Source organism: Streptomyces sp. NPDC047880 (assembly GCF_040706515.1).
Classification (GTDB): Bacteria; Actinomycetota; Actinomycetes; order Streptomycetales; family Streptomycetaceae; genus Streptomyces.
In genome coordinates, this window is sequence record NZ_JBEZOK010000024.1 from 55,121 (window position 1) to 112,791 (window position 57,671).

Here is a 57,671-nt window from a genome sequence, read left to right on the forward strand (position 1 = left end):
GGGCCCCGCTCGGGCGTCCGCGCGCAACATCCCGGGCCGCCTCGCGTTAGACAGCGCATGTTGCGTGCCACTTCCCGGGCCACGGCCCGCCCCGCCTTGCGGCGCCTTCTCGTCGGTGCCGCCGCCTCCGTCGCCGCCGCCGGGTCGCTGACCGCGGCACCCCCGGCCGCGTACGCCCAGGCCGACCCGCCCGGTCTGCCGTACCCGGCCGCCCGGCCCGGCGACGGCCCGGACCGGGATCACCTCACCGTCACCGTGCGGAACGCCGGCGGCGGGGCCGACGGAATGTTCGAGCTGTACTGCGACCCCGACGGCGGCAGCCACCCCGACCCGGACGGCGCCTGTGCCGCCCTGGAGCGGGACACGCGGTGGGGACAGGACCTCTTCGCGCCCGCGCCGGAAGGCGGCTTCTGCACCATGCAGTACGGCGGGCCCGCCACCGCTCACGTCACCGGCACCTGGGCCGGACGGCCCGTCGACGCCACGTACGACCGTCGCGACGGCTGCCAGATCTCCCGGTGGGACCGGCTCGTGCCGCTGCTGCCGGACATGAAGGCCACGGGGACGGGCTGACGCCGGCCGGGAGGGAGAGAGGGACGGCGGGCGGGAGAGACGGGAGCGGTCGGTCCGAGCCCTTTGCGCCACACTCCGCCCTCATTCCGCCAGCTGGGGGCGGCTCGGCCGAAAGGTACAGAAACGCCGCTCTCGTAAAGGTCCCGCGAAGGTCCCGCGACGTCGTCGCAGGAGGGCGGGCGTTTCACGGTTACTCGGTCGTCAGTTCGGGGTCACTTTCGCGGGCGACCTCCCTCTCATCCGGCGTCGCGAGCGCAACCGCAGCCCTTAGACTCCCTCGCGTGACACGCCGCGGGACGGTTGGCAAGATGGCCCGAGCGGTCGGCAAGGTGCGGTAACAGGGAGGAAGCGTCTCGTGAGCAGCAGGCCATCCCGAGGCGCTGCTCGCCTCGCAGCCATACTGGACGCCCTCCCGGACGCGTTGGTGCTGGTCAACGCCAACGGCACGGTCGTCAACGCCAACACCATCGCCCTGGAGGCCTTCGAGACCCCGGGCACCGCTCTGGTGGGGCGCGGGCTGCTCGATCTGCTGCCGCAGTTCGACTCCAAGCTCATCCCCGGCTCCATGCGCCGGCCGGAACACCTCGATCCGCACGCCCGGACCAAGCCGACCCGCATGATCGCGCGCAGGACCGACGGGACCGAGTTCCCCGTCGAGGTCACCAGTGCGAATCTCGAGAACGGGCAGCAGGCCTACGACGGTTACGGCTACACCGGCGACGAGCTGCTCATGCTCGTCGTGCGCGACCTGTCCGGGACCGTGGACACCGAGGCGGAGCTCGCCCGGTCCCAGCGGCAGACCGAGATGATCCTGCGGGCCGCGTCCGAGGGCGTCGTCGGGACGGACACCGACGGGCGGATCGTGCTCGTCAACCCGGCCGCCGCCCAGATACTGGGATTCCGGGCCAGCGATCTCGGCGGACGCGAACTGCACAACCTCGTCCTGCACTCGCGCGCCGACGGCTCGCCCTTCCCCTACGAGGACTCGCCGCTCGCGGACACCCTGCGCTCCGGGCGCAAGCACCGGGTGCGCGGGCAGGTGCTGTACGCCAAGGACGGCGGCAAGGTGCCGGTCGACCTGACGACCGCGCCCGTGCGCGACGGCGATCAGCTCGTCGGCGCCGTGATGACCTTCACCGACCGGCGGCCCTACGACGCCGTCGTCGAGGAGAAGGAGGCGGCGCAGAAACGGCACGAGGAAGAGCTGGAGCGGATCGCCGAGGAGAACGCCTCCGAGCTCACCGCGCTGCGCCAGCAGCACGTCACCGAGCTGGAGGAGCTGACCGAGCGGCACGCCGAGGAACTCGCCGCCAACGAGGAGCGGTACGCCGCGCTCGGGGAGCGGGAGAAGGACCGGTTCGAGGCGCTCGCCGCCCGGCACGAGCAGTTGCTGACCCTGCTCGGCCGGTCGCTGCGCGGCCCGCTGGAGGAGCTGCGCCGCGAGCTGGCCGCGCTCGCCTCGGACGACGCCGGGCAGCTGTGGCCCGAGGCCAACCAGGTGCTGCACCACCTGTCCGCCGGCTACTCGCGCATCACGACACTGATCGACAACGTCCTCGGGTACCAGCGGCTGGACGCGGGCGGCGAGGGCATCGCCCGTACGAAGGTGATGCTGGACGCCGTCGTCGCCGCCGGGGTCGACGGGGCCGTCGAGCTGATCGGGCCCGGGCGGGTGCAGTTCGCCGTGCACGCGCCGCCCATCGAGGCCGAGGTCGATCCGCGGCTGCTCGCCACCGCCCTGGCGCACCTCGTCGCCGACGTGGCGGGGGTCGACGCCACCGGCAACACGCCCGTGTCGGCGGGCGGTTACCTGGACAACACCGTCGTGGTGGCCGCGGCCCAGCGCGGCGAGGTCGTCCGCATCGAGGTGCGCGGGCCGTACGCCGGTGGCGACACCGTGCACGAGCCCATCGTCCGCGGGATCGTCCGGGCCCACGGCGGTGTGCTGCAGACGCACGACGTGCCGGGGATGAGCGGGAGCGCGTACGTCCTCGAGGTGCCGATCGGCGGTGGGGCCGGGGCCGTTGCCGCCCAGCAGGCGGACGAGTCCGCCGCGCTCGCCGTCGTCGACCCCGCGGATCCCGCCGCCGTCGGTCCCGCCGGGCAGGGCCCCGCTGGGGGGCGGCGCCGGGCGCGGCGGGGCACCACCGACGCTTTCCTGGACGGAGACGTCCCGGGTGGTGAGGGTGACGGGGCCGGTGGTCCCGGAGCCGACGGTGCCGCGCCCACCGGGCGGCGCAGGCGGCGGGCCGCCGGGGAGCCGGCCGCTCTTCCGGCCCTGGCGTCCGGTGAGGAGGCTGCGGCGAGTGCTGAGGCGGGCCCCGCGTCCGGTGGCACCGGGCGGCGGCGGCGCGCGGCCGAGGAAGCCGCTGCGGGTGCCGTCGGCAGTGCCGTCCAGGGTGTCGCCGAGGGCGCCGTGGTGACGGCCGCCGAGCACGCGGCGGGAACCGCCGCCTCGAACACGGGCCTCGGCGGAACCGTGCCGCCGCAGGGTGTGCCCGCGCCGTCCGGGCGGCGGGCCCGGCGTGAGCCGGGGGAGCAGGCGGCGCTGCCGCCCGCCCTGCCCGCGCCGTCGTCCGGTGATGAGTCCGCCGGTTCCGCCGATGCGGTTCAGGGGCAGGACGGGCAGCCGACCGGGCGCCGACGGCGCGCGCTGGCCGCCGCCAACGAGCGGGCGGCCGCAGCGCAGGAGGCTGCGGCCGGGCCGCGTCCGGTGTTCGCCCTGCCCCCGGCCGGGGCCGATCAGACTCCGCCCCCCGCCGCCCCCGCCCAACAGGAAGCTCCGGCCCAGGCCGACCAGGGGCAGGTGCCCGCTCAGGGGCAGGCGCCGGTTCAAGGACAGGCGCCCGCACACGGCCTGGCGCCCGCACAGGGACAGGTGCCCGCACAGGGACAGGTGCCCGCACAGGGGCAGGCGCCCGCACAGGGGCAGGCGCCGGTTCAAGGACAGGTGCCCGCACAGGGCCTGGCGCCCGCACAGGGACAGGTGCCGGTTCAAGGACAGGCGCCCGCACAGGGACAGGTGCCCGCGCAGGGACAGGTGCCGGCTCAAGGGCAGCCGCCGCAGGCCGTGGCGGCCCCCGGGTCGGCCGTCGCCGGTGGCGGGATGGCCGACGAGGGGCGGCACGACGCCGTTCCGCACGACCAGTCCGCCGACCACACCCCGCCGCAGCCGCATCCGACCAGTGCGCCGACCGGCCGCCGGCGACGGGCCGTCGCGGCGCCGCAGCCGGCCGAGGGAACCGCGGCGCCGGTGCCGGGAGGTGCCGACCAGGTGGGTCCGGTGCCTGCGGGCTCCGCGCCCGCGGGTCCGGGCGGGCCCGTACCGCCGGGTTCCATGCCTGCCGCTGCCGTGCCGGCGGCGTCCGTCCCCGCCGCAGCCGCCCAGGGTGTCCCCGCGCAGCAGGACGCCACCGGCCAGATCCCCCGGGGGCAGGCCGCGCCCGTGCAGCCCGGGGGCGCGCCCGGCACCGCCGTACCGCCGGGTGCCGCGCAGGGCGGTGCCGTACCGCCGCAGGGCGTCGTCCCCCAGGTGCACGTGCCGCAGGGCGTTTCCGTACCCGCTCAGGGCGGGCTCGGACAGAGTGTGCAGGCAGCCCTCCCGGGGCAGGTCCTGCCGCCCGCGGCCCCGGCCCAGCCCCTGCCGCAGCAGCCCGCCGCCGGCCGGCCGCTTCCCGCGGAGGCGGCTCCGGGGCAGGCCGTCCCGTCCCAGGGCACGAACGCCCGGGGAATCCCGGCGGCCCAGGGCACCAGCGCCCACGGCGCGCCCGCTCAGGGAGTTCCCGCCCACGCGACCCCGGCCCACGGAGCCCCCGCCCAGAACACGAACGCACAGAACACGAACGCCAACGGAACCCCGCCGCACGGCGGCACCCCCGCCGCCCAGCCCTGGCCCGCCGCCAACGACGCGACAGGGGCCGGGACCGCGCACCCGGCTCCCGCCAACGGCACGCCGCCCCAGGCACCGCAGCACACCCCCGCGCCGGGCACACCGCTGCCGCCGGGGGGTGCGCCGCGGGCGGCCCAGCCGTTGCCCGCGGAGGCCTCCGCACCCGTCGATCCGAACTCGACGCAGGGCCGCGCCATCAGCGTGCGGACGCTGGGCCAGGGTGTGCCGTTCACCCGGCAGGCGGCCCAGGTCCAGCAGCCGTCGGCCGTACCCGTCCCGCAGTCCGGCCCGCAGCAGTCGGCCACGCCTCCCCCGCACCAGCCGGGCGGCTCGGGTCGGCGCCGCAAGCTCGGCACGCCGCCCGACCCGGCGAAGCGCACGGACCAGACGGCCCGCCCGGAGCAGGGGCAGCCGCGCCCGGCGGAGCAGGCGACCCGTCCGGAGCAGGTCGCGCGGCCGCGTCCGGCGGGCGAGCACACGCCGCCGCCCGTCGCCGCGCAGGTACCGGCCCCGGCCACGGCACCCGTCCCGGCGCAGCCGTCCCTCGCCGGTCAGTCGCGCCTCGCGCAGATGACCGAGGGCAGCGGACGGTCGTACGCCATAGGCGCGCCGGACGAGAACGCCGCCGAGGGGCCCGAGCCGCTGGACGGGCCCGGCGGGGCCGTCGAGGTGGCCGATCCGCCGCGGCCGCAGCCGATGGACGACGAGTTGCCGCCCGAGCCGCTGGACAACCCGCGGCGGCTGCTGGTCTGGCCGGCGCCGGACGTCAGCACGCAGCAGGCGCTGAGCGACCGCGGCTACCGCCCGGTGATCGTGAACTCGCGCGAGGAGGTCGACGCTCAGATCGCGGCGTTCCCGGCCGCGCTGTTCGTCGACCCGCTGACCGGGCCGATCACGCGTACCGCGCTGCAGTCGCTGCGGCAGGCCGCCGTCGCCGCCGAGGTGCCCGTGCTGGTCACGGCCGGGCTCGGGCAGGCCTCGCGGGACGCGGCCTACGGTGCCGACCCCGCCGTCCTGCTGAAGGCGCTGGCGCCTCGCGACACCGAGCAGCACCCGCCGCGGGTCCTGCTGATCGAGGAGCACGCGGAGATCGCGCTGGCGCTGACGGCGACGCTGGAGCGGCGCGGGATGCAGGTCGCGCGCGCCGCGAGCGACGCGGACGCGGTGACGCTGGCGGGGCAGTTCCGGCCGAACCTGGTCGTGATGGACCTGCTGCAGGTGCAGCGGCGGCAGGAGGGCTACGCCGGGATCGTCGACTGGCTGCGGGCGAACGGGCAGCTCAACCGCACCCCGCTGGTCGTCTACACCGCCGCCGTCGACCAGGCCGACCTGCCGCGGCTGGCCTCCGGGGAGACGGTGCTGTTCCTCGCGGAGCGGTCCACCAGTCCCGAGGTGCAGACCCGGATCGTCGACCTGCTCAGCCGGATCGGCACCAACTGACAGGTCCTGCCGCCCCGGCAGGACCTGGAGCGCCGGCAGCCGGCGGGTGGCAAGCCCGCCCTCGCCCTGACCGCGACCTCCACCCCCGCCACGGCCAACACCGCCTACGTCGTCGCCGGTTTCGCGGGCGGCGCGGCCGCTTCGGCCCTCGCGGGGGCCGCGTTCAGCCACGTCGGCTGGGGCGGGGTGTGCGCGGTCGCGGGTGTGTGGCTGGTGCTGGGGTGGGGGCTGACCTCCGTACGCCGGTGAAGGCGAGACGGCCGGGTACGCCGGGCGGGCAGGCGTTCCGGGCGGGTCCGGACGGCCGGGTACGCCAGGCGGGCAGGCGTTCCAGGCGGGTCCGGACGGCCGGGTACGCCAGGCGGGCAGGCGTTCCAGGCGGGTCCGGACGGCCGGGTACGCCAGGCGGGCAGGCGTTCCGGGCGGGTCCGGACGGCCGGGTACGCCAGGCGGGCAGGCGTTCCAGGCGGGTCCGGACGGCCGGAACCGGCGTACCGGCCGGGCTCGGTGTACCGGGCGGGTCCGGATCAGGCGTCAGGACGGCTGGGGCGGCACGCGGCCCGGCCGTTCGGAGGTGGCCGAACTGCGGTCGCCGATCGCGAACGTGGACGAGTCGACCGTCCCGATGTGGATGCCGCCCTGGGGCGTCTCCGGCCTGGTCAGGAAGTCCCGCAGGGTCCGGCCCGTGGGGGCGATGTGGGGCGCGATGCTGACCAGGAGGGCGACGCCGAGCACCACGGCGGCCAGCTGCCCGACGTAGCCGAGCAGCGCGGCCAGGGGCGGGACGGTGAACGTCAGAAAGGCCAGCGCGAAGAAGGTGGGGACGTGCTCCCGGTCCTCCTTCCTGCGGGCGGCCGCGCGTTCGTGGAAGTCGACGTCACCCTCGTCGTTGTGGTCCACGACCTTCCACCCGGTGATGTCCCGGGCTGCGACGGAGAGCCGCAGCGTCACGGACCGGCCCCGCTCCAGGTGCCCGATGGTGAAGACGGCCTCGCTCACGGCCTGTTCGAGGTCCTGACGCCTGGTCACACCCATCTCGCGCTCGGGCTGCGACGTCGGCACCGCTTCGAGGATCCGGGCGTCCTGCGGAAAACTGAAGCGCAGTCGCTCGTTCTTGACGACCCGGTTGCCGCTGTTCTCGACCCGGAATTCGACCGAACTCAGGCCCTCGATGGGAAAGTCGTCGAAGCTGAGCCGGAGCCGGCGGCGCATGGTGTCGTCGGTGGACACCATGGTGTTGCTGACCTCGGCGTCCCAGGAGAGCCGCTTGGTCGGTTCACGGCGGAACTTCATGCGCTCGATGGCGACGGTCCCCAGGATGCCGAGGACCACGCCCACGACGGCCACGACGAGGTTCTGCTGGAACTCGGACAGCACACCCTCGGCTGCCGCCGTCACGGCAGGCGCCGCACCCCACTGCATGACAGTCCCCCGTCTGCCGGGCCCGGTGCCCGGCCCCTCGATCCAACCAGAAACGAGGTGCCGGGGCGGGTGAGTCGTCCGGCCTTGGGGCGGGGCCGGATCAGCCGAGGGACGTGACGTCCAGCTCCCCTTCCGCGTACTGCTTGCGCAGCACCTTCTTGTCGAACTTGCCCACGCTCGTCTTCGGGACCGCCTCGATGACCGTCCAGCGCTCCGGGAGCTGCCACTTGGCGATGTGGCCCTCGCCGGCGAGGAAGGCGCGCAGGGTCTCGAAGGTGGCGGTGGAGCCCTCCTTGAGGACGACCGTGGCGAGGGGACGCTCGCCCCACTTGTCGTCGGGAACGGCGACCACGGCCGCCTCGGTGACGTCCGGGTGGGACATCAGCGCATTCTCCAGTTCCACCGACGAGATCCACTCGCCGCCGGACTTGATGACGTCCTTGGCCCGGTCGGTGAGGGTGAGGAAGCCGTCGGCGGAGATGGTGCCGACGTCGCCCGTCTTGAGCCAGCCGTCCTCGCTGAACTTGTCGGCGGGGCGCAGCGGTTCGGCGTCGGGGCCGTTGTAGTAGGCACCGGCGATCCAGGGGCCGCGCACCTCCAGCTCGCCGGCGGACTCCCCGTCCCAGGGGAGGCGCTCGCCGCCGGGCCCGGACAGGCGGGCCTCGACACCGGCCGGGAAGCGGCCCTGGGTGAGGCGGTAGGCGAACTCCTCCTCCGTGCCGGCCACACCGGCCGGCGGACGGGCGATCGTGCCCAGCGGGGACGTCTCCGTCATGCCCCAGGCGTGGCAGACCCGCATGCCCAGCTTGTCGAAGGCCTCCATCAGCGACGGCGGACAGGCCGAGCCGCCGATGGTGACCTGGCCGAGGTAGGAGACGTCACGGGGATTCGCCGTCAGCTCGGCGAGCAGGCCCTGCCAGATGGTGGGGACGGCGGCCGCGTGCGTGGGCTTCTCGCTCTCGATCATCGCGGCGAGGGGGGCCGGCTGGAGGAAGCGGTCCGGCATCAGCATGTTCACGCCGGTCATGAACGTGGCGTGCGGCAGGCCCCAGGCGTTCACGTGGAACTGGGGGACCACGACCAGCGAGGTGTCCTGGTCGGTCAGGCCCATCGACTGGGCCATGTTGACCTGCATGGAGTGCAGGTAGATGGAGCGGTGGCTGTAGACCACGCCCTTGGGGTCGCCGGTGGTGCCGGAGGTGTAGCACATGGCGGCGGCCTGGCGTTCGTCCAGCTCGGGCCAGTCGTACGAGGTCGGCTTGCCGGCGATCAGGTCCTCGTACTCGTGGACCCGGACGGCCGCGCCGGCGAGGAGGGAGCGGTCCCCGGGGCCGGTGACGACCACGTGCTCGACCGGCTTCAGGTGCGGCAGCAGCGGGGCGAGCAGGGGGAGCAGGGAGCCGTTGGCGATGATCACGCGGTCGGCGGCGTGGTTGACGATCCAGGCCAGCTGCTCGGGCGGCAGACGGAGGTTCAGGGTGTGCAGGACCGCGCCCATGGACGGGATCGCGAAGTAGGCCTCGACATGCTCCGCGTTGTTCCAGGCCAGGGTCGCGACGCGCTCGTCGCCGGTGACGCCGAGGTCCTCCCGCAGCGCGTGGGCCAGCTGGGCCGCGCGGGCGCCGATCTCGGCGAAGGAGCGGCGGTGCGGCTCGTCCTCACCGGTCCAGGTGGTCACCTGTGATGTCCCGTGGATCGTCGACCCGTGGGTCAGGATCCTCGAGATCAGCAGCGGTACGTCCTGCATGGTGCTCAGCACGGCGTCCTCCCGGGGCGGCATTGCCAACGCGGTGGTAGGGGTTGCGCTGATTCTGCGCACATACCGCGCGGTATGTCACTAGGACCGGGTGATCGATCAGATCACGCCATGCCGGAGAGAGGGCTCACAAGCGGGTGGGACACCGCCTCACCGGCGGACAAGTCCCAGCTCAGCGTCCTCGCGGAGCTTGCCGATCGCCCGGGAGACGGCCGACTTCACCGTACCCACCGAAACGCCGAGCACCTCGGCCGTCTGCACCTCGCTGAGGTCCTCGTAGTACCTGAGGACCACCATCGCCCGCTGCCGGTCGGGCAGCCGCATGATCGCCCGCCACATCGCGTCGCGCAGCGCCTGCTGCTCGGCCGGGTCGTCACCGCCGGGCACCGGGTCCGGCTCGGGCAGCTCGTCGCAGGCGAACTCGTCCACCTTGCGCTTGCGCCACTGCGAGGTCCGGGTGTTCAGCAGCGCCCGGCGCACGTAGCCGTCGAGGGCCCGGTGGTCCTCGATGCGCTCCCAGGCGACGTACGTCTTGGTGAGGGCGGTCTGCAGCAGGTCCTCCGCGTCGCTCGGGTTGCCGGTGAGCGAGCGGGCGGTACGCAGCAGCACCGGCTGGCGGGCCCTGACGTACGACGAGAAGGACGGGTACGGAAGGGTCTGCGCCGCTGGTCCGGCCGCCTTCGAAGCGCTCGTGCAGACGAGTGTGGTCATGGCTCAACGCTATGAGCGGCGACCCCGCGGGCGGATCGGCCGCAGGTCCCGAAGCGGGGTCCCCCTCAGGTTGTACGGGCAGGGCTCGGTGCACCTCCTACAGGTGGAGCGAAGGGCCCGCGGTCCTGCGGGTTCACCCCTGGGGGTCGGTGGTCAGCACGAGTCCCGACGTCGGCACGCCCGTCCCCGCGGTCACCAGGATCCGCTCCGCTCCCGGTACCGGGTTCGCGGCCGTGCCCCTGATCTGCCGCACGGCCTCCGCGATGCCGTTCATGCCGTGCAGGTACGCCTCCCCCAGCTGTCCGCCGTGCGTGTTGAGGGGCAGGCGCTCCTCGGCCACGAAGTCCACCGCCTCGCCGCGGCCGCAGAAGCCGAACTCCTCCAGCTGCATCAGCACGAACGGCGTGAAGTGGTCGTAGAGGATGCCCACGTCGATGTCGGCCGGGGAGAGCCCGGTGGTGCGCCACAGCTGCCGGGCGACGACCGCCGCCTCGGGCAGGCCGGTGAGGTCGTCGCGGTAGAAGCTCGTCATCTGCTCCTGGGCGCGTCCGGCGCCCTGGGCGGCCGCGGCGATCACGGCGGGCGGGTGGGGCAGGTCGCGGGCGCGTTCGACGGAGGTGACGACGAGGGCCTGGCCGCCGTCGGTCTCCTGGCAGCAGTCCAGCAGCCGCAGCGGTTCGACGATCCAGCGCGAGGCGGCGTGGTCGGCCAGGGTGATGGGGCGGCCGTGGAAGTGGGCCGCCGGGTTGGTCGCCGCGTACTTCCGGCCGACGACGGCAACGTGCCCGAACGCCTCCGGGGTCAGCCCGTGGGTGTGCAGGTAGCGCTGGGCCGCCATCGCCACCCACGAGGCCGGGGTGAGCAGGCCGAACGGCAGCGACCAGCCGAGGGCCGCGCCCTCCGCCGAGGGCTCCCGGTGCCGCACCCCGGAGCCGAAGCGGCGGCCCGAACGCTCGTTGAACGCCCGGTAGCAGACCACCACGTCGGCCACGCCCGCGGCGATCGCCAGGGCGGCCTGCTGGACGGTGGCACAGGCCGCACCGCCGCCGTAGTGGATCCGGGAGAAGAAGGAGAGCTCCCCGATGCCGGCCGCCTGTGCGACGGTGATCTCGGGGCTGGTGTCCATGGTGAACGTGACCATCCCGTCGACGTCGGACGGGGTCAGCCCGGCGTCCGCGAGGGCCGCCCGCACCGCCTCGACGGCCAGCCGCAGTTCGCTGCGGCCGGAGTCCTTGGAGAACTCGGTGGCCCCGACACCGACGACGGCCGCGCGCCCGCCGAGACCGTCCCGCGCGCGCTGGCTCATCCCGCGACCCTCACCGTCACGGTGCCGGTGACGTGCGTGCCGAGGCCGTTCGCGCCGACGATCCGGACGGTCGCCGTGTCGCCGTCGGCCTCTTCGACCGTGCCGGTCAGCACCATCGTGTCGCCGGGGTGGTTGGGCGCGCCGAGCCGGATGGCGACCCGGCGCAGCCGCGCCCGCGGGCCGAAGTGGTCGGTGACGTACCGGCCGACCAGGCCGTTGGTCGTCAGGATGTTCATGAAGATGTCGGGGGAACCCTTCTGCCGGGCGAGCTCCGGGTCGTGGTGGACGTCCTGGTAGTCGCGGGAGGCGATCGCACCGGCGACGATCAGGGTGCGGGTGATCGGGATCTCCAGGGGCGGCAGCCGGTCGCCGGGCCTCACGGGGCCACCCCCAGGAAGACAGGGAGCACCAGCTCGTCGTCGTAGTGCCGGAACTCCAGCCGCACCGGCATGCCGATGCGCACCTCGTCGTGGGGCACCCCGACGACGTTGCTGACGATCCGCACGCCCTCGGCGAGCTCGATCAGGCCGACCGCGTAGGGCGGCTCGAAGGCCGGGAAGGGCGGGTGGTGCATGACGACGTACGAGTGGACCCTGCCCTCGCCGCTCGCCGCGACGGTGTCCCAGTCCGGGGAACCGCACGCGTTGCAGCCCGGCAGCCAGGGGAAGCGCAGGGCGGAACAGGCGGTGCAGCGCTGGATGAGCAGTTCACGGCGGGCCACGCCCTCCCAGAAGCCGGCGTTGTCCCGGTTGACGACGGGCCGGGGGCGGCGTTCGGCCGGTGCCGGGGGCCGGTGCGCGGGGGCGTACTTGAGGATGCGGAAGCGGTGGGTGCCGGCGAGTTCGCCGCCCGCGCGGACGTCCGTACGGGTCGTGACGAAGTACCCCGCCCCGAGCTTCGTGGTCTTGCGGCCGGACACCGATTCGATCACCGAGTCGAAGGTGATCTCGTCGCCCGGGCGCAGCGGGCGCAGGTACTCCTGTTCGCAGTCGGTGGCGACGACCGCGTGATGGCCCGACGCGTCCAGCAGGGTGAGGAGTTCGTCGTAGGCGGCCGTGCGTTCCGGGCGGTGGGTGAGGCCGGCCATGGTCCACGCCTGGAGCATGGTGGGCGGCGCGACGGCGTCCGGTCCCCTGTACGCGGGGCTGGTGTCGCCCATGGCCTCGCACCAGTGCCTGATCATCGGCTCGTTGACGGGGTCGCGGCCGACCCCGGTGGCGGCGGCCGGCCGGCCCTCGTAGGCCTTCAGGCGCGCCTCGAACTCCTCGTCGACCTCCGGCTCACCCTTCACGGTTTCTGACTGTCCGTCAGATTCATTGCTCCGTCAAGGCCCCGGCGACGCGAAAAACGCCTGCGCGACGGCGCCGGAGCACCGCCGCCCAGAGGCGTGTGCCCCCACGAAGCACATCCCCACGACACCCGGGCCGGCACTGTCGCACCGGCCCGCTCGGCACCTCTGTGCGTCACTTCGGTGCCGGACGGGAGCGGACAGAGGTGTTCGAACCCGGATGCCGCGAGAGGCGAAGCCTTCCAGCGCATTTCCCGGCCGGGACCCGCCCCCGGCGCGTCGCCCCCATTCCCCCTTTCCTTTTTCGAACGTACGTACGAAACTAGGAGCATGGCCACCACCGACCGGCAGGCCACGACGCTGGCCCTCGCACACGCCCTGTCAGCCGCCGAGCGCGGACTGGCCGTCATCCCCCTGTCCCGCTCCAAGCTCCCCGCGCTGCGCTCCCCACACCGCGACGACCCCACGCCCTCCCCCTGCCACGGGGCGTGCGGCCGCCTCGGGCACGGGGTCTACGACGCCTCCAGCGACCCGGACCGCATCCGCGAGCTGTTCGCCGCCGCGCCCCGGGCGACCGGCTACGGCATCGCCTGCGGGCTGCCCCCGCATCACCTGATCGGCCTCGACCTGGACGTGAAGACCGGCACGGACGCCTCGGCCGCCCTGCGCGAGCTGGCGCTGCGGCACCTGTTCACGATCCCGCCGACCGTGGTCGTCGTCACTCCGTCCGGCGGACGGCACCTGTGGCTGAGCGGCCCGCCCGAGGTGGTCGTCCCCAACTCGGCGGGCCGGCTCGCCCCCGGCATCGACATCCGCGGCGCGGGCGGCTACCTGGTCGGCCCCGGCTCACGCACGGACCGGGGCGGGTACGCCGCCGCCCCCGGCACCGCGCACCTGGCCCCCGCCCCCTGCCCGCGCTCCCTGTTGCGGCTGCTCATCCCACCGCCCCGCGCCCCGCACCCCCACCACCCCGTGCCACCGGCCGCCGGGGGCCACGGCCAGGGCCTGGTCCAGTTCGTCCTGGCCGCGCACGAGGGCCAGCGCAACACCCGCCTGTTCTGGGCCGCCTGCCGGGCCTACGAGGACGGCATCGGCCCGGCACTGCTCGATCCCCTGGTCGACGCGGCCCGGGGCACCGGCCTGTCCGAGCGGGAGGCCAGGGCGACGATCGCCTCGGCGGCACGGATGACGGGGCACCGGCCGTGAGCAAGGCCCCGCCCATGACCACCACCGAAAGACCTCGATGCAACGCCACGCAAAGGCGCCGGCCCTGGCGCTCGCCCGTCTCGTCCTGGCCTCCGGCCGCCGGGTGGACCTCGCCGACCTGCGGTTCTCCTCGACCTACGGCGACCTGCTGGACGGCTACCCCTGCAAGCCGCTGAACGACCTGCGGATCCGGGGCCTCCTGCACGCCGCCGAGCGGTCCCGCCCGGGCACGCCGGTGCACCTCGTCCCGCCGCGGCGCGAGTACCCCGACCAGTACGCGGGCGGCCTCGGGCCGGTCGAGGTGCTGCCCGCCGTGGCCTGCCTCGGCACGTTCCACTCCACTGCCCTGGACCCGGCCCACGACCCGGTCGCCTACCGCTCGCGGCTGACCGTCGTCTGGTTCCAGTCCACGCCCCGCCTCCCCTCGGACTGCGACGCCGAGCCCGCGCTGCGCAACCTCGACTGGTCGGTACTGGCCCGGGACGCGCCCGCTCCCCCGTAGGGTCGTCCGATGAGCGCTTCCCGGACAGAACTGCCGATTCGGCAGAGGGAGTTGACCTGGTCACTGTTCGAGTACCACCTGGAAGCGGCTGGAGCCGGAGGACTTCCTCCGGGAGCCCGCCGCCCACTGCAGGCCGATGCGCCGCGGCCCCGACGGCACCTGGGTCCCGGACTGGGCGGACACCGAACCCGGCCCGGTCCCCGTCCCCACCGTCGCCTGGGTGAGCCGGCACCTCGGCCGGTGGTGGAGCGTCGCCCTCGACCACACGCAGGGCCGCCCGCCCCCGTGACCGCGAGGACGTCGTCCGGCCCGGCCCGGGCGCCCCGACGGTCGAGTGGCTGCGGGACCTGCGCATCCAGTGGCTGAAGGTCCTGGACGGCCTCGCCGACCAGGACCCGGACGCCACCGCCCCCTTCCCCTGGCCGGACGGCCCCCGGCACACCGTCGCGCACAGGGTGGCCCGGGTGAACGCGGAGCTGATGAAGAACGCGACCGAGATCTGCCAACTGCGCCTGCTGCGGGCGGCTTCCGCACCGGACGCGGTGCGGTGAACGCGTGCAGCCCGGCCGCGTCCCGTTCCCCGGCGCGCGCCCGCCCCGCTCGTGACATCGTGGTGGCATGAGCATCGACGTACGCCCGGCCACGGAGTTCGAGGACGTCCGTGCCGTACTCGGGCCGAAGTCGCCCGCGGCGAACGTCTGCTGGTGCCTGAGCTACCGGATCCCCTCCGGCCTCAACAAGGAGCTGCGCGGCCCGGCCCGGGGCGAGTACGTCGCCGAGCTCTGCGGTGCCGAACCGCCCCCGGGTGTGCTGGCCTACGACGGTGACGAACCGGTCGGCTGGGCGGCCGTCGCCCCGCGCGCGGACACCGCCTTCGCCCGCAACCGCAAGATCCCGCACGTCGACGACCTGCCGGTGTGGTCACTCTGGTGCGTCCGGGTCCGCCCGGGGCATCGACGGCAGGGCATCTCGCACGCCCTCATCGCCGGCGCGGTCGCCTTCGCCCGGGACCGGGGCGCACCCGTGATCGAGGCCTACCCTCTGGACAACAGTGACGCCAAGGTCGACCTGACGATGGCGTACGCGGGTCTGCGGAAGAACTTCGAACGCGCCGGCTTCACCCACGCCGCTGACACGACCTCGGTCCTGGCCGGTCATCCCCGGATCCTGATGCGCCTCGACCTGCGCTGAGAAAAGGCCCGACCGCTGGCGACGGGGGATGCACCAGCGGTCGAGCCATGGCCAAGGGTAACAAGCGCTTGCCCACCGCGAGCCGACCGGCCTGCAGGAAGCGCCGGTTGTGACTCGTCTCACTCAGCCTCCCCGACGGCCGCTCCTGCCGGCCGGGCCGACCGCCTCAGTCGCCGCACGGCGGGTCGTAGGAGAGCCGGGGCAGGTACTCCCGCCAGGTGTCCCTCGTCAGCACGCCCCGCGTCATCGCGCAGATGCGGCGGACGGCCGTGTCGACGTCGAGGTCCCACAGCCGGATGGTGTCCGCCCCGCTCGACACCGCCAGCATGGGGCTGTCCGGGCTGAACGCCAGGAAGGTGCCCGTCTTGCTGTTGGGGCTCATCGACGGGCCGAAGGCGGTGGCGTGGGCGGGGTCGGAGACGTCCCACAGCCGGACGGTGCTGTCGTTGCCGCCGCTGGCCAGGGTGCGGCCGTCCGGGCTGAACGTCAGCGACACCACCGCCTCCGTGTGTCCCGTCAGCCGCGCCTGCTCGAAGGCCCCGGCGGGGTCCGCGACGTCCCAGAGGCGGACCGAGTTGTCGTCGCCGACGCTCGCCAGGGTGCGGCCGTCGCGGCTGTAGGCGAGCGCGTTGACCGCGCCGAGGTGGCCGCGCAGGGGCGCTCCGGCCAGGGCCGCCCGCCCGGGGCCGGTCACGTTCCACAGCCGGATCGTGCCGTCCGCACTGCCGCTGGCGAGTGTGCGGCCGTCCGGGCTGAACGCGAGGTGGTTGACGTACCCCTTGTGACCGGTGAGGGGGCTGCCGAGCGGGCGCGGACGAGCCGGGTCACCGATGTCCCACAGCCGCACGGTCCGGTCGTCGTAGGCGGTGGCCAGGACCTTGCCGTCCGGGCTGAACGCCAAGGGGTCGGCGTACCGCACGCGCAGGCGGGCGGGAGAGCCGTACCGGACGGGGTGTTCGGGGTCGCCGAGGTTCCACAGCTCCACCACCCGGTGGTCCGTCGCGATCGCGAGGGTGCGGCCGTCCGGCGAGAACTCCAGGGAGCGCACCTCGCCCCTGACCGGGCGAAACGGTTCACCCATCCGCACCGGCCTGCCCGGTGTCCGCACGTCCCACAGCCGGATCCGCCCGTCCTGCGCCGCCGTCACGAGCAGCCGCCCGTCCGGGCGGAACACCCCGGTCCGGCCGGCCATGTCCGACCTCGGCAGCGCCCACAGGCGGACCTTGTTGTCGCCCGCCCCGGTCGCGAGGGTGCGGCCGTCGGGGCTGAAGCCGAGCGCGTACATCTCGCCGTTGCTGCCCGCGAGGGGGCCGCCCACCTGCGACGGGTACCGCGGATCGCTGACCTTCCACAGACTCGCGGTGCTGTCCGCGCTGGCCGCGGCGAGCATGGTCCCGTCGGGGCTGAAGGCCACCGACCAGACCGGCCCGGTGTGGCCGGTGAGCGGCGTCCCGATCGGGTCCGGGCGGCCCGGACCGGCCATGTCCCACAGGCGTACGGTGCCGTCCGCGCTGCCGCCGGCGAGCGTGCGGCCGTCGGGGCTGAAGGCGACGGAGTGCACGGTGGTGGCGTGGGCGGCCAGCGGCGTCCCCAGGGGCTCCGGGTGCGCGGGGTCGGACGTGTCCCACAGCCGGATCGTCCCGTCGTCACCCCCCGCGGCCAGTGTCCGGCCGTCCGGGCCGAACGCCACCGAGCGCACGGCGGCCGTGTGCCCGGTCAGGGGCTCGCCCAGGGCCCGCGCACGGCGTGGAGCGGTCACGTTCCACAGCCGGACGGTGCGGTCGTCGCCGACGGAGGCCAGCGTGCGTCCGTCCGGGCTGAAGGCGACCAGGTAGATCGCGCCGTCATGGCCGGTCAGCGGCTTGCCGAGCGGCTTCGCATGCCCGGGATCGGACACGTCCCACAGCCGTACGGTGCCGTCGTCGGAGGCGCTCGCGAGCGTCCGGCCGTCCGGGCTGAACACCGCGCTGCTCACCCAGCTCGTATGACCGGTGAGGGGCTTGCCCAGGGGCTTGGGACGCATGGGGTCGGCGACGTCCCACAGCCGTACGGTCCGGTCGTAGCTGGCGGTGGCCAGGACCCGTCCGTCCGGGCTGAACGTCGTGAGGTAGACGGCGCCCGTGTGGCCGGTGAGCGGCGTGGAGAGCGGGGCGTTCACGATGGAGATCAGGCGACTGTTCGCGCCCACGTCGTCCGGCCGCAGCTCGTGGGCCACCAGGTCGAGCTGCGCCGACAGCGACGGATCGGTGTCCTGGACGCGGTCGGACTGGGCGAGCACCTGCTCGAAGACGGCCTCGTCGCGCTGCTTCCAGGCCACGACGGCCGACCCGGCGGCCAGCACCGCCAGCACGACCAGCGTCGCCACCGCGCCCCTGCTGATCCAGGTGATCCGTCTGCGCAGCCGCACCGACGCGGCCAGGAACTCCACCGCACTGCGCGTCAGGAACGTCTCCCCGGCCGACCGCGCCCAGCCGTGCGCCTGCTCCAGCCGCGAGCCCCGGTAGAGCAGTGAGGTGTCGCGGTTCGACTCCTCCCAGGCCCGGCCGTCCTCCTCCAGGCGCTGGCGCAGCAGATTGCCCTGCCGGTCCTCGTCGATCCAGTCGCGCAGCCGCGGCCAGGCGTGCAGCAGCGCCTCGTGGGTGATCTCCACGGTCTCCGCGTCGAGCGTCACCAGCCGGGCGCGGACCAGCGCTTCGAGGGACTCCTCGGTCTTGCAGGGGTCGGCCGACTCCTCCGTCAGCTGACGCCGGGTCCCGCGGCGGCGGGTGGCCCGGGTGTCCTCGCCCAGCCGCACCAGGCGGAGCAGGAGCAGCCGGGCCGCGGTGCGTGCGGCGGGGTCGAGAGCGGCCCAGGCCCGTTCGGCGGTCGCCGCGACCGCTCCCTGGATGCCGCCGGCCGCGCGGTAACCGGCCAGGGTGAGCCGGCCCGCCTTACGGCGCTGCCAGGTGGCGAACAGGGCGTGCGAGAGGAGCGGCAGCACACCGGCGCCGTGCGCCGAGCCCGGGCCGTCGGCGCCTACCTCCCGGACGATCAGCTCCGCCAGCCCCGGCTCCAGTTCCAGGCCGACGGCCTTGGCCGGCCCGTTCACCGCGTCGCGCAGCTCCGGGGTGGTCAGCGGCCCGAGCACCATGTGCCGGTGCTGGAGCGCGTCGGCCAGCTTGGGGTACCTCAGGCACCGGTCGTAGAAGTCGGCGCGGATGCCCAGCACCACGACGGCCGGGGCGGGTTCGCCCGGGCCGGCGGACGAGCAGGCGGCGTGCAGCACCTCGATGAAGGCGCGGCGGTCCGCCTCGTCGGGGCAGAGGGTGAACGTCTCCTCGAACTGGTCCACGATGACGACCGGCCGCGCCCCGGAGGGAGATGCGCGCCGCGCCCAGGCGGTGACGGCGGTGCGGACGGTGTCGGGGGAGAGGAGAGGGCGGGCTTCGGGGGTGGGCGCAGTGGGGGGTTGATCGGAGATGGGGGGCGGGCTGGGGTCCTCTGCGGCGGCCACGTCGCCCTCCGCTGTGGAGGCCACGTCGGACCCTGCTGCCGGGGTCGGGCCGGACCCTGTCGCCGAGGCCGGGACGACGGAGGCGAGCTCGGGGATGCACCGGACCAGCTCCGCCAAGGGATCGCTCCCCGGTACGAGTTGGACGACTTCTCGCGCCCGGCCGTTCCCGCCACCGCCGGTCGCGGCGGGGCCGTCACCGCCACTGCCGTCGTCACCGCCCAGCGCTCCGTCCCGAAGGGCGGGCACCAGACCGGCGTTCAGCAACGAGGACTTCCCCGCCCCCGACGCACCCACGAGCATGACGAGGCCGCCCGTGCCCGCGGCGGCCCCGAGCTGGGTGACGAGCGCGTCCGTGCTCCGCTCCCGGCCGAAGAACCACCGGGCGTCCTCCAGACGGTAGGAGGCCAGGCCCCGGTACGGGCACACCCCACCGGGGGTGGACGCGGACTCGTCCGGCTGCCGCTCCTCGTCCGCGGAACCCCCGGGACGCTCACCGACCGGGTCGGCCACCGCGCTCTCCCACAGCCGCTGCCACTGCCCGAGGTCGTACAGGCCGGGGGAGACCGGCGTGGGCCGCGAGCGCCGCGCGTCGGGGATCAGCACGTGCAACACCGCCGCGAGGGCGGTGAACTGGGCGGGGACGTTCCGGGCGCGCCGCCAGTCGCTGATGCGCTGGGCGGAGACCCGCACCGGGCGCCCGCGTTCGTCGACCCGCTGGAGTCGTACGACCGCTTCGGACACCCGCTTGAGAGGAGGGTTGCCGGCTTCCTTGTACAGCAGCGCGAGGCGTTCCGCGAAGGCAGTGCGCGACCCCGAGTCGGAACTCAAGGTCTCAGCTCCTTACTTTCACGCCTGGACGTCCGGACCGGAAAACTCATTCTATATGCCTGACCTGTGACAACGCCGTCCACTGGACACCGGAGCCCCCTCTTCCATGGCCGGAAATGGCAGGATCCGGACGCAGCCGCGCACCTACCCGGTCGGCTTCCGTCCGAGGCGGACGGAGAGACTCCACCGTCCGGCACCGGTCCCCACGAGGGGAGGGACCGGTGCCGGACGATGTGGTGATCCTCCCCAGCGCCCCGCCCCGCAACCCCGGTGGATCGCGCGGCTGGACGACCCTGGATAACTGACGGTCCGTCAGCTATGGTCGCGCTGCCGTACGACTCAAGCGATGTGCACGCGACGTACAGGGGTGAGCGCAGTGGAGTCGAATCCCCGGAGCCCACGACCACCGAGCCCGCAACCACAGCACCCACAACCACCGAGTCCGCCACCGCGGAGCCCGTCACCGCAGAGCCCGTCACCGCAGGGCGCGCCACGCTGGGTCGCGATGTTCTACCGGCCGGCCGAGGGGTCCTGGCGGACGGCCGCGCAGTCACCCCACCGCTCGCCCGTGCTGTACGCGCTCGGTGAGATGACCCAGACACTGCGCGCGCGGGGCGACGAGGTGACCGTCGCCCTGTGGGGCCCGAGGGACGGCGCGTGGCACCGCTTCGACATCCCTTTTGAACCTGCCGCGCAGCCGGCCCCCGTGGGGCAGGCGACCCCTTCCCCTCCCCACGGCGATCCGGCCGGCGGACCGGGCGAACCGACACGACTGGCGGACCGGATGACGGACCGCCGCCATCAGGTCCTCATGGCGGGCCTGACCAAGGCGGGGTTCTACGACCTCTCCCCCGAGGACGACACGACCGTCCGGGCCGTGGTGGAACGGCTCGACGAGGCGGCCGTACGCCAGGTCGCCCACTGGCTGGGTGCAGCCGGAGGCGCGCGCTGACCGGGCCGGTTCAGCGGCGGACGTGCCGGGAAGTCAACTCCCGACGGCCACGGGTCCGATGCCGTCAGGAGGAGGAAGGAACGGCATGAAGGTCTTCGTGGACCGCGACCTCTGTTACGGCTCCGCCGAGTGCGCCCACCGGGCACCATCGGTCTTCGCGTTCGTCGAGGGCTACGGGGTCGTCCTCCCGGGCCGCGAGCGGACGGGCGACGATCCCGAGGTCCTGGAAGCGGTGGAGAAGTGCCCGAGCCAGGCGATCGGCATCACCGGGGCACCGCGGTCGGCGCCGGACCGGCCGTAGCGAGGGTGCATGCCGGTACCGAGCCTGCTCGCGGTCTTCGCCCATCCCGATGACGAGTCCCTGTCGGCGGGCGGCGTCCTCGCCCGCCACGCGTGCGCGGGCGCGCGCACGGCGGTCGTCACGGCGACCTGGTCGGCGGACACCGCGCGCGCCGGGGAACTGGCCGAGGCGCTCGGCGTCCTGGGCGCAGGCCCGCCACGCATGCTGGGTTACGCCGACTCCCGCGTCCCGCACTCGGCCCCGGCCCGGCCGCGCTGGTGCGACGCCCCGCTGGACGCGGCGGTGGGGGAACTGGTCGCGCACCTGCGCGACTTCCGCCCGGAGATCGTCGTCACCCACGACGCCTACGGCGGACTCACGGGCCACGAGGACCACGTCCACACCCACCGCGTGACGGTCCTGGCGGCCCACGCGGCCGGCCTGGAACGCCTCTACCCGGAGGCGGGGGAGCCCTGGCAGCCGAAAGCCCTGTACGTGTCGACCCACCCCCACAAGGCGGTCCGGACCTGGGGCGCACACCTGCTCCCCGCCGGAAAGGCGCTGCGCACGGTCCCGGACGCGCACGTCACCGCCACCGTCGACGTCACCCCCTGGCTGGACCGCAAGGTCGCGGCAATCCTGTCCCACCGCACGGAGGTGACACGGGGAGCCGCACCGGGCGTTATAGCCGCCCTCTCCGCCCCCGAACGGCACCACCTGCTCGGCACGGAGTACTACACCCGCCACGACCTCCCCCCGCAGGCCCCCGCCCGTACCGAGCTGCTCCCCTGAACCACCCGCAGCGCCCACCGAACCCGTGGCCCCATGCGGAAGGGGTGCACTCCGGAGAGAGACACCCCTTCTGACCTGCAACATCCGCCGAAGGGAATGGTCTTGCAAAGTGTGACCCGGACACACGTCACCTGCGCTGTTTCAGCGCCTGCGCCATGCGGAGCAGTTCCTCGTACAGCAGTCGGCCGACCAGCGCCCCGCCGAAGACCACGACGCCTACGCCGACCAGCCAGGACTCGATGACCAGGACGGTTCCGACGGGCCCGTAGGTGACGGCGTTGGACGCGATCAGCGGCGAGAAGACGAGCCGGGAGAAGACCCTCAGGCCGAGCAGCCCGATCACGGTGGCCACGGCGCCGGGCAGCAGGGCACGCCAGCGGACCCTCCCGCCGAGCAGCAGGCGCTGGGACCACCACACGAACAACACGGCACTCAGCGATGCGACGGCCCCACCCGCCAGAGGTTCGCGCCGCAGCGTGGTGGTGGCGGACAGGTAGAGGTATCCGGTGAGGACGCCGAGCCACACCACATGCCGCCATCGGGCCCACCAGCGAGCCGGCGGCAGGTCCCAGACCTTCTCATAGCCGGTCTGCACCGCCGCCCCGAAGGTCAGGCCGAACACGGCAAGGGCGCCGACACCGAAGGCGGTCGTGGTCCGCAGGGCCTGGCCGGGCCGGATGAACAACTGCTCGACCTGCCGCCTGGAAGCCGTCGACACGCCGAGCCCTTCCCCCAGCCACTGAGCGAACCCCCGCCCGTGCTCGGCGTCGGCAGCGGAGACAATGATCAGCAGCGGTACCAGCGTGAGCAGCCCCAGAGCCGCGAAGCCCAGCGAACGCGACCACAGCTCGGTATCCCTGCTCCGCCTCCATCCCCGCCCGACTGGCGAACGGCTGATCACGCGGTGCAGTCGCCCGGACCGAGACGGGCGCTCCGCGTCACCGGAAGGCTTCATCGGCATGCCTGCCGACTACCACGTTCGAAACCATTGCCACGCGAGGGCGCGAAGCGAAGATTCGCCGATGGCCGGCCCCCGTCCGCATCGTCAACGTGATGGTTCCGCGTCAGCAGCGGACTCCCTGCAAGCAGGGCTGTCCCACAGGCCAGAGCTGGTCCACCGCTGGTCCACACGCACTGATCAACAACGCGACCCAGCCGGATCAAGGTGAGACAGAGCCCATGCGGAAGGGGTGCCCCTCCGGAGAGAGACACCCCTTCTGACCTGCAACATCTATGACCTGCGCGGAGGCGGTGGGATTTGAACCCACGGTGACATCGCTGCCACGACGGTTTTCAAGACCGTTCCCTTCGGCCGCTCGGGCACACCTCCCCGCGCCGGCCGTGATCGGCGGCGCGGGGACAAGGGTAACGGGTCGGTGCGGGCGGGTGGGGGTCAGTTGTCGCCGACGCGGGAACCGAGCGTCACATCGACCGTGTGCTGCTTGCCGCCCCGCTCGTAGGTGATCGTGACCTTGTCGCCGGGCTGGTGCGTCCAGATCTCGCCGATCAGGGTCGGGCCGGAGTCGATCACCCGGTCGTCGAGCTTGGTGATGACGTCGCCGGGCTTGAGGCCCGCCTTCGCGGCCGGGCCGCCCGGCTCCACCGGTGCCGCGCCGCTCGCGCCCTGGTCGGTGATCTGCGCACCGTCGGAGCTGTCGTCCAGGGACACCGACGCGCCGATCTTCGCGTACACCGGCTTGCCGTTCTTGATCAGCTCCTGGGCGACGTACTTGGCCTGGTTGATCGGGATGGCGAAGCCCAGGCCGATCGAGCCCGACTGACCGGTGCCGAAGCCGCCGTTGCCGGTGGACTGGATCGCGGAGTTGATGCCGATGACATTGCCCTGCGCGTCCAGCAGCGGGCCGCCGGAGTTGCCCGGGTTGATCGAGGCGTCGGTCTGCAGGGCGCTCATGTACGACGCCTGGCTGCCGCTGCCGTCACTGGAGGCCACCGGGCGGTTCTTCGCGCTGATGATGCCCGTCGTCACCGTGTCGGACAGACCGAACGGGGCGCCGATCGCGATGGTCGCGTCCCCGACGGCCACCTTGTCCGAGTCGCCGAGAGTGAGCGGCTTGAGGTCCGAGGGGGCGTCCTTGAGCTTGACGACGGCCACGTCGTAGCCCTGCGCGTGACCGACCACCTCGGCGTCGTACTTCTTGCCGCTCGGGAAGGTCGCCGTCAGCTTGCCGCCGTCCACCGCGTCCGCCACCACGTGGTTGTTGGTGACGATGTGACCCTGCTTGTCGAAGACGAAGCCCGTGCCCGTGCCGCCCTCGCCGCTGGTGCTCTCGGCCTCGATCGTGACCGTGCTCGGCAGTGCCTTCGCGGCGACGCCCGCGGTCGTGCCCGGGTCGCGCTTGACGTCACCGCCGCTCGCCGAGGCCGAGACCGTCGTCGAGCCGGTGCTCTCGTCGTCGTTCTTCGCCAGCACGTACCCGAGGCCGCCGCCAAAACCACCCGCGACCAGCGCGGCCACCAGGACCGCGGCGACCAGACCACCGCGCCTGCGGCCGGACGGCGGTGCCGGCTGCTGGTACGACGAACCCCATCCGCCCGAACCGGACCCGGACCCTCCGTCGCCGTACGGGGAGGTCGGCGGCGGGGGCGGGGGCCAGGACGGGTCGGGGGCGGAGGAGGAGGCCCCGGGATGGCCGGCGCCGCCCTGGCCCTGAGGGACCTGCCCCTGGGCGTCCTGTCCGTACGACCCCTGGTGGGCCTGTGCCTGGGGCGCCGGAGCAGCGGGAGCGTCCACCGGCACGGGGGGTGCGGACGGGGCGGGGGGTACCGCGGTGCCCTCGTTCTCGGTGCTCACAGCTTCTCTCCTAGATCCACGGCCGTTTTCCGGGTCGCACGTATTCATGCTCTTTCGCGCCGGCCGACGGGTCCGGCGCGATACAGCTGTGCTTGTCCCTTTGTATGCCGTCAGCTTTTCCCACTGGCCGTCAGAGCACCATAAGCGGTGGCTGTGCGTCCGAGGCCATTCTTTATATAGGTCATTACCGGTGAAAAGGATGCAATCCCAATGCCTCCGTCCGGACCTGCCTCTCCGGCGATTCCGTCCGACCGGACGCGTACCCGCACTCGGTGGCACCATGACGCGGTGACCCACGCACGACAGCATGTGATTCAAGTCGTCGCCCACCGCGGAGCCTCCGAGGACGCCCCGGAACACACCCTGGCCGCGTACACCAAGGCGATCGAGGACGGCGCGGACGCCCTCGAATGCGATGTGCGCCTCACCGCCGACGGCCACCTGGTCTGTGTCCACGACCGACGGATCAACCGTACGTCCAACGGCCGCGGCGCGGTCTCCGCCCTGGAGCTCGCCGACCTCGCCGCCCTGGACTTCGGCTCCTGGAAGACGGGCGCGGCCTGGAAGGGCCGCGACGAGGAACCCGACTGGGAGCACCGCCCGGAGGACCGCGAGGCGACATCCGTACTCACCCTGGAGCGGCTGCTGGAGCTCGTCGCCGACGCCGGGCGCCGCGTGGAACTGGCCATCGAGACCAAGCACCCCACGCGCTGGGCCGGGCAGGTCGAGGACCGGCTGCTGGACCTGCTGAAGCGGTTCGGCCTCGATGCCCCGCTCTCCCCGGCGGAGTCGCAGGTGCGGGTCATGAGCTTCTCGGCCCGCTCGCTCCACCGTGTGCGTGCCGCCTCGCCGACGCTCCCGACGGTCTACCTGACGCAGTTCCTCTCGCCCCGGCTGCGTGACGGACGGCTGCCCCCGGGCGTGCGGATCGTGGGTCCCTCCATCCGCATCGTGCGCAACCACCCCCTGTACATCGCGCGCCTGAAGCAGGCCGGCCACCAGGTGCACGTGTGGACCGTGAACGAGCCGGACGACGTGGACCGCTGCGTCGAGCTCGGCGTCGACGCCATCATCACCAACCGTCCGCGCGCGGTGCTGGACCAGCTCGGCCGCTGACACCCGGACCCGGTGCCACCAACCTCTCAAGTCCCACCAGACCCACGCACACCTCTTGACCCCACACCACCGCAGACGGGATCCTCCCCTCTCGGCCACACCGATGATTTCAAGCCATACGGTTACAGGGAGTGCTCCGGCGCGTTCGATCCGTATGCGGTCGTGGTGAGTGCGTCACCGGACGTGGATTGGCCGGTTTCCGGTACAGGCCAATGGGGCATCCACACCGTGGCGTGGGGCGAAGGAGGTCTCGGGGGTGGCGTTGGTGGTGGCACAGGAGGTGCCCACGTCGTCGAGCATGGCCGTACCCCATGGCCCTGCGGGCGTGGGGGAAGCGAGACACCGGATGCGTGCGCAGCTGCGCAGAGGTGGAGTCGCGGAATCGGTCATCGACGACGCCGTACTGATCCTTTCCGAACTCTTGAGCAACGCCTGCAAGCACGGCAGACCCCTCGGCGACGCGCTGTCCGGTGACGGCAACGTCCGTGCCGCGTGGCGCGTGGAGCCGGCCGGCCGGCTCGTCGTGGAGGTCACGGACGGCGGCGGCCCGACCCGCCCCGCCCCCGCGACCCCGTCGGTCACGGCGCACGGCGGCCGCGGGCTGAACATCATCACCGCGCTCGCCGACGACTGGGGCGTGCGGGACGACATCCGCGGCGAGGTCACCGTGTGGGTCGTCGTCCACGACGACGTGCACGACCCGGACGCGGGCCACCGCCGCGACGACTTCGCGACGCGCGTCACCGCCCCCGCGGTCTCCGGGATACCCGGGCTCGACTTCGCGGACGCCTTCGACGACATGGGCTGAGCCACGACACGGACGGGGTGCGTGCGCCGCGCCGGACCGGGTGTCGTCCTCAGGACCCCGTGCCCCCGGGTGTCGTCCACAGGACCCCGTGCCCCGGGGCGCGAACGGCTAGGCTCGCGACCGTACGAGACGAGCCGTAATCGGGAGACCCATCGATGGCCAAGAAGCGACCTCAGACGAAGGCCAAGCGCCCGCAGACCACGGGCGGGGCCCGCACCGTCGGTGCCGAGGGAGACGTCCCGGTCGTCGGCGCTCGTGAGCCCTGCCCCTGCGGCAGCGGCCGCCGCTACAAGGCCTGTCACGGCCGGGCCGCCTCGCACGCCGCGACCGAGCTGGTGCACCGCCCCTTCGAGGGCCTGCCCGGCGAATGCGACTGGGTGGCCCTGCGCGAGCTGGTCCCGGCGGCGACGGTCGAACTGAAGCTCAAGGACGGCCTGCCCGAGGGCGTCCCGGCGGTCACCCTGGCCACGGTCCTTCCCATGGCCTGGCCTGCTCTGCGCCGCGACGACGGCTCGGTCCTGCTCGGCCTGCAGAACGACACCGCCTCCGGCGACATCAGCCGCGACCTCGCCGACACCCTCCAGCGCGCCCTGGAAGCCGAGCCCGGCACGCCCGTCCAGGGCCGCCGCGCCCCGGCCGACAGCCCGCGGCTGCAGGATCTGCTCGACCCCGAGGGCGCGTTCGAGCCAGAAGTGCACAGCGGCTTCGAGTTCTGGGTGCCGGACCCGGAGAACGCCACGCCCGATGTGACCGCCTCCCTGGAGCGGGCCAACGCCGCGGCCATCCCGACCGTCAAGCTCCAGGGCGTGGACGCCGCGTACTGGTGCGAGACGCCGGAGAAGAACCATCTGCGGTGGGTCATGCCGCACGCCGAGGAGCGGCTGCTGGACGCCCTCGCGCGGCTGCACGCCGCGGGCCGTTCCAGCCTCGGCGAGGGCACCCGCCTGGTGGGCTCCTTCCGCGCCCATGGGCTCACGGTGCCGGTGTGGGACCTGCCCAGCGGGGTCACCGCCGAGGACGTGGAGAAGCCCGCGGCGGAGTTCGCCGAGCGCCTCGCCGCCGCCCTGGCGACGGACGCGCCCCTCACGGCGGACGAGCGCCGCGCCCGCGGCGGCCTCACCAACCGGCAGGTCACGCTCAGCTGACGCCGGGCCCGGCGTCCGGCCGGCCGGTCCGCCGGCCGGCTGGCTTCTCGCGCCCCGCGAAGCACAACTCCCGTCAGGGACAAGCCAGTCGGTGACCGGAAAGGCGAGTTCGAATTTGCGAACCGCCGATCTCTTGTTACCGTTCCTATAGCCCGGTTGCTGGTGCATCCCCCGTCGCCAGCAACCGGGTCTTTGCGTCCCCGCTTCCAGGCACGGAACGCGGCGGCTTCTCAACTAGCCGTTTCTGCAAGCTAGTTGCTTCCCGACCGCAGCAGCATCGGTCCCCTTCGGCCCCGCTCGGCGAACTCCGCGACGGCCGTGTACGCCGCCGGATACCCGCGTGCGGACTCCCTGGGCGTCTCGCAGGTCCCCGGCTCGTCCCCCGCCCCGACTGCACACGTCATCCGCACACTGCGGTCGCCGGGGCCCATCAGGCTCAGCACGGCGTCCAGCGCTTCGCCCGTCGCATTGCGGTAGTACGTACGCGCCCAGGTCTGCGCACCCTGCGTCACCACACACGTCTGTGCCTCGATCCCGTCGGGTGTGGAGAGTTCGGGCCCGCACCGCACGGCGGTCGACAGCCCCTGGCCGAGCACCGGGAGGCCGGGGGCGGCGGACGGCACCCGGGGTACCTTGTCGTCGTCGCGCGGCGAAGGGCGTACCGCGGCGGAACCGGTCAGGGGAGCGTCGGCACCCGCCGAACCCGCAGCTCCCTTGGCCCCCCTCGGCCCCACGGGCCCCGCGGACGCCACCGCCAGCGGCAGTGCGATCGCACACGCCGCCACGACACCCGCGAGGGCGAACAGTCTGGTTCTTCGTGGGTCCCGGGAGCGGTCCCGGGCGTGACGCCGCATGGTTCCGGAACTTAACGCGCCGGGGCGGGCGCCGGGCTCGGCGCGCCCGACAGCCCTAGAACTCGGGCGCGCTCACACCCGTACGAGTGAGGGCTTCGACCACGGCGTCCACCACTGCCTCGACATCGGGCACCCAGGGTGAGGCCGAGCCGGGCAGCGGCGCGCGCTCCCAGCGGATCTCGCCCTGTCCCGTCTCGGAGGGCGGCAGGGCCAGGTAGCCGCCCTCGCCGTGGAAACGGAGCGAGCCGGGCACGAAGTCCTTGGCGTAGAGCAGTTCCCCGAGCTGCTCCATGGAGTACGGCTTGACGAGGATCGCCCAGCGGGCGGGGGAGGCCACGACCGGGCCGAGCCGCATGCCCATCTGGTCGAGCGCCTTCAGCGCGCGGGCGGCCGGCAGGGCCGGCAGCGAGACCGCGCAGGGGGCATGACCGCCGGTGGCCAGAACGATCGGAGCCGTCGGCCGGTTGCCCCACCACCAGCGCACCATGCGTCCGTCTGTGGTGGCCGCGAGGAGGCCGGGGTCGAAGGGGTGCGCACCAGGCACCGTGCAGTCGGGGTCGGGGCAGCTGCAGCGGGAGTGCGCCCGCGGGTCCGCCGCCACACCCGGCAGTACGGGCCACCGCCATTGCGTCGCGTAGGTCAGGGCCGCGCCGATCAGCTCAGGCTTCCCGTCGCTTCCCTGGGACAAGAGCCTGCGTCGCCTTCCGAGGATCTCGCGCATGAGCGCTCGTTCCTTTCCGTTGCACGCCTGGCAACACCGTGGTCCACATCACATCATGTGTCGATCACTTCACTGTGCGTACCTGTTGGCGCATCACACCCCTGCTTGAAGCAAGGGGAACCCCTATGGGTCGAGCATTGGGCTGCCTCCGCGGCCGTCCCGCCCTTACTGCGTCTGTCGAAAGCACGGGCGTGGCGTAGGGGTGGCGAAGTATGGCGTTTGCCGTCGCGCGTATTTCTCTCCGCCTCCGCCACGGGAGGATGGGGCACGGTCGTCGGTGGATAGGACGCCCGGTTCCGTCACCAGGTTCCGGGTGACTCTCAACCACCCCTGGCCTTCACCGAGTACGTACCCATCACGACCGTTGTGACGCTCCGTCGAGCAAGCCCAGTCGACCGCAATAAGCCGTCCCCTGAGGCAGTTTTAAGCCAACTTTGCATTTCCGCAAGAGGAAGGAGAGTTGTTCCCTCGCACCTCACGGACACCAGGAATCCCGGCAGGACAATGCTGGACATCTCCTCACGAGTGCGTGTACATGTGGAGACACTGCTAGCGACGCAGAATGACATGGGGGTTTGCGATGCTTTTGAGCAGTACGTGCCGGTGGGAAGGCCGGACGCCATGAACGCTCCGCACCCTCCGAAAGTGGCCGGAATCGATTCAACGGTTCCTGCTCCCGCACACACTGTCGCGCCCGCGACGCCGGGCTCGTCCCCGGCCTCTCCCGCGAACCCCCCGGCCCCCGCCGGTGCCGTGCTCCAGGACCGTCTCGCCGGCTGGGTCTCCGACCTCACCACCTTGCACGAACTCACCGAACGCCTGGCCCGCACGGCCAGGCTCGGCGAAGCGCTCCAGGAACTGCTGCGGGCCGGCGCCGCCCTGGTGGGTGCCCGGCGCGGCCTCGTCGTCCTGGAACCCGGCGACGGACTCGGCCCCGACACCACCATCGGACTGGGCCTCGCCCGCGCCGATCTCGGCCACATCGAGACGGTGCCGCGCAGCGCCCTGTCCTACGGACGCATCCTCGACGGGCTGCCGGGCGGCGAGGGCGGCATCGCCGTCCCCGACCTCTTCGCCGAAGAGGGACTCGACCCCCGCCACCGCGAGGTCGCTGCCCGCCTCGGCTACGCCGCCAGCTACGCCCTCCCCCTGACCGCCGACACCGCCGTCCGCCTCGGCGCCGCCGTGTGGCTCTACGACGAGCCCGCCGAACCCGGCGAGCGGCAACGCCATCTCGCCGGCCTCTACGCGCGGTACGCCGCCGAGCACCTGGCACGCCTCCTCGAGCTGGAACGCGCCCGCACGTCCATGGCCACGATGTCGGACGAGTTGCTGCCCGCGCGGCTGCCCCGGGTGGCCGGTGTCCAGCTCGCGGCCCGGCACCGCACCGGCCCGCGCGGCGGCGGCGACTGGTACGACGCGCTGCCGCTGCCCGACGCCGCCCTCGGCCTCGCCGTGGGATCCGTCACCGGCTCGGGCCCCAGCGCGGTCGCCGCGATGGGGCGGCTGCGGGCGTCGCTGCGCGCGTACGCCGTCATGGAAGGGGAGGACCCGGTCGCCGTCCTGTCCGACCTGGAGCTGCTGCTGCGGCTGACCGAACCGGCCCGTTCGGCCACCGCGCTGTTCGGCTACTGCGAACCGGCCGCACGCAAGATCACGCTGGCGGGGGCCGGACACAGCCCGCCGCTGCTCGTCGGACAGCGCCGCACCGAGTTCGTGGAGACGTCCGTCTCCGCCCCGCTGGGCATGCTCGCCTGCTGGGAGGCGCCGAGCGTGGAGATCCTCGCCGAGCCAGGAGAGACGGTTCTGCTCTACACCGACGGGCTGCTGCACCGCACCGGCGAGGCCACCGACCGCGCCTTCGCCCGCCTGCACGCGGCAGCGGCATCGGTGCCCCGTGCCCTGCGCGGCGACCCCGGTGCCATCGCCGACCACGTCCTGCGCAGCGTGCTGCCCGACGGGCTGGACGCGGCGGACGGTGCGGAGGACGTCGTCCTGCTGGCGGTCCGGTTCGAGTAACGCTCCTCGTCATCGCCCTGGGCCCGCTTCACCGCCGCCGTAGAGTGGACGGTGGTCCAGTGCCGTATCGAGGAGGATGACCGTGGCCGAGGAGCTCACACCGGCGACCCCGGACGAGAGCGAAGAGCCGATCAAGCAGCGGAAGAACGGACTGTACCCGGGCGTGTCCGACGAGCTGGCCGAGAACATGAAGAGCGGTTGGGCCGACACCGAGCTGCGCGACCTCGAGCCCATCCCCCAGGCCGCCGAGACCGCCGCCCGCCGGGCCGCGCTCTCCGCGCGCTTCCCGGGTGAGCGGCTGGTGATCCCCGCGGGCAACCTGAAGACCCGCTCGAACGACACCGAGTACGCCTTCCGCGCCTCCGTCGAGTACGCCTACCTCACCGGCAACCAGACCGAGGACGGCGTCCTGGTCCTGGAGCCGAAGGACGAGGGCCACGAGGCGACGATCTACCTGCTGCCGCGCTCCGACCGCGAGAACGGCGAGTTCTGGCTGGACGGCCAGGGCGAGCTGTGGGTCGGCCGCCGGCACTCCCTCACCGAGGCCGGGAAGCTGTACGGCATCCCCGCCTCCGACGTGCGCGAGCTGGCCGGCGCCCTGCGCGAGGCCACCGGCCCGGTACGGGTGGTGCGCGGGTACGACGCCGGCATCGAGGCGGCCCTGACCGACAAGGTCACCGCCGAGCGCGACGAGGAGCTGCGGGTCTTCCTCTCCGAGGCACGGCTGGTCAAGGACGATTTCGAGGTCGCCGAGCTGCAGAAGGCGGTCGACTCGACCGTGCGCGGCTTCGAGGACGTGGTGAAGGTCCTCGACAAGGCCGAGGCGACCTCCGAGCGGTACATCGAGGGCACGTTCTTCCTCCGCGCCCGCGTGGAGGGCAACGACGTCGGTTACGGCACGATCGCCGCGGCCGGGCCGCACGCCTGCACACTGCACTGGGTGCGCAACGACGGGGCGGTCCGCTCGGGCGAGCTGCTGCTGCTCGACGCGGGTGTGGAGACGCACACGTACTACACGGCCGACGTGACGCGCACGCTGCCGATCAACGGCCGCTTCAGTGATCTTCAGCGCAAGATCTACGACGCCGTGTACGAGGCCCAGGAGGCCGGGATCGCGGCGGTGAAGCCGGGCGCGAAGTACCGCGACTTCCACGACGCCGCCCAGCGGGTGCTGGCCGAGAAGCTCGTCGAGTGGGGGCTCGTCGAGGGGCCGGTGGAGCGGGTGCTGGAGCTGGGGCTGCAGCGGCGCTGGACGCTGCACGGGACCGGGCACATGCTCGGCATGGACGTGCACGACTGCGCTGCCGCGCGAGTGGAGACGTACGTCGACGGCACGCTGGAGCCGGGCATGTGCCTCACTGTCGAGCCCGGGCTGTACTTCCAGGCCGACGACCTGACCGTGCCCGAGGAGTACCGGGGCATCGGAGTGCGGATCGAGGACGACATCCTCGTCACCGAGGACGGCAACCGTAACCTCAGTGCGGCGCTGCCCAGGCGGTCCGACGAGGTCGAGGCGTGGATGGCGTCCGTCAAGGGCTGAGCGTCGTCCGCGGGTGCGTGGGGACCGGTCGCGCAGTCCCCACCAGCTTGAGGGCGTCCAGGAACAGGGCGCCCGTGAGCAGGGGTGCGCTGCCCCTCGGGGCCCAGGTGCGTTCCGTGAGGTCCGTGTCCAGGGCTCTCAGCGCCGCCGCGCCGGACTCCGTCGCCGTACCGCCCGCCTCCAGGACCCGGCGCGCTCCCGCCTGGACGTGGCGCAGTCCCATCGGCCCCGCCGTGTGGAGCAGTTCCGTGTCCTGGAGGGTGGACATCACCGTGAGCAGGGCGTCCAGCCGGGCCTGAGGTTCGGTGGCGCCCTGACCGCGTGCGGTCGTGAGGGCGTTCAGGGCGCGGCGGACGTGCGGGAAGCCGGCCCTGGCCTCTCCTCGCGCACCGGCCGCGCCGTAGCGGGCCGACATCGTGGAACCGCGTGAGGGGCGGCGCGGGGCGCTCCGGTCCGGGTGGGCGGCCAGTTGTCCGGCCAGGGCCGTGATGTCGGCCGGTCCGGCTCCCGGCCGCAGTGCCGTCGCCGCCACCAGCAGGCCGAGTGTCCACAGGGCTCCTCGGTGGCCGCCGCCCGCCAGCGCCACGGTGTGTTCCGTGGAGCGGCCGATCGCTCCCAGGTCCGCGCGGAGGCGGAAACCGGGCTCGCCCGTGCGGCGGGCTGTGGCGGCCATCGCGGTGAGGCCGGGGAGCAGTGCCCGAGCCGCCCATCGCAGGGCGCTGTGGTCCCGGGCTGTGCGGTCCCGCGGGTCGGGCAGGCCCGGCTTGGGGGCCAGGGCCAGCTGGCCGACCAGGGCGTCGACGGCGGTCCGCGCGAGTACCTCGTCCTCACAGCCGTTCCCGTACCGAGTTCCCGTCATGGGCCGGGAATGTAGGGGAGCCACCCATGAGACGGATGGGTCCAGGCTGTGGGCCCCCTTTGCCTCGCCCCCTGGTGGACCGCGCGCCGAGGGGGCGCGGGGAACTGCGCGACCAGCCACAGAGGACCCGCGCCCGCCCCCCGGCGATCCGGTGGCACCCACCCCCCGCGGCCCCTCCCAGCACACGTCCGACCGGTCGGTCAAGAAACAGCAGGTCAGCGCTAGTTGACGTGTGAGATCATGGCCGACCTTGCCGGTCCGACTCGGGGAACAGGCGCGATCATCATGAAGAACGTTCAGACGGCGCTGACCATGCAGGACGCCATCCTCACCCTGCAGAAGTACTGGAGCGACAACGGCTGCATGATCACGCAGCCGCTGAACACCGAGGTCGGAGCCGGTACGGCCAACCCGGCCACGGCGCTGCGGGTGCTCGGCCCCGAGCCCTGGAGTGTCGCCTACGTGGAGCCGAGCGTGCGGCCGGACGACTCGCGTTACGGCGAGAACCCCAACCGGCTTCAGACCCACACCCAGTTCCAGGTGATCCTCAAGCCCGACCCGGGCAACCCGCAGGAGCTCTACCTGGGCAGCCTGCGCGCCCTCGGCGTCGACCTGAACGCACACGACGTGCGGTTCGTCGAGGACAACTGGGCCTCACCCGCGCTCGGCGCCTGGGGTCTGGGCTGGGAGGTCTGGCTGGACGGCATGGAGATCACCCAGTTCACCTACTTCCAGCAGGTCGGCGGTGTCGCCCTGGACCCGGTGTCGGTGGAGATCACGTACGGACTCGAACGCATCCTGATGAACCTTCAGGGCGTGTCCCACTTCAAGGACATCGCCTATGCGCCGGGCATCACCTACGGCGAGGTGTTCGGGCAGAACGAGTACGAGATGAGCCGCTACTACCTCGACGACGCCGACATCGACACCAACCACCGGCTGTTCGAGTCGTACGCGGCCGAGGCCCGGCGCCTGCTGGACCTGGAGCTGCCGGTCCCGGCGTACACGTACGTGCTGAAGTGCAGCCACACCTTCAACGTGCTCGACGCGCGCGGGGCGATCAGCACCACCGAGCGGGCCAAGGCGTTCTCGCTGATGCGCGGTCTGACGCACGAGACGGCCAAGCTGTGGGAGCGGCGGCGGGCCGCGCTGGAGCATCCGCTCGGGCTGGCGGCGGCTCCGGCCCCTGCCGAGCGCGCCACGCTGCCCAAGGTGCCCGGCGTCGAGACGCTGCTGTTCGAGATCGGTGTGGAGGAGCTGCCGTACGCGGACGTCCCCGCCACCACCGAAGCGGTGCGCGAGTCGGTCACCGCCAAGCTCGCGGCGACCCGGCTGGGGCACGGCGCGATCACCGTGATGGCCACACCGCGCCGGATCGTGATCACGGTCGACGGTGTGCAGCCGAGGGAGCGGGACACCATGCGGACGGTGCGGGGGCCCAAGGTCGCCGCCGCCTATAAGGACGGCGCCCCCACCCCTGCTCTCCTCGGCTTCGCCCGCAGCCAGGGCGCCGAGGCGGCCGATGTGCGCGTGGTCGAGAACAACGGGGTCGAGTACGTGGCGCTCACCCGTCACGAGGAGGGCCGCCCGGCCGTAGAGGTGCTCAGCGAGCTGCTCGCCGAGGTCGTCTCGGGGCTGCGGGCGGGGCGCAACATGCGCTGGAGCGACCCGGGGCTGTCGTTCTCGCGTCCCGTGCGGTGGCTGCTCGCGCTGCTGGGGCGCACTCCCCTGCCCGTGGTGGTCTCCTCCCTGTCGTCCGGCGACACCACACGGGTGCAGCGCCAGGCCCCCTACCCGGAGGTCCAGGTGACCTCCGCCGAGGGCTACCCCCACTTCCTGCACATGCACGGCATCCTGCTCGACCGGGAGGCCCGCCGCGGCGCGGTCGTGCGCGGTGCCCTGGAGGCGGCGGCCGAGGTGGGCGGGCGCATCGACGTGGAGGAACAGGCCGGGCTGATCGACGAGATCACCGACATCCTGGAGTTCCCGTACGCCGTCCGGGGCTCGTTCGACGAGCGCTATCTCGAACTGCCCTCGAGTGTCCTGACCACCGTGATGCGCAAGCACCAGCGCTATCTGCCGGTGCTGGACGGCGACCGGCTCATGCCGCACTTCGTGACGTTCGCCAACGCCCTGTGCGACGACGACGTGGTGCGGGCGGGCAACGAGGCGGTGCTGCGCGCCCGTTACGAGGACGCCGCGTTCTTCTGGCGGGCGGATCTGAAGGTGGCGCCGGAGGAGTTCCGGCGCCGGCTGGACAAGCTGACCTTCGAGGACCGGCTCGGGACGGTCGCCGACCGTGCCGTCAGGCTCGCCTCCCTCGCTCAGGACCTGGCCGGACGGGCCGGGCTCCCGGAGGAGTCGGTGGAGGTCGTACGGCGGGCCGGCGCGCTGGCCAAGTTCGACCTGGCGTCCCAGATGGTGATCGAGTTCTCCGGGCTGGCCGGGGTCATGGCGGAGGAGTACGCCCGCCGGGCCGGGGAGTCCCCCGAGGTCGCCCGTGCACTGGCCGAGATGGAGCTGCCGCGCTCCGCCGGTGGCGCCCTGCCGGCCGGGGACGCGGGGGCCGTGCTGTCCCTCGCCGACCGGTTCGACCTGGTGACGGGCATGTTCCTGATCGGCGCCGCACCGACGGGGAGCTCCGATCCGTACGGAGTGCGCCGGGCCGCGATCGGGCTGCTCAACGTGTTGCGGAGTGTGCCCGCCGTGGCCGGGGTGCGGGTGAGCGAGGGGCTGCGCGCGGCGGCCGTGCGCTACGCCGCGCAGGGCGTCGAGGTGCCCGCCGAGCGGGTCGCCGAGGCCGCCGAGCTCATCACCCGGCGCTACGAGCAGCAACTGACGGACGCCGGGCACGAGCACCGGCTCGTTCAGGCCGTACTGGTGTGGGCCGACCGGCCCGCCCACGGCGACCGCACGCTGGCCACGCTGGAACGGCATGTCTCCAGCGAGGCGTTCGAGGCGCTGGCCGCCGCGTTCCAGCGGGTCGTGCGCATCCTGCCCGAGGGCGGTGCCGAGGCGGCCGATGCGTCACTGCTGACCGCCCCGGCCGAACTGCGCCTCGCCGAGAGCACGCAGGCCGTACGGCAGGCGCTGCAGGGGCGGGAGGACGATCTCGGCGCGCTGATCGAGGTTTCCGCCCCGCTGGTCGAGGCGATCGGCGTCTTCTTCGACGAGGTGCTGGTCATGGATCCCGACCCGGCGGTGCGGGCTGCGCGGCTGGCGCTGCTGAGGGACGTGGCGGGACTGGCCCGGACGACGCTGGACTGGGGAGCGCTGTAGAGGGCGGCTGACCAGAGGTGATGTTTCACGTGAAACGCGGCTGTTTCACGTGAAACAGTGCCTTGGCTCCGGTATGTCAGACCGCCATCAGCGGGGCGCCGGAACGCCACTTCAGGACCTTGTCAAAGCTCACCACGGCTCCGCCCCGGTCCGGCTTGTTGCCGATGTGGACGTGGTCGGCGAGCTCCTCGATGAGGCACAGCCCCCTGCCGCTCTCCGCGTCGGAGTGCGCGGGGCGGATCGGCGGGCGGGACCGGCCCGGGGACGCCGCCGGGAAGCCCGGTCCCGCGTCGGCGACCTCGATCCTGCACTTCTCGCCGTCGAGGTAGGCGGTGACCCGGTAAGCCTCTGAACCGGGGCCGCGTCCTGTATCCCCGCCGTGTTCCACGGCGTTCGCGCACGCCTCGGTTAGGGCGACGGAAAGGTCGTAGGAGATGTCCGGGTCGACGCCCGCGGTCTCCATCGTGCCGACCAGCAGGCGGCGGGCGAGCGGCACGCTCGCAGCTTCGCGCCGCAGATGGAGTGACCACCAGATGCTCATGCTCCAGCCTCCCGGCCGCGGCTCGACATACCGTTACGTATTGCCCTCACTCCCCCCGTGTAAGCGTGAAGTTGATGTGAGGCCGCCCATACGGCGGATGCGCGCTGGTCCTGATCGGTGTATGTGGGGGGCAGGTATCGGTGCATCCGGGGCACGCGCGGCCAGAGCATGATGTTCCGCTCGTACAGCATCTTGTGGACCTGCCGCACGAGGCCTGCGGGGCCAGTGCGATGATGAGCCCGCCATGACTGCCCCCCACGCGCGCGCGACGCGCTCCGGACACACGCTCCGGTTCCTCCGGGCCGCGGTGTTCGCCGCGGTCTGCGTCGTGCTGGCCGGGGCAGGTCACGCGCTCGCCTCCTGCGACGGCATCCCGCTGTGGACGCTGGGCGCCGGGTTCCTCGGGGTGGCCGCGGTGGCGGCTCCGCTCGCCGGGCGCGTCCGCTCACTGGCGGGGATCGCCGCACTGCTCGCAGTCGGCCAGACGGTGCTGCACACGCTGTTCGGCCTCGGCCAGCACGGTACGGCCGTCGCCACGTCCTCGGTGCCCGCGGGCGGAAGTGACGCCGCGCTGGTCCAGCAGGCCGCACGGTTCGTGTGCGGAACGACGGCGGCTGCGATCAGCCCGGCGCAGGCCCACCGGATCCTCACCGAGGCCCGGATCCAGCCGCCCACGGGCACACACACGCATCTGGTGGCGGACACCGCGTCCGGGTCCTCGGCCTCGCTGTGGCCGTCCCTGCCGATGCTGCTCGGCCACGTCCTCGCGGCCCTCGCCGCCGGCTGGCTGCTGCGCCACGGCGACCTTGCTCTGCTGCGGCTCACCCAGCTGTCGGCGCAGAAAGTCGCCGAAGGAGCGCTGATGCGCTCCCTGCGGGCCGCTCTCGCACTGGTCCGCGCCCTGCGCGCCGGGCTCCCTGGGGCCCCGGAGGCCCACCCGCGCCCGGCGCCCACCACGCGGCCCGCACCGCCGGTGCCTCGCACGACGGCGCTCCAGCACACGGTGATCCGACGCGGCCCACCGGCCGCCACGGTTTCCGGCGCCGCACTCGCCCTCGCCGCCTGACGCGACACGACCACCAGCACTCCGCTCCCGCGGAGGAGGGGCCGCCGTCGTGCGGCACGCGCGTGTGCGCGCATCCCTCCTTCCTCATTCAGACCGACTCACAGCGGAGTGCTCCTTCCATGAAGGCTTCCCGTATCGTCGCGGCCGGTGCCGCCGCCGGTATCACCGTTCTCGCCCTGTCCGCCCCCGCCTTCGCGCACGTCAGCGTGCAGCCCGAGGGCACGGCCGCCAAGGGCGGCTACGCGGTCATCGGCTTCAAGGTGCCCAACGAGCGCGACGACGCCTCGACCACCAAGCTCGAGGTCAGCTTCCCGACCGACCACCCGCTGGCCTCCGTCATGCCGGAGCCCATGCCCGGCTGGAAGATCGAGGTCACCAAGTCCAAGCTGGACAAGCCGCTGGAGATGCACGGCGAGAAGATCACCGAGGCCGTCTCCAAGGTCACGTGGACCGCGGACGGCAAGGGGATCGAGCCCGGCTACTTCGAGAAGTTCCCGCTCTCCGTCGGCCAGCTGCCCGAGGACACCGACCAGCTGGCCTTCAAGGCCCTGCAGACGTACTCCAACAAGGAGGTCGTCCGCTGGATCGAGGTGCCGCAGAAGGGCAAGGAGGAGCCCGACAACCCGGCCCCGGTGCTGGAGCTGTCCGCGGCCTCCGAGGACGGGCACCACGGCGCGGCGGCCGATGAGGACTCCGACGCCAAGTCGGCCGAGAAGGCCTCCGCCCACACCGCGTCCTCCGACTCCGCCTCCTCCGACGGCACCGACACCACCGCCCGCGTGCTGGGCATCGTCGGCATCGTGGTCGGCGCCGCGGGTGTCGCCTACGGCGTGCTCGCCGGGCGCCGGCGGGCCAACGCCTGAGGCTGCTTCCGTTGACGGCGCGCGCCGGATCCCCGCCCCGTGCGGGGGCACCCCGGTGCGCGCCGGGTCACCGACATCTGGGACATTTTTCTATGCGCACCAAGACCTTCGCCGCGGCCGCGCTGCTCGCCGCCGCCTCCCTGACCCTGACCGCCTGCGGCAGCGGCGACGCGGGCGATCAGCCCGTCTCCGTGGTGTCCGAGGAGGCCGGCTCCGACAAGGCCGCCACGGTCCTCGACAAGCCGTTCGAGAAGCCGGACCTGGTCCTCACCGACACACAGGGCAAGAAGTACGACCTCCGCAAGGAGACCGAGGGCAAGCCCACGCTGATCTACTTCGGCTACACCCACTGCCCCGACGTCTGCCCGCTGACGATGAACAACATCGCCGTCGCCATGAAGCAGCTGCCCAAGGCCGAGCAGGACCAGCTGCGGGTGGTGTTCGTCACCACCGACCCCAAGCGGGACACCTCCGCCGAGCTCGGCAAGTGGCTCAAGGGCGTCGACAGCCGGTTCATCGGCCTGACCGGTGACTTCGCGACCATCCAGGCCGGCGCCCGTACCCTCGGCATCTCCATCGAGCCGACGCGCAAGGACAAGAACGGCAAGCTGATCTCCGAGCACGGCACCCAGGTCATCGCGTTCTCCCCGAAGACCGACAGCGGCTACGTGCTCTACGGAGAGGACGCCGACGTCGACGACTACGGCAAGGACCTCCCCAAGATCGCCAAGGGGGAGAACCCGTGAGGCGGCGACTCGCCCCGGCGGCCCTCGCCATAGCCGGTGCCCTGGCCCTGGCGGGCTGCGGCGGCTCGGACTCCGACAGCGGAAACGATTCGGGGAAGCCGGAACTCTCCGCCGGCTCCGCCTACATGCCGCAGCCGGTGTCCGACGACATGGCGGCCGGCTTCCTCACCGTCACCAACAAGGGCGGCGCGGCCGACGAGCTGACCTCGGTCACCAGTGACGTCGCCGGTCAGATCACCGTGCACGAGACCGTCGACGGGGCGATGCAGGAGGTGAAGAGCCTCAAGATTCCCGCGGGCGGGCGGCTGGAACTGAGGAGCGGCGGCGACCACCTGATGTTCGAGCAGCTGAAGAGCAAGCCGAAGGAAGGCCAGACGGTCTCCCTCGAGCTGCACTTCGCGCACTCCGACCCGGTGAAGGTCGAGATGCCGGTGAAGCCGCCGACCTACACCCCGACGACCGGACACTGAGGGAGGGACCTCCGTGACACAGACCATCGCCCCCCGCGTCCGGGCACTGGTGCTGCTGCTCCTGGCCGCGGCCTGCGCACTCCTCGCCGGAGCCGGCCCGGCCTCCGCGCACGCCGCGGTGACCGGCAGCGACCCCGGGCAGGGGGCGGTGGTCGACAAGGCCCCGGCCCGGATCTCGCTCACCTTCTCCGAGCCGGTCGCGCTGTCCGACGACTCGCTGCGCGTGCTCGACCCCCAGGGCAAGCGGGTCGACACAGCCAGACCGGCCAACGTCAGCGGTACGACGTACGCCGTGCCCCTGCACTCGGGCCTGCCCGATGGCACCTACACAGTGGCCTACCAGGTCGTCTCCGCGGACAGCCATCCCGTCGCCGGCGCCTACACCTTCTCCATCGGGGCCCCCTCCAAGACCTCCGTGTCGGTCTCCGGGCAGTCGACGGACGACGGGGTCGTGGGCTGGCTGTACGGCTTCGGACGGTACGTGTCGTACGCCGGGTTCATCGTGATGGCCGGCGGCGCCGCCTTCGTGCTCGCCTGCTGGCAGCGCGGTTCCGGGGTGCGGCCGGTACAGCGGTACGTCGTCTCCGGGTGGGTCGCCCTCACCGCGGCGACCCTCGCGCTGCTGCTCCTGCGCGGCTCCTTCACCGGCTCCGGGAAGGTCGCCGACGTCTTCGACCTGTCCCTGCTCGGGCAGGTGCTGCAGACCAAGACCGGCGCGGCCCTGGTGTCCCGGTTGCTGCTGCTCGCCGCGGCCGCCCTGTTCATCGCCGTGCTCTTCGGGGCGTACGACAAGCGGGAGGACGCCCGGGAGAAGAGGGACCTGACCTTCGGGCTGTCGCTCGGCGGCGTCGTCGTGGCGGCCGGGCTCGCGGCGAGCTGGGCGATGTCCGAGCACGCCTCCGTCGGTCTCCAGGCCGGCATCGCCATGCCGGTCGACGTGCTCCATCTGCTGGCCGTGGCCGCCTGGCTCGGCGGACTGGGCGCACTGCTGGCCGCCCTGTACCGCGCGCCCGCCGAAACGCCCGCCGACGCGACGGCGGTACGCCGCTTCTCGCAGGTCGCCTTCGGCAGCGTCCTCGTCCTGATCGCGACCGGGACGTACCAGTCATGGCGCCAGCTCGGCTCCTGGCCGGCCTTCACCGACACCCGCTACGGGCAACTCCTCCTCGCCAAGATCGCCCTCGTGGTCGTCCTGGTCGGCATCGCGTGGATCTCGCGCCGGTGGACGGGGAGGCTGACGGAGACGGCGCCGGTGGAGGTGTCGCCCGTACGCGAGAAGGAGCGGGTCGGCGCGCGGACGGACGACACCGGCACCATGGAGCCCGCTGCCGCCGCCGACGCAGTCGCGGCCGGAAGCTCGGACACCGCCGACGAGGCGGACGCCGTCGGCGAGAGCCAGGGTGACGACAAGCGCGCCCGGCGCCTCGACACCGACGAACAGTCCGGCACCGAACCCGCAGATACCGAGCCCACCCGCGCCGGGCCCGCGGGCACCGAACGCGCCGCACAGCTCGCCCGGCAGCAGGCCGCCCGGGACGCCGCACAGCGCAAGCGGGTCCGGGACGCGGACCCGAACCGCTTCGGGCTGCGCCGCTCCGTGCTGACCGAGGCCGGCGTCGCCGTCGTGCTGCTCGCCGTCACCACCGTGCTGACGCAGACCGAGCCGGGACGCACCGAGCAGGAGGCCAAGGCGGCCACCTCGTCGTCCGCGTCCGCCTCCGCCGACACGGGCGCGTCCGGGGCGCTGACCCTGAACATGCCGTTCGACACCGGCGGCGAGGACGGCAAGGGCATCGTCACCATCGACCTCGACCCCGCACGCGTGGGCGACAACGAGATGCACGTCTACGTGGAGCGCCCCAACGGCAGGGCCTTCGACATCCCCGAGGTGAAGGTCGAGTTCACCCTGAAAGCCAAGGACATCGGGCCCCTGCCCGTCGTCCCGGACCACCTCGCCACCGGACACTGGTCGGCGAACGGAGTGCAGATCCCCATGGCCGGCGACTGGAAGGTCGACGTGACCGTGCGGACCTCCGACATCGACGAGGTGACCGTCTCCAAGAACGCGCAGATCGGCTGAACGACCATGCCTGACCAGTCCCTCCCGAAGGCCCGCACCCCCGAGGCCGGCCCGGGGAAGAACGAAGCGGCCCCCGCCCACGAGGGCGTCTCACGGCGGCGGCTGCTCGGTACCGCGGGTGCCACCGGGCTCGTCCTCGGCACCGCGGGTGCCGCCGTGGGTTACACCGCCGCCCCCTCCGAAGCGGCCGCCCCGCTCACCTCGCTCGGCACGGACCGGGCGATGTTTCACGGGAAACATCAGCCCGGGATCACCGACGGCCTCCAGGCGCGCGGCCACCTCGTCGCCTTCGACCTGGCGGCGGGCGCCGGCCGCAAGGAGGCCTCCGCGCTGCTCCGCCGCTGGTCGGAGACGGCCCGGCGGCTCATGGCGGGGGAACCGAGCACCCACGGGGACACCGACGTCGCCCGTGACGCCGGACCCTCCTCTCTGACGATCACCTTCGGCTTCGGCCACAGCTTCTTCGCCAGGACAGGCCTGGAAAAGCAGCGTCCGGCCGCCCTGGACCCACTGCCCGAGTTCTCCTCCGACCACCTCGACAAGAACCGCAGCAACGGCGACCTGTGGGTGCAGATCGGCGCCAACGACGCCCTGGTCGCCTTCCACGCCCTGCGCGCGATACAGAAGGACGCCGGCCGGGCCGCCAAGGTGCGCTGGCAGATGAACGGCTTCAACCGCTCACCGGGCGCCACCTCCCACCCCATGACGGCCCGCAACCTGATGGGCCAGATCGACGGCACCCGCAACCCCAAGCCGGGCGAGGCCGACTTCGACCAGCGCATCTTCGTGCCGGAGAAGCCGGAGAAGGGCGAACCGGCCTGGATGGCGAACGGCTCCTACGCCGTCGTACGCCGGATCCGCATGCTCCTCGACGACTGGGAGCAGCTCTCCGTGAAGGCGCAGGAGGACGTGATCGGGCGGCGCAAGTCCGACGGTGCGGCCCTGTCCGGCGGCACCGAGAGGACCGCGATGGACCTGGACAAGACGGACGCCCGGGGAAACCTGGTCGTCCCGATCAACGCCCACGCCCGCATCACCCGGCCCGACCAGAACGGCGGCGCGGCGATGCTCCGCCGTCCCTTCTCCTTCCACGACGGCATCGACGCCGACGGGGTGCCCGACGCCGGTCTGCTCTTCATCTGCTGGCAGGCCGATCCGCTGCGCGGCTTCGTGCCCGTTCAGCGCAAGCTCGACCGCGGCGACGCCCTGTCGCAGTTCATCCGGCACGAGTCGAGCGGCCTGTTCGCGGTACCGGGCGGGGCCGCGGAGGGAGAGTACGTGGGGCAGAAGTTGCTGGAAGGGTGAGAGTTCACTCCTGTGCTGGATTGTTCGGCTTGTGGGGGATGGCGCTTCCGCGAGCCCATTAGGGTGAGCTCATGCCAGCGAGCTATGCGTATCTCGGCCCTGAGGGCACCTTCACCGAAGTCGCCCTGCGCACGCTTCCCGAGGCCGCCACCCGGGAGCTCATCCCGTACGTGTCCGTCCAGTCCGCGCTCGACGCCGTGCGCGCCGGCGAGGCCGAGGCCGCGTTCGTGCCGATCGAGAACTCCGTCGAGGGCGGCATCACCACCACCCTCGACGAACTGGTCGCCGGCGCGCCGCTGATGATCTATCGCGAGGTGCTGCTGTCGATCACCTTCGCGCTGCTGGTCCGCCCGGGCACGAAGCTGTCGGACATCAAGACCGTCTCCGCCCACCCGGCCGCGCAGCCGCAGGTGCGCAACTGGCTCAAGAAGCACCTCCCGGACGCGCACTGGGAGTCGGCCGCCTCGAACGCGGACGCCGCACGGCTGGTCCAGGAGGGCCAGTACGACGCCGCCTTCGCGGGCGAGTTCGCAGCCGCCCGCTACGGCCTGGAGGCCCTGGAGACCCAGATCCACGACGCGGAGAACGCCCAGACGCGCTTCGTTCTGGTCGGCCGGCCCGCCCGGCCCGCGGCGCCGACCGGCGCGGACAAGACCTCCATCGTGCTGTGGCAGCGCGACGACCACCCCGGTGGCCTGCGCGACCTGCTGGGCGAGTTCGCCACCCGGGGCATCAACCTCATGCTGCTCCAGTCCCGGCCCACCGGCGCCGGCATCGGCAACTACTGCTTCTGCATCGACGCCGAGGGCCACATCTCCGACCGCCGGGTGGCCGATGCCCTGATGGGCCTGAAGCGGATCTGCCTCCAGGTGCGCTATCTGGGCTCCTACCCGCGCGCGGACATGCGGCCGGGGGACGTGCAGCCGCCGCGGCTGGGCACGTCCGACGAGGAGTTCGCGGGTGCGGCGGACTGGGTCACGCGGTGCCAGGACGGGCGCTTCTAGCCCGGGCCACCGGCCCGTTCCGGACCGGTCGTACCTGCTGATTGTTGTTATCCACAGGGGTTATCCACAGGTCCGCTTCTCGACCTGGGGACAAGTCGACAACAAAGCATGAGCCAGTCGACAAATCGCCCTACGGGCCCTTGATGCGCCCATCTGCAGGTAGGTAGCCCTTCGTCCACCGTTTTCCCTTGCGTAACTCTTATGGGTGACCCATTTCCACTCAAAAGTGAGGGTAAATCGGGTTTGCAAGGGGAATTCTCAGGGGTGCCCACAGCTTCCGGAGTGATCAATTCCGAAGTCCACAGATCTTCCACACAGCCTGTGGATAACTTTTCGAGGGGTGTGGATTCCTGTGGACAACGCACGGCCAAGTCCCGCTCCCCGCAAGGGACTCGCGTCAATGCGGCGTTCGGCCGATGCCTCGCGCCGGGGACACGGGATTGCTTTATTGACACTGCGCGTAATTCACCCATAACGGTACGTATGCCGCGCCATGGATAGTGAGTCGTGGGCGGTCACCCCACACCGGTAGCCTTGGGCGCGTGATTGACCTTCGCCTGCTCCGTGAGGACCCCGACCGTGTGCGCGCGTCGCAGCGCGCCCGTGGAGAGGACGTCGCGCTCGTCGACGCCCTCCTGTCTGCCGACGAGCGGCGCAGGTCGTCCGGCGTCCGCTTCGACGAGCTGCGCGCCGAGCAGAAGGCGCTCGGCAAGCTCATCCCGAAGGCGGCCGGCGACGAGAAGGCCGAACTGCTGAAGAAGGCGGGCCAGCTCGCCGCTGACGTCAAGGCCGCCGACGCGGACCGCGACGCGGCCGCGACCGAGACCCAGGAGCTCCTCCAGCGACTCGGCAACCTCGTCCACCCGGACGTGCCCGTGGGCGGCGAGGAGGACTTCGTCACGCTCGAGACGCACGGCACGATCCGCGACTTCGGCGCCGAGGGCTTCGAGCCGAAGGACCACCTGGCGCTCGGCCAGCTCCTCGGTGCGATCGACGTCGAGCGGGGCGCCAAGGTCTCCGGCTCGCGCTTCTACTTCCTGACCGGCGTGGGCGCGCTCCTGGAGCTCGCCCTGGTGAACGCGGCGATGGCGCAGGCCACCGCGGCCGGCTTCACCCCGATGCTGACCCCGGCGCTGGTCCGCCCCCAGTCCATGGCGGGCACGGGCTTCCTCGGCCAGGCCGCGCAGGACGTCTACCACCTCGCCGACGACGATCTCTACCTCGTCGGCACCTCCGAGGTCGCGCTTGCCGCGTACCACATGGACGAGATCCTCGACGGCGACCGCCTCCCCCTGCGCTACGCGGGCTTCTCGCCCTGCTTCCGCCGCGAGGCCGGTTCGCACGGCAAGGACACCCGGGGCATCTTCCGTGTGCACCAGTTCGACAAGGTCGAGATGTTCTCCTACGTCGCTCCCGAGGACTCGCAGGCCGAGCACCAGCGCCTGCTGGAGTGGGAGAAGCAGTGGCTGACCTCCCTGGAGCTGCCGTTCCGCGTGATCGACGTGGCGAGCGCCGACCTGGGGGCCTCGGCCTCCCGCAAGTTCGACTGCGAGGCGTGGATCCCCACCCAGGGCAAGTACCGCGAGCTGACCTCGACCTCGGACTGCACCGAGTTCCAGTCCCGCCGCCTGTCGATCCGCGTCCGTGAGGGCAAGCAGGTCCGCCCGCTGGCCACGCTCAACGGCACGCTGTGCGCCGTCCCGCGCACGATCGTGGCGATCCTGGAGAACCACCAGCAGGCCGACGGTTCGGTGCGCGTGCCCGAGGTGCTGCGTCCGTACCTGGGTGGCCGGGAGGTCCTGGAGCCGGTGGCCAAGTGAGCGACACGGCCTCCCCGGGCGCCTTCCCGTACCGGCTCGTCGCCACCGATCTCGACGGCACACTGCTGCGCTCCGACGACACGGTGTCGCAGCGCACCCGTGCCGCGCTCGCCGCGGCGACCGCGGCGGGCGCCGCCCACATCGTCGTCACCGGCCGAGCCGTTCCCTGGACCCGGCACATCCTCGACGAACTCGGCTACCAGGGCCTCGCCGTCTGCGGCCAGGGTGCACAGGTCTACGACGCCGGCGCGCACCGCCTGCTGACGTCGGTGACGCTGGACCGGCAGCTGGCCGGGGTGGCGCTGGCCAAGATCGAGGCGGAGGTGGGCCCGCTCCACCTGGCGGCGAGCCGCGACGGCCTCGACGGCGAGGTGCTGGTGAGCCCGGGCTACGCGGTCACGGGCAGCCTGCCCGCCACGCCCTTCACGGACGCGTCGGACCTGTGGGCCGCGCCCCTGAACAAGCTGTACATCCAGCACCCGACGCTGAGCGACGACGAGCTCTGCGAGGCGGCCACGCGCACCGCCGGCGGTTTCGTCACCGTCACGATGGCGGGCGCGGGCATCGTCGAGCTGCTCCCGCTGGGTCTGTCCAAGGCGACGGGGCTGTCCCTGGCGGCCCGCCGGCTCGGTCTGAAGGCGGCCGACACGATCGCCTTCGGCGACATGCCCAACGACATCCCGATGTTCGCGTGGGCCTCCTACGGGGTGGCCATGGCGGACGCCCACGAGGAACTGAAGGCGGTGGCCGACGAGGTGACGTCCTCCCACGACGAGGACGGCATCGCGGTGGTGCTGGAGCGACTGCTGGGCTGAACGCCGGGCCCGATGGTCAGAGCCCGATGGTCACAGCCCGTTGCTCAAGGCCAGTACTCGAGGCCCGATGCTCAGGGCTCGATGGTGTTCGGCGGAGGATGCACGGATCGAACGTGCGCGGGCCTTTCGACCCGACCACGGTTTAGCAAACCGGTGCCTTACCACTCGGCCAATCCTCCGGGTGGGCGGCCCACGCGATGTGCGATTCGCGTGCTCGAAGCGGCCGCCCCGGGCAGCTCCCCGTAGGGGCGGGTTCCACGGAGGGGTAGTGGCTACTCCGGATCCCGCCGCCGGCTGCCCTGAAGGGAGCTGGACGTACTGCCGTGCATGGGCATCGTCCCGCTCCTCTCCCAGACGGTGAACCGGGCTCCACGCCCGGCCGCGACGACAACCACTCTGCCCGCCGGGCGAATTGGACGCCACCGAATAAATCGGCGGCCCGATCCGACCGGGCCGCGGCCTAACGATCGCGCCATCTGCGGCGCCGGGCCTTGCTGAAGAACCAGCCCGCGGGCGACTCGTCGGACCGCCAGGGCTGCGGCTCCGGCTCCTCGCGGCGCCACTTCGCCGCGAGCATCCGGGCTCGGGCGGACGGCTCGGAGGCTCCGGCCGAGCGTATGAAGTCCTCGTCCAGTTCGACACCGTCGAGGTCGTCCCGGGCACCGTCGCCGGACCCGGAACCCGACTGCCCGCGGTCGTCGTACTGAGCCTTCTCGCCCGCCATTCCCGCCCTCCCAGCCGTCCAACTCCCGTGGTGTTTGCCCTACATCCCGTTCGCCCAGTGTGCCCCGGCCGAGGTGAAGCCTCCGTCAAGGCCGGAGTGCGTCACTCCTCGCCCGCGAGGGTCAGGGAACGCAGCTTCTGCCCGGCGTACCAGGTGGCCAGCACCGTGACGGCGACCAGCAGCACCGTCGCCGTGGTCAGGCCCACGTCGGAGGAGACCAGGTCCCCGCCGGACACCTTCTGCGCCACCGCCAGCGACCACTGCTGGACACTCAGCGTGCGCGCACCCGGCACCAGGGAGCCGAACAGGGCCTCCCAGACCAGGGCGTAGACCAGGCCGAACACCACCGCGTGCCGGGAGACCGTGCCCAGCAGCAGGAACAGGGCCGCGTAGGCGATGGACGCGACCAGCGCGGCCACCGTGTAGGCGACGGCGACCTGCTGGCCGTTGCCGTTCAGGATGAACCCGGCGATGAGCGTCGGCACGGCCGAGAACACCATGGTCACGGCGATGGCGACGATCAGCTTGGTGAAGATGATCGTCGGCCTCTTGATCGGCTTGGACAGCAGGTACACCACCGAGCCGTCGTCGATCTCGGGTCCGATCGCGCCCGTTCCGGCGATGACGCCGATGATCGGCACCATCGTGGCCAGGGCTAGTCCGCCCAGCAGGTCGGACGCCGTCTGGTCGTCCGCTCCGGCCAGGGCGCGCACCGCCACGGCGATCACGATCAGCAGCATCGGCAGGGCACCGAGGATGAGGGCCCGGCGCCGGCCGAGCAGGGCCCGGTAGGTGAGCCGGGCGACTGTGGGGTCGTACATCAGGGCCTCCTACGCCGCGACCAGGTACGAGAAGACGGACTCGAGGGACTCGTCGGACGGCGAGACCGTGAGCAGCCGGATGCCGTGGTCCCTGGCGACCTTGGGCAGCAGCGCGGTGAAGCGGCCGAAGTCGACGGCCTGGATGCGCAGCGCGCCCTCGGTGACGTCGACCTCGATGCCGGACGTCGACGGGTCGGCGATCAGCGCGGCGGCGAGGGCGCGGTCGTCGCTGGAACGCACCAGGTAGCGGTGCGGCCGGTCGGTCATCAGGCGGCGGATCTTGCGGAAGTCACCGCTGGCGGCGTGCCGGCCTGCGACGACGACCTCGATGTGCCAGGCGAGCTGCTCGACCTCTTCGAGGATGTGGGACGAGAACAGCACCGTGCGGCCCTCGTCGCCCATGCGGCGCAGCAGGTCCATCAGCTGCATGCGCTGACGCGGGTCCATGCCGTTGAACGGCTCGTCCAGCAGGAGCAGGGAGGGGTCGTGGACCAGGGCGGACGCCATCTTCACGCGCTGGCGCATGCCCTTGGAGTACGTCTGGATCTTGCGGTCCTGCGCGTACTCCATCTCGACCGTGGCCAGCGCCTTCTGGGCCGCCTTCGCGCCCAGGCCGTGCAGCTCGGCGTTGGCCAGGACGAACTCCTTGCCGGTGAGGAAGTCGTACATCGCCTCCCGCTCGGGGACGACGCCGATGTGCTTGTAGATCTGCTCGTTGCGCCACACGGCCTGGCCGTCGAGGGTGACGGTGCCGGTGGAGGGGGCCAGGAAGCCGCCCATCATGTTGATGAGGGTGGACTTTCCGGCGCCGTTGGGGCCGAGCAGGCCGGTGACCCCCGGGCCGATGGTCATGGTGATGTCGTTGACGGCGACCACGTTGCCGAACCAGCGGGAGACGTGGTCGATGTTGAGCGTGGTCACAGTCCCACCTTCTTGTAGCGGCGCAGCAGGAGGCCATAGCTCGCCGCGATCAGGCCCAGGGCGACGACGACGTAGACGACGCCCTCGGCGGTGCTCGGGCCCACCCCGCTGGGGGAGGCGGACGTCGCGCCCAGGAACGCGGACTGCACACCGTCGACGAGCGTGATCGGGGAGAACAGCCCGATCCACGGCACGGCGTCGCCGCTGCCCTGTGCGTCGGCAATGGCTTGGAGGGTGGAGACCGCGCCGTAGGTGATGGTCAGCACGGCGATCACGGCCGCGATGCCGAAGCCGCGGCGCGGGGTGACGGACGCGATGACCAGGCCGATGCCGGCGAACAGCAGTGAGAGCAGTGCCACGGAGACGAGTCCCTGTGCGAATCCCTTGGTCTGGTCGGCAAAGTCCAGCTTGGCCAGCAGAGCGCCCACATAGAGCACGAGCAGCGGAGCGGCCGTGAGGACGAACAGCGCCGAGGCCAGGGCCGCGAACTTGGCGCGGACGTAGTCGGCGGTCTCGATGGGCCGCGAGAAGTACAGCGGAACGGTCTTGAAGCGCAGGTCCCGCGAGACGGACTGGGGCGCCTGCGAGGCGACGTACAGGCTGATGACCGCCTGCATGACGATCGCGTAGCGCGTGTAGTCGAGGGGCAGTTCCTTGGCCTTGGTGGCGACCGCGACGGCGACCATGATGGCCGCGGGCACGCACATCACCACGAAGAGCAGCATCGGCAGCACCTTGGACTTCACCGAGCGGCCGAGGCCGTAGGAGCCGCGCAGGGACTGCGAGTACAGGGAGCGGCGGGCGTAGGCGCGGCCGAGGCGCGGGCCGTCGTAGTTGCGGTAGCCGATGTTGTGGATGCGGGTCTGGGCGCCCGGTGCCGGGGCGGGTGCCCCCGTGGAGTGCTCAACCGCCATGGCCGACCGCCTCCTTCCGCTGTTCGCGCTCGTCGCTGCTGGTGAAGACCTCGGAGATGTGGTGCCGCCGCTGCTCCATGCGCACCAGGCCGAGACCGAGGTCCGCGATCACGTCCCGGACCAGGTCGTACGTCTCCTCGCCTTGCGCGGTGAGCAGCAGGACGTGGCCGGCGCCGGGCAGGCCGCTGCCGTCCTCGACGGGCACTCCGCGCGCGTGCAGCGCCTCGCGGACCGCACGGGTGCCGTCCGGGTGCTCGTCGGTGTCGGTGACCTCGATCGCGAGGGTCGTGGTGGTCTGTGTGAAGTCCGTGGTGGAACTGGAGCGCAGGAGCTTGCCGCCGTCCACGACGACGACGTGGTCACAGGTGCGCTCCAGCTCGCCCAGCAGGTGGGAGGTGACCAGGACGGAGATGCCGAAGTCGGTGTGGATCCGGCGGATCAGGCCGAGCATCTCGTCGCGGCCGACCGGGTCGAGGCCGTTGGTCGGCTCGTCCAGGAAGACCAGCTGCGGGTCGTGGACGAGGGCCTGCGCGAGCTTGACGCGCTGCTTCATGCCGGTCGAGTAGCCGCCGATGGGGCGGTAGCGCTCCTCGTACAGCCCGACGTGGCGCAAGGTGTCGGCGGTGCGCTCGCGTGCCGCGGTGGGCGGCAGGCCGGACATGCGCGCCATGTGGACGACGAACTCGGTGGCCGAGACGTCCGGCGGCAGGCAGTCGTGCTCGGGCATGTAGCCGACCCGCTCGCGGATGGCGGCGCCGTCGGTGGCGACATCGAGACCGAGCACTTCGGCGCGGCCCTCGGTGGCGGGGGACAGACCCAGCAGGATCTTGATCAGTGTGGACTTGCCGGCTCCGTTGGCTCCGACGAGTCCGGTCACACCGGGTCCGACGTCCACGGAGAGCCGGTCAAGCGCGGTCACCCTGGGGAACCGCTTGCTCAGGCTTTCGGTCGCGATCACAGTCACGCTACGAAGGTAGGGGCGGCGCGCGTGGCGGTCGTCACTCCGCAGAGCTGTCTTCGGATCAGCCCTGAGTATTACGCGCCCCTAGGGGAGCTGCTCCTTGAGAGTTACCACCGCCGGACAGCCCTATTGACGAACTCTCTAACAACTGCCAGATTCGCCGGATGACGTTGCTGACGGGTGCGCGGGAGCGCAGGGTTCGGGCGGGCGAAGTCGAGCTGTGCGTGGCCGAGATGGGTGATCCGGAACAGCCGACGGTCGTCCTGCTGCACGGCTACCCCGACAGCAAGGAGGTGTGGTCCGAGGTCGCCGCGCGGCTCTCCGGGCGCTTCCACGTGGTGGCGTACGACGTCCGCGGCCACGGCTGTTCGACCGCGCCACGGCCGCTACGGGGCGGGTTCACGCTGGAGAAGCTGACGGACGACTTCCTGGCCGTCGCGGACGCGGTGAGCCCGGACGCTCCGGTGCACCTCGTCGGGCACGACTGGGGGTCCGTGCAGGCCTGGGAGTTCACCACCGTGCAGCGCACCAGAGGCCGTATCGCCTCCTTCACCTCGATGTCCGGGCCGTCCCTCGACCACTTCGGCCACTGGATCGGCAAGCGGGTGAAGCGGCCCACCCCGCGCCGGGTCGGCCAGCTGCTCGGGCAGGGCGCCCGTTCCTGGTACGTGTACCTGCTGCACACGCCCCTGCTGCCCGAGCTGGCCTGGCGCGGCCCCCTCGGCAAGCGCTGGCCTCGGATGCTGGAGCGCGTCGAGAAGGTGCCCCGGGGCGACTACCCCACCGCGTCGCTGCCGTCCGACGCGGCCCACGGGGCCTGGTTGTACCGGGACAACGTCCGGCCCCGGCTGCGCGCTCCCCGCCCGGACGCGCACGCCCACGCGCCCGTACAGGTCATCACGCCCCTGGAGGACCGGTTCCTCTCGGAGCGGCTCCACGACGAACTGGAGCAGTGGGTCCCGCGGTTGACCCGCAGGACGATCCAGGCGGGGCACTGGATCCCGCGCACCCGCCCCGACCGGCTGGCCTCGTGGATCGAGGAGTTCGTGACGTCCGTCGAGAGCGGGCGGCCCCGGTCGACGGCGGACGGCGAACACGCCGAGCGCTTCGGCGGGCAGCTCGCGCTCGTCACCGGGGCAGGCAGCGGCATCGGGCGGGCGACCGCGCTCGCGTTCGCCGCGGCCGGTGCGCGCGTCGTGGCCGTCGACCGGAACGGGGAGGCGGCGGCCCGTACCGCCGAGTCCTGCCACCTGCGGGGTGCCTCGGACGCCTGGGCGGAGACGGTCGACGTCTCCGACGAGCAGGCCATGGAGAAGCTCGCCGACCGGGTCACCACCGAGTACGGGGTGGTGGACGTCCTGGTGAACAACGCCGGGATCGGACTGTCCGGTTCCTTCTTCGACACGACCCCGGAGGACTGGAAGAGGGTCCTCGACGTCAATCTGTGGGGCGTCATCCACGGGTGCCGGCTCTTCGGCCGGCGGATGGCCGAGCGCGGGCAGGGCGGCCACATCGTCAATGTGGCGTCGGCCGCGGCGTACCAGCCGTCCCGTGCGCTGCCCGCGTACAGCACCTCCAAGGCGGCCGTACTGATGCTCGGCGAGTGCCTGCGGGCGGAGCTCGCCGGACAGGGGATCGGCGTGACAACGGTGTGCCCGGGCATCGTGAACACGGCCATCACGTCGACGGCGCACTTCGCCGGAGCCGACGTCCTGGAGGAGAAGCGGCTGCAGCAGCGCGCCGCCCGCCTGTACGGGCTGCGGAACTATCCGCCGGAGAAGGTCGCCCGGGCGATCCTGCGGGCGGTGGCGCGCAACGAGGCGGTGGTGCCGGTGACACCGGAGGCACGGGGTGCGCGGTGGCTGTCGCGGTGGGCACCGGGGGCGCTGCGAGGCCTGGCGCGGATGAAGCCGCCGATGTAGGGCGAGGCGAGGCTCAAATCCCCTGCGGTGGAGCTCAGTTGTCCACAGAAGCGCCAATTCCGCTGTGGATAACCGTACTTCGCTGTGGATCAAACCTCCGAGGTGAAACTCGATCGCGTGATTCGGGTCTCTCCCGCACCCTGGTGGGATGGACGAAAGACGCACCGTGAAGGTGTCGAAGTACCTGTCGAAGCACCTGCGCCACCAGCCTGAACGCATCGGGCTCACGCTCGACGAGGCCGGCTGGGTCGAGATCGACACCTTGATCGCCGCGGCAGCCGCGCACGGCTTCCGGTTCACCCGTGACGAGCTGGACCATGTCGTCGCCACCAACGACAAGCGGCGTTTCGCCGTCGACGGCACCCGGATCCGTGCCAGCCAGGGTCACAGTGTCGAGGTCGACCTCGGCCTGGCGTCGGCCACCCCGCCCGCGCACCTCTACCACGGCACCGTCGCCCGCAACCTGGACGCGATCCGGGCCGAGGGACTCCGCCCGATGAACCGGCATGCCGTGCACCTCTCGCCCGACCGGGAGACGGCGACCCGTGTCGGAGCCCGCAGGGGCAGGCCCGTCGTGCTGACGGTCGACGCGGACGCCATGCACCGGGACGGCCATGTCTTCCAGGTCAGCGCGAACGGGGTGTGGCTGACCGAGGCCGTCCCGGCCCGGTACCTGCGCTTCCCGGGCCCGTCCACGTGTCCACCCGGACGCGCACAGTGACTGTTTCACGTGAAACAGGGGGGACCACCGGTGCTCCCTTAGGCTCGGTGTCATGAGTCTGCGTCTGAGCACTGTGATCCTCCCGTACCGCCGCTGGAACGAAGGCGGCCGCGCGGCCTGGACGCGCGCCGAGCAGCTCGGCTTCCACACCGCATACACCTACGACCACCTGTCCTGGCGCACCTTCCGGGACGGCCCGTGGTTCGGCGCCGTGCCGACCCTCACGGCCGCCGCGAGCGTCACCGACCGGCTGCGGCTGGGCACCCTGGTGACCTCGCCGAACTTCCGGCACCCCGTGACCCTCGCCAAGGAGCTGATCTCCCTCGACGACATCTCCGGCGGGCGGGTCACGCTGGGCATAGGCGCGGGCGGCTCCGGATTCGACGCCACCGCGCTCGGCCAGGAACCCTGGACCCCGCGCGAGCGTGCCGACCGCTTCGCCGAGTTCGTCCCGCTCCTCGACCGGCTGCTGTGCGAGGACGCCGTGTCGTACGAGGGCGACTTCTACTCCGCCCACGAGGCACGGAACATCCCCGGCTGTGTGCAGCGCCCCAGGCTGCCGTTCGCGGTGGCCGCGACCGGGCCGCGCGGGATGCGGCTCGCCGCCCGGTTCGGGCAGGCATGGGTCACCACGGGCGACCCGAAGCTGTACGAGAACGGCACCCCTGAGCAGTCGATTCAGGCCATTCGCGGTCAGGCGGAGAGGCTCGACGACATCTGTGCCGAGGTCGGCCGCGACATGACCGGTCTCGACCGTGTGCTGCTCACCGGATTCACGCCGGACCGTGTGGAACCGCTCCAGTCCCTGAACGCGTTCGTCGACTTCGCCGGACGGCATGTGGAGCTGGGCTTCACGGAGATCGTGATCCACTGGCCGATCCCCGACTCGCCGTTCGCCGCGGACGAGAAGGTCTTCGAGCAGATCGCGATGGAGGCACCGGCGCAGCTGCGCTGAGCGTCGACGGACGGCCGGGAAGCCTCTGTTCAGAGCGGTATCCACTCACCTGTGCGGAGCCCCGCACGCCCGTGCAGGCATGTGCGGGACAATGGCCGGGTGACCTCAGCGACCCGACAGCCCGAGACCGCGGCCGAGACCCTCCCGCCGCGACTGATCGCCACCGACCTCGACGGCACTCTGCTGCGCGACGACAAGTCGGTGTCCCCGCGTACGGTCGCCGCGCTGGCCGCCGCCGAGGAGGCGGGCATCGAGGTCTTCTTCGTGACGGGCCGCCCGGCCCGCTGGATGGACGTCGTCAGCGAGCATGTGCACGGCCACGGCCTGGCGATCTGCGGAAACGGCGCCGCCGTGGTCGACCTGCACGGCGGCCCCGGTGCCCACCGGTTCGTGAAGGTGCGGGAGCTGGCCCGGGAGAACGCCCTGGACGCCGTGCGGCTGCTGCGTGACGCGGCACCGGGCACGGTGTACGCGGTGGAGCAGACCTACGGCTTCTACCAGGAGCCCGCGTACCCGAAGTTGCACATGGAGACACCGGACAGCCTCGCCCCGGCCGAGGAAGTGCTGGGCCCGGACCATCGGGCCGCCGCGGAGCCGGTGCTGAAGATCCTCGCCTACCACCCCGAGATCGACCCCGACGCGTTCCTGACCCTGGCCCGCCTCGCCATCGGCGACCGTGCCAGCGTGACCCGCTCCAGCCCCAGCGCACTGCTCGAGATCAGCGGTCCAGGAGTGTCCAAGGCCAGCACTCTCGCCCTGTGCTGCGCCGAGCGCGGCATCTCGCACGAGCAGGTCGTCGCCTTCGGCGACATGCCGAACGACGTGGAGATGCTGACCTGGGCGGGCCGGTCGTACGCGATGGGCAACGCCCACCCCGACGTGCTCGCCGCCGCCTCGGGCCGGACGGTGGCGAACAACGAGGACGGCGTGGCGATCGTGATCGAGCGGTTGCTGACGGAACGGCCGTAGCCGGGGCGTCTCAGAGGGACACTCCACGCGCCGCCAGCCATGAGACCGGGTCCACCGATGAGCCCGACTCCGCTGTGACCCGGGCCTCGAAGTGCAGGTGAGGCCCGGTGGAGTTACCCGTGGTGCCGGACTGGCCGATCCACTGTCCAGGGCTGACGTGCTCCCCCTGGTCGACCGCGAGCGCGGCGAGATGAGCGTACTGCGTGTAATAGCCGCCCGCGTGCTTGAGCACGATCTCCATCCCGAACGGACCACCACAGGAGACCTTCACCACCCGGCCCGCACCCACGGCCCGTACCGGCGTGCCGATCGGCACCGCGAAGTCCTGCCCGGTGTGCCGGTTCGACCAGCGCGCACCACCGCTGCCGTAGGACGCCGACAGCTCGTACGTCTCGACCGGCGCGACCCAGTCGCCCTCGGTGAACCCCGTCGCCGACTGGTCGAGCCGGGCGGCTCCGCGGCACGCCCCGGCGGCGACCGCGGCGTCCGCCTGCCCTTGGAGCTCTGAGCGGGCCGTCTCCAGCTTCTGCTCGATGTCGGCCTTCAGAGCGGCGAGCTGTGTGTTGCGTCGTTCCAGCGCCTGCCACCGGTCAGCGGCCTTGGCCTCGTCCGCCGCCAGTCTCGCCTCTGCGCGCCGGTTCTTGGAGATCGCGTTGTTCACGGCCAGGTCCGCCTGGGAGAAGGCGTGCTGACCTCGCATCAGGCTGTCGGGACTGTCGGCGAGGATCATGTGGGCGGCCACCGGCAGGCCACCACTGCTGCGGTACTGGGCGCGGGCGATGCGGCCCAGGTCCTCGTGCAGGGCGGCGATCTCCCGCCGCTGCGCGTCCAGGAGCACCTCCGCCCGCTGGGCCGCGGCCCGCTGCTCGTCGGCCTGCTTGCGTCCGGCCTCGTACTGCTGGGTCGCCACCGCGGCCTCCTCGTACAGCCGCACCACCTCGGCGCTGAGGCCGGTTTCCGGACCGGTGCCGGGGCCGCTGCCGGGTTCCTTGTGCGCTGCCGTCGGCCGCGCCGCGAGCACGGCCAGCGCACACAGCAGGACCGGAACGAGCAGCCGATGGCGGCGATATGAGCGCATGTCAGCGATCGTCACCCAGCATGCTGGGCCCGGTCCTGTTCACGTCGTACAGCCGGGGGACCGGCTGCGCCGAACGGCCCAGTGCCCGTGGTGACCGGCCGCACCGAGGGCCCGGTGCTCGTGGTGGTGGCCGGCTGCGCCGAAGGGCACAGTGCCCGTGGTAGCCCGCTGCTACCGCGCTCCCACCAGCGAC

Annotated in this window: 47 protein-coding genes, 2 tRNA genes and 1 pseudogene (1 of these 50 cut by a window edge); 28 read left to right on the forward strand and 22 right to left on the reverse strand. The window is 72.4% G+C overall.

What is annotated here, in order from left to right:
- The first annotated feature begins 57 nt into the window (after window positions 1-57).
- Window positions 58-573 carry an SSI family serine proteinase inhibitor gene (locus tag AB0937_RS29575; RefSeq protein WP_366715807.1) on the forward strand — a complete coding sequence of 172 codons (516 nt, stop codon included), beginning with the start codon at window positions 58-60 and terminating at the stop codon, window positions 571-573.
- A 355-nt stretch (window positions 574-928) separates the two neighbouring features.
- Window positions 929-5,902: a PAS domain-containing protein gene (locus AB0937_RS29580; RefSeq protein WP_366715809.1), complete on the forward strand. Its 4,974-nt coding sequence runs from the start codon at window positions 929-931 to the stop codon at window positions 5,900-5,902.
- Between the two features lie 534 nt (window positions 5,903-6,436).
- Here AB0937_RS29580 and AB0937_RS29585 read toward each other — a convergent pair.
- The 6 genes from AB0937_RS29585 to AB0937_RS29610 all read right to left on the reverse strand — a co-directional run bounded on the left by AB0937_RS29585 (window position 6,437) and on the right by AB0937_RS29610 (window position 12,388).
- Window positions 6,437-7,300 carry a hypothetical protein gene (locus AB0937_RS29585; protein WP_366715811.1) on the reverse strand — a complete coding sequence of 288 codons (864 nt, stop codon included), beginning with the start codon at window positions 7,298-7,300 and terminating at the stop codon, window positions 6,437-6,439.
- 124 nt (window positions 7,301-7,424) lie between these two features.
- Window positions 7,425-9,104, reverse strand: coding sequence for a long-chain fatty acid--CoA ligase (locus AB0937_RS29590; protein ID WP_366715813.1), 1,680 nt, complete (start codon window positions 9,102-9,104; stop codon window positions 7,425-7,427).
- 126 nt (window positions 9,105-9,230) lie between these two features.
- Window positions 9,231-9,791, reverse strand: coding sequence for a SigE family RNA polymerase sigma factor (locus tag AB0937_RS29595; RefSeq protein WP_361922137.1), 561 nt, complete (start codon window positions 9,789-9,791; stop codon window positions 9,231-9,233).
- 133 nt (window positions 9,792-9,924) lie between these two features.
- Window positions 9,925-11,097, reverse strand: coding sequence for a lipid-transfer protein (locus AB0937_RS29600; protein ID WP_366715815.1), 1,173 nt, complete (start codon window positions 11,095-11,097; stop codon window positions 9,925-9,927).
- A complete protein-coding gene (locus tag AB0937_RS29605) occupies window positions 11,094-11,477 on the reverse strand; it encodes a MaoC family dehydratase (protein ID WP_366715817.1) in 384 nt (127 codons plus the stop codon). Before AB0937_RS29605 ends, AB0937_RS29600 begins: the two co-directional genes overlap by 4 nt.
- On the reverse strand, window positions 11,474-12,388 hold the full coding sequence (locus tag AB0937_RS29610; protein WP_366715819.1) for a bifunctional MaoC family dehydratase N-terminal/OB-fold nucleic acid binding domain-containing protein: 915 nt from the start codon (window positions 12,386-12,388) through the stop codon (window positions 11,474-11,476). Before AB0937_RS29610 ends, AB0937_RS29605 begins: the two co-directional genes overlap by 4 nt.
- Window positions 12,389-12,715: 327 nt before the next feature.
- Here AB0937_RS29610 and AB0937_RS29615 point away from each other — a divergent pair, with 327 nt between their 5' ends.
- The 4 genes and pseudogenes from AB0937_RS29615 (at window position 12,716) to AB0937_RS29630 (ending at window position 15,284) form a co-directional block, all read left to right on the forward strand.
- Window positions 12,716-13,591: a bifunctional DNA primase/polymerase gene (locus AB0937_RS29615; RefSeq protein ID WP_366715821.1), complete on the forward strand. Its 876-nt coding sequence runs from the start codon at window positions 12,716-12,718 to the stop codon at window positions 13,589-13,591.
- Window positions 13,592-13,628: 37 nt separating this feature from the next.
- Entirely contained in the window at window positions 13,629-14,093 is a 465-nt protein-coding gene (locus AB0937_RS29620; RefSeq protein WP_366715823.1) for a hypothetical protein, read from the forward strand.
- A 9-nt stretch (window positions 14,094-14,102) separates the two neighbouring features.
- A pseudogene (locus AB0937_RS29625) lies at window positions 14,103-14,644 on the forward strand (DinB family protein).
- 67 nt (window positions 14,645-14,711) lie between these two features.
- Window positions 14,712-15,284 (forward strand): GNAT family N-acetyltransferase, encoded by a 573-nt coding sequence (locus AB0937_RS29630; protein ID WP_366715825.1) that lies wholly within the window; start codon window positions 14,712-14,714, stop codon window positions 15,282-15,284.
- A 166-nt stretch (window positions 15,285-15,450) separates the two neighbouring features.
- Here the strand turns inward: AB0937_RS29630 and AB0937_RS29635 are convergent, their stop codons facing one another.
- Entirely contained in the window at window positions 15,451-19,605 is a 4,155-nt protein-coding gene (locus AB0937_RS29635; RefSeq protein ID WP_366715827.1) for a hypothetical protein, read from the reverse strand.
- 505 nt (window positions 19,606-20,110) lie between these two features.
- Here AB0937_RS29635 and AB0937_RS29640 point away from each other — a divergent pair.
- The 3 genes from AB0937_RS29640 (at window position 20,111) to AB0937_RS29650 (ending at window position 21,629) form a co-directional block, all read left to right on the forward strand.
- Window positions 20,111-20,557 (forward strand): hypothetical protein, encoded by a 447-nt coding sequence (locus tag AB0937_RS29640; RefSeq protein WP_366715829.1) that lies wholly within the window; start codon window positions 20,111-20,113, stop codon window positions 20,555-20,557.
- A gap of 85 nt (window positions 20,558-20,642) precedes the next feature.
- Window positions 20,643-20,858: a ferredoxin gene (locus AB0937_RS29645; RefSeq protein WP_366715831.1), complete on the forward strand. Its 216-nt coding sequence runs from the start codon at window positions 20,643-20,645 to the stop codon at window positions 20,856-20,858.
- A gap of 9 nt (window positions 20,859-20,867) precedes the next feature.
- On the forward strand, window positions 20,868-21,629 hold the full coding sequence (locus tag AB0937_RS29650; protein WP_366715833.1) for a PIG-L deacetylase family protein: 762 nt from the start codon (window positions 20,868-20,870) through the stop codon (window positions 21,627-21,629).
- Between the two features lie 127 nt (window positions 21,630-21,756).
- Here AB0937_RS29650 and AB0937_RS29655 read toward each other — a convergent pair whose 3' ends face one another.
- The 3 genes from AB0937_RS29655 to AB0937_RS29665 all read right to left on the reverse strand — a co-directional run bounded on the left by AB0937_RS29655 (window position 21,757) and on the right by AB0937_RS29665 (window position 24,441).
- Complete coding sequence (locus AB0937_RS29655) at window positions 21,757-22,590, reverse strand: ribonuclease BN (protein ID WP_366715835.1); 834 nt, start codon at window positions 22,588-22,590, stop codon at window positions 21,757-21,759.
- Between the two features lie 282 nt (window positions 22,591-22,872).
- Window positions 22,873-22,959 (reverse strand) — tRNA-Ser (locus AB0937_RS29660).
- Window positions 22,960-23,022: 63 nt separating this feature from the next.
- The gene (locus AB0937_RS29665; protein ID WP_366715837.1) at window positions 23,023-24,441 is read right to left on the reverse strand and encodes a trypsin-like peptidase domain-containing protein; all 1,419 of its coding nucleotides are present in this window, start codon (window positions 24,439-24,441) and stop codon (window positions 23,023-23,025) included.
- A gap of 288 nt (window positions 24,442-24,729) precedes the next feature.
- Between AB0937_RS29665 and AB0937_RS29670 the strand changes: the two genes are divergently transcribed.
- From AB0937_RS29670 to AB0937_RS29680, 3 genes are all read left to right on the forward strand, one after another.
- Window positions 24,730-25,557: a glycerophosphodiester phosphodiesterase gene (locus tag AB0937_RS29670; protein ID WP_366715839.1), complete on the forward strand. Its 828-nt coding sequence runs from the start codon at window positions 24,730-24,732 to the stop codon at window positions 25,555-25,557.
- Between the two features lie 169 nt (window positions 25,558-25,726).
- Window positions 25,727-26,365 (forward strand): ATP-binding protein, encoded by a 639-nt coding sequence (locus AB0937_RS29675; RefSeq protein WP_366715841.1) that lies wholly within the window; start codon window positions 25,727-25,729, stop codon window positions 26,363-26,365.
- 155 nt (window positions 26,366-26,520) lie between these two features.
- Window positions 26,521-27,510 (forward strand): DUF5926 family protein, encoded by a 990-nt coding sequence (locus AB0937_RS29680; protein WP_366715843.1) that lies wholly within the window; start codon window positions 26,521-26,523, stop codon window positions 27,508-27,510.
- Window positions 27,511-27,761: 251 nt separating this feature from the next.
- Here AB0937_RS29680 and AB0937_RS29685 read toward each other — a convergent pair whose 3' ends face one another.
- Window positions 27,762-28,364, reverse strand: a complete 603-nt coding sequence (locus AB0937_RS29685) for a hypothetical protein (protein WP_366715845.1) — start codon at window positions 28,362-28,364, stop codon at window positions 27,762-27,764.
- A gap of 55 nt (window positions 28,365-28,419) precedes the next feature.
- Window positions 28,420-29,085 (reverse strand): bifunctional DNA primase/polymerase, encoded by a 666-nt coding sequence (locus AB0937_RS29690; protein WP_366715847.1) that lies wholly within the window; start codon window positions 29,083-29,085, stop codon window positions 28,420-28,422.
- A gap of 504 nt (window positions 29,086-29,589) precedes the next feature.
- Here AB0937_RS29690 and AB0937_RS29695 point away from each other — a divergent pair.
- Together AB0937_RS29695 and AB0937_RS29700 are read left to right on the forward strand one after the other, a co-directional pair.
- Window positions 29,590-31,104: a PP2C family protein-serine/threonine phosphatase gene (locus tag AB0937_RS29695; protein WP_366715849.1), complete on the forward strand. Its 1,515-nt coding sequence runs from the start codon at window positions 29,590-29,592 to the stop codon at window positions 31,102-31,104.
- Window positions 31,105-31,186: 82 nt separating this feature from the next.
- Window positions 31,187-32,644 carry an aminopeptidase P family protein gene (locus AB0937_RS29700; protein ID WP_366715851.1) on the forward strand — a complete coding sequence of 486 codons (1,458 nt, stop codon included), beginning with the start codon at window positions 31,187-31,189 and terminating at the stop codon, window positions 32,642-32,644.
- Here AB0937_RS29700 and AB0937_RS29705 read toward each other — a convergent pair.
- Entirely contained in the window at window positions 32,634-33,503 is an 870-nt protein-coding gene (locus tag AB0937_RS29705; RefSeq protein WP_366715853.1) for a triphosphoribosyl-dephospho-CoA synthase, read from the reverse strand. The two genes, AB0937_RS29700 and AB0937_RS29705, sit on opposite strands and share 11 nt — an antisense overlap.
- Before the next feature lie 285 nt (window positions 33,504-33,788).
- Here AB0937_RS29705 and AB0937_RS29710 point away from each other — a divergent pair, with 285 nt between their 5' ends.
- A complete protein-coding gene (locus AB0937_RS29710; RefSeq protein WP_366715854.1) occupies window positions 33,789-36,782 on the forward strand; it encodes a glycine--tRNA ligase in 2,994 nt (997 codons plus the stop codon).
- A gap of 76 nt (window positions 36,783-36,858) precedes the next feature.
- Here the strand turns inward: AB0937_RS29710 and AB0937_RS29715 are convergent, their stop codons facing one another.
- Window positions 36,859-37,323 (reverse strand): ATP-binding protein, encoded by a 465-nt coding sequence (locus tag AB0937_RS29715; protein ID WP_366715856.1) that lies wholly within the window; start codon window positions 37,321-37,323, stop codon window positions 36,859-36,861.
- A 244-nt stretch (window positions 37,324-37,567) separates the two neighbouring features.
- Between AB0937_RS29715 and AB0937_RS29720 the strand changes: the two genes are divergently transcribed.
- The 9 genes from AB0937_RS29720 (at window position 37,568) to AB0937_RS29760 (ending at window position 47,492) form a co-directional block, all read left to right on the forward strand.
- Window positions 37,568-38,389: a hypothetical protein gene (locus AB0937_RS29720; protein ID WP_366715858.1), complete on the forward strand. Its 822-nt coding sequence runs from the start codon at window positions 37,568-37,570 to the stop codon at window positions 38,387-38,389.
- Between the two features lie 119 nt (window positions 38,390-38,508).
- Complete coding sequence (locus AB0937_RS29725) at window positions 38,509-39,252, forward strand: YcnI family protein (RefSeq protein WP_366715860.1); 744 nt, start codon at window positions 38,509-38,511, stop codon at window positions 39,250-39,252.
- Between the two features lie 92 nt (window positions 39,253-39,344).
- On the forward strand, window positions 39,345-39,998 hold the full coding sequence (locus tag AB0937_RS29730) for an SCO family protein (RefSeq protein WP_366715862.1): 654 nt from the start codon (window positions 39,345-39,347) through the stop codon (window positions 39,996-39,998).
- Complete coding sequence (locus AB0937_RS29735) at window positions 39,995-40,468, forward strand: copper chaperone PCu(A)C (RefSeq protein ID WP_366715864.1); 474 nt, start codon at window positions 39,995-39,997, stop codon at window positions 40,466-40,468. The genes AB0937_RS29730 and AB0937_RS29735 overlap by 4 nt, the downstream gene beginning before the upstream one ends.
- A 13-nt stretch (window positions 40,469-40,481) precedes the next feature.
- Complete coding sequence (locus AB0937_RS29740; RefSeq protein WP_366715866.1) at window positions 40,482-42,548, forward strand: copper resistance protein CopC; 2,067 nt, start codon at window positions 40,482-40,484, stop codon at window positions 42,546-42,548.
- Window positions 42,549-42,554: 6 nt separating this feature from the next.
- On the forward strand, window positions 42,555-43,853 hold the full coding sequence (gene efeB, locus AB0937_RS29745) for an iron uptake transporter deferrochelatase/peroxidase subunit (protein ID WP_366715867.1): 1,299 nt from the start codon (window positions 42,555-42,557) through the stop codon (window positions 43,851-43,853).
- A gap of 71 nt (window positions 43,854-43,924) precedes the next feature.
- Window positions 43,925-44,857, forward strand: coding sequence for a prephenate dehydratase (pheA, locus tag AB0937_RS29750; RefSeq protein WP_366715869.1), 933 nt, complete (start codon window positions 43,925-43,927; stop codon window positions 44,855-44,857).
- Between the two features lie 542 nt (window positions 44,858-45,399).
- Window positions 45,400-46,677 carry a serine--tRNA ligase gene (serS, locus tag AB0937_RS29755; protein ID WP_366715871.1) on the forward strand — a complete coding sequence of 426 codons (1,278 nt, stop codon included), beginning with the start codon at window positions 45,400-45,402 and terminating at the stop codon, window positions 46,675-46,677.
- A complete protein-coding gene (locus AB0937_RS29760) occupies window positions 46,674-47,492 on the forward strand; it encodes an HAD family hydrolase (protein ID WP_366715873.1) in 819 nt (272 codons plus the stop codon). The genes serS and AB0937_RS29760 overlap by 4 nt, the downstream gene beginning before the upstream one ends.
- Window positions 47,493-47,584: 92 nt before the next feature.
- On the opposite strand, the gene AB0937_RS29765 is transcribed toward AB0937_RS29760, so the two are convergent.
- The 6 genes from AB0937_RS29765 to AB0937_RS29790 form a co-directional block, all read right to left on the reverse strand.
- Window positions 47,585-47,671: transfer RNA gene (locus tag AB0937_RS29765), tRNA-Ser, on the reverse strand.
- 281 nt (window positions 47,672-47,952) lie between these two features.
- Window positions 47,953-48,216: a hypothetical protein gene (locus AB0937_RS29770; protein ID WP_366715875.1), complete on the reverse strand. Its 264-nt coding sequence runs from the start codon at window positions 48,214-48,216 to the stop codon at window positions 47,953-47,955.
- Between the two features lie 101 nt (window positions 48,217-48,317).
- The gene (locus AB0937_RS29775) at window positions 48,318-49,037 is read right to left on the reverse strand and encodes an ABC transporter permease (protein WP_053670093.1); all 720 of its coding nucleotides are present in this window, start codon (window positions 49,035-49,037) and stop codon (window positions 48,318-48,320) included.
- A gap of 9 nt (window positions 49,038-49,046) precedes the next feature.
- Window positions 49,047-49,958: an ABC transporter ATP-binding protein gene (locus AB0937_RS29780; protein WP_366715878.1), complete on the reverse strand. Its 912-nt coding sequence runs from the start codon at window positions 49,956-49,958 to the stop codon at window positions 49,047-49,049.
- On the reverse strand, window positions 49,955-50,872 hold the full coding sequence (locus tag AB0937_RS29785; RefSeq protein ID WP_366715879.1) for an ABC transporter permease: 918 nt from the start codon (window positions 50,870-50,872) through the stop codon (window positions 49,955-49,957). Before AB0937_RS29785 ends, AB0937_RS29780 begins: the two co-directional genes overlap by 4 nt.
- Window positions 50,862-51,830: an ABC transporter ATP-binding protein gene (locus tag AB0937_RS29790; RefSeq protein ID WP_366715943.1), complete on the reverse strand. Its 969-nt coding sequence runs from the start codon at window positions 51,828-51,830 to the stop codon at window positions 50,862-50,864. Before AB0937_RS29790 ends, AB0937_RS29785 begins: the two co-directional genes overlap by 11 nt.
- 167 nt (window positions 51,831-51,997) lie before the next feature.
- Here AB0937_RS29790 and AB0937_RS29795 point away from each other — a divergent pair, with 167 nt between their 5' ends.
- The 4 genes from AB0937_RS29795 (at window position 51,998) to AB0937_RS29810 (ending at window position 56,400) form a co-directional block, all read left to right on the forward strand.
- Complete coding sequence (locus tag AB0937_RS29795; RefSeq protein ID WP_366715881.1) at window positions 51,998-53,755, forward strand: SDR family oxidoreductase; 1,758 nt, start codon at window positions 51,998-52,000, stop codon at window positions 53,753-53,755.
- A 148-nt stretch (window positions 53,756-53,903) separates the two neighbouring features.
- A complete protein-coding gene (locus AB0937_RS29800) occupies window positions 53,904-54,476 on the forward strand; it encodes an RNA 2'-phosphotransferase (RefSeq protein ID WP_366715883.1) in 573 nt (190 codons plus the stop codon).
- Between the two features lie 52 nt (window positions 54,477-54,528).
- Window positions 54,529-55,431, forward strand: a complete 903-nt coding sequence (locus AB0937_RS29805; protein WP_366715885.1) for an LLM class flavin-dependent oxidoreductase — start codon at window positions 54,529-54,531, stop codon at window positions 55,429-55,431.
- An 81-nt stretch (window positions 55,432-55,512) separates the two neighbouring features.
- Window positions 55,513-56,400: an HAD family hydrolase gene (locus AB0937_RS29810; RefSeq protein ID WP_366715886.1), complete on the forward strand. Its 888-nt coding sequence runs from the start codon at window positions 55,513-55,515 to the stop codon at window positions 56,398-56,400.
- A gap of 10 nt (window positions 56,401-56,410) precedes the next feature.
- Here the strand turns inward: AB0937_RS29810 and AB0937_RS29815 are convergent, their stop codons facing one another.
- Complete coding sequence (locus AB0937_RS29815) at window positions 56,411-57,478, reverse strand: peptidoglycan DD-metalloendopeptidase family protein (RefSeq protein WP_366715888.1); 1,068 nt, start codon at window positions 57,476-57,478, stop codon at window positions 56,411-56,413.
- 171 nt (window positions 57,479-57,649) lie between these two features.
- Window positions 57,650-57,671 carry the 3' portion of a thiol reductant ABC exporter subunit CydD gene (cydD, locus tag AB0937_RS29820; RefSeq protein ID WP_366715890.1) on the reverse strand. It continues 3,464 nt past the right edge of the window, so 22 of the gene's 3,486 nt are visible here — the last part of the coding sequence; its start codon lies off the right edge, out of view; it ends in the stop codon at window positions 57,650-57,652.

What these genes read in the sequence shown, in the direction of transcription:
- AB0937_RS29575 (WP_366715807.1), top strand. Translation starts at nt 58, where the DNA reads ATGTTGCGTGCCACTTCCCGGGCCACGGCCCGCCCCGCCTTGCGGCGC.
- AB0937_RS29590 (WP_366715813.1), bottom strand. Translation starts at nt 9,104, where the DNA reads ATGCCGCCCCGGGAGGACGCCGTGCTGAGCACCATGCAGGACGTACCG.
- AB0937_RS29595 (WP_361922137.1), bottom strand. Translation starts at nt 9,791, where the DNA reads ATGACCACACTCGTCTGCACGAGCGCTTCGAAGGCGGCCGGACCAGCG.
- AB0937_RS29600 (WP_366715815.1), bottom strand. Translation starts at nt 11,097, where the DNA reads ATGAGCCAGCGCGCGCGGGACGGTCTCGGCGGGCGCGCGGCCGTCGTC.
- AB0937_RS29615 (WP_366715821.1), top strand. Translation starts at nt 12,716, where the DNA reads ATGGCCACCACCGACCGGCAGGCCACGACGCTGGCCCTCGCACACGCC.
- AB0937_RS29620 (WP_366715823.1), top strand. Translation starts at nt 13,629, where the DNA reads ATGCAACGCCACGCAAAGGCGCCGGCCCTGGCGCTCGCCCGTCTCGTC.
- AB0937_RS29630 (WP_366715825.1), top strand. Translation starts at nt 14,712, where the DNA reads ATGAGCATCGACGTACGCCCGGCCACGGAGTTCGAGGACGTCCGTGCC.
- AB0937_RS29640 (WP_366715829.1), top strand. Translation starts at nt 20,111, where the DNA reads ATGTTCTACCGGCCGGCCGAGGGGTCCTGGCGGACGGCCGCGCAGTCA.
- AB0937_RS29645 (WP_366715831.1), top strand. Translation starts at nt 20,643, where the DNA reads ATGAAGGTCTTCGTGGACCGCGACCTCTGTTACGGCTCCGCCGAGTGC.
- AB0937_RS29650 (WP_366715833.1), top strand. Translation starts at nt 20,868, where the DNA reads ATGCCGGTACCGAGCCTGCTCGCGGTCTTCGCCCATCCCGATGACGAG.
- AB0937_RS29655 (WP_366715835.1), bottom strand. Translation starts at nt 22,590, where the DNA reads ATGCCGATGAAGCCTTCCGGTGACGCGGAGCGCCCGTCTCGGTCCGGG.
- AB0937_RS29680 (WP_366715843.1), top strand. Translation starts at nt 26,521, where the DNA reads ATGGCCAAGAAGCGACCTCAGACGAAGGCCAAGCGCCCGCAGACCACG.
- AB0937_RS29685 (WP_366715845.1), bottom strand. Translation starts at nt 28,364, where the DNA reads ATGCGGCGTCACGCCCGGGACCGCTCCCGGGACCCACGAAGAACCAGA.
- AB0937_RS29690 (WP_366715847.1), bottom strand. Translation starts at nt 29,085, where the DNA reads ATGCGCGAGATCCTCGGAAGGCGACGCAGGCTCTTGTCCCAGGGAAGC.
- AB0937_RS29695 (WP_366715849.1), top strand. Translation starts at nt 29,590, where the DNA reads ATGCTGGACATCTCCTCACGAGTGCGTGTACATGTGGAGACACTGCTA.
- AB0937_RS29705 (WP_366715853.1), bottom strand. Translation starts at nt 33,503, where the DNA reads ATGACGGGAACTCGGTACGGGAACGGCTGTGAGGACGAGGTACTCGCG.
- AB0937_RS29710 (WP_366715854.1), top strand. Translation starts at nt 33,789, where the DNA reads ATGAAGAACGTTCAGACGGCGCTGACCATGCAGGACGCCATCCTCACC.
- AB0937_RS29715 (WP_366715856.1), bottom strand. Translation starts at nt 37,323, where the DNA reads ATGAGCATCTGGTGGTCACTCCATCTGCGGCGCGAAGCTGCGAGCGTG.
- AB0937_RS29720 (WP_366715858.1), top strand. Translation starts at nt 37,568, where the DNA reads ATGACTGCCCCCCACGCGCGCGCGACGCGCTCCGGACACACGCTCCGG.
- AB0937_RS29725 (WP_366715860.1), top strand. Translation starts at nt 38,509, where the DNA reads ATGAAGGCTTCCCGTATCGTCGCGGCCGGTGCCGCCGCCGGTATCACC.
- AB0937_RS29730 (WP_366715862.1), top strand. Translation starts at nt 39,345, where the DNA reads ATGCGCACCAAGACCTTCGCCGCGGCCGCGCTGCTCGCCGCCGCCTCC.
- efeB (WP_366715867.1), top strand. Translation starts at nt 42,555, where the DNA reads ATGCCTGACCAGTCCCTCCCGAAGGCCCGCACCCCCGAGGCCGGCCCG.
- pheA (WP_366715869.1), top strand. Translation starts at nt 43,925, where the DNA reads ATGCCAGCGAGCTATGCGTATCTCGGCCCTGAGGGCACCTTCACCGAA.
- AB0937_RS29770 (WP_366715875.1), bottom strand. Translation starts at nt 48,216, where the DNA reads ATGGCGGGCGAGAAGGCTCAGTACGACGACCGCGGGCAGTCGGGTTCC.
- AB0937_RS29775 (WP_053670093.1), bottom strand. Translation starts at nt 49,037, where the DNA reads ATGTACGACCCCACAGTCGCCCGGCTCACCTACCGGGCCCTGCTCGGC.
- AB0937_RS29785 (WP_366715879.1), bottom strand. Translation starts at nt 50,872, where the DNA reads ATGGCGGTTGAGCACTCCACGGGGGCACCCGCCCCGGCACCGGGCGCC.
- AB0937_RS29795 (WP_366715881.1), top strand. Translation starts at nt 51,998, where the DNA reads ATGACGTTGCTGACGGGTGCGCGGGAGCGCAGGGTTCGGGCGGGCGAA.
- AB0937_RS29800 (WP_366715883.1), top strand. Translation starts at nt 53,904, where the DNA reads ATGGACGAAAGACGCACCGTGAAGGTGTCGAAGTACCTGTCGAAGCAC.
- AB0937_RS29805 (WP_366715885.1), top strand. Translation starts at nt 54,529, where the DNA reads ATGAGTCTGCGTCTGAGCACTGTGATCCTCCCGTACCGCCGCTGGAAC.
- AB0937_RS29815 (WP_366715888.1), bottom strand. Translation starts at nt 57,478, where the DNA reads ATGCGCTCATATCGCCGCCATCGGCTGCTCGTTCCGGTCCTGCTGTGT.